Origin of the sequence: Bacillus sp. FSL K6-0138 (genome assembly GCF_037982765.1) — a bacterium.
GTDB classification, from domain to species: domain Bacteria; phylum Bacillota; class Bacilli; order Bacillales; family Bacillaceae; genus Bacillus; species Bacillus glycinifermentans.
Genome location: NZ_CP150286.1, coordinates 2082797 through 2139350, shown reverse-complemented (window position 1 = coordinate 2139350; position 56554 = coordinate 2082797). Strand labels below are relative to the sequence as shown.

General features: G+C 44.2%; 59 protein-coding genes, 1 other RNA gene, 6 pseudogenes and 1 riboswitch (2 of these 67 cut by a window edge). Of the genes and pseudogenes, 16 read left to right on the top strand and 50 right to left on the bottom strand.

Annotated elements, in window-relative coordinates:
- The 10 genes from MHB78_RS11330 to MHB78_RS11285 form a co-directional block, all read right to left on the bottom strand.
- The gene (locus MHB78_RS11330) for an IS3 family transposase (RefSeq protein ID WP_099047013.1) occupies positions 1-266 on the bottom strand; it reaches 1095 nt to the left of the window's first position. Within the gene, positions 1-266 belong to an annotated coding region that runs on past the window's edge; the region does not span the whole gene.
- 85 nt (positions 267-351) lie between these two features.
- Positions 352-441: a Fur-regulated basic protein FbpC gene (gene fbpC / locus MHB78_RS11325; RefSeq protein ID WP_046130776.1), complete on the bottom strand. Its 90-nt coding sequence runs from the start codon at positions 439-441 to the stop codon at positions 352-354.
- A 66-nt stretch (positions 442-507) separates the two neighbouring features.
- Positions 508-1017: an isoprenylcysteine carboxylmethyltransferase family protein gene (locus tag MHB78_RS11320; protein ID WP_046130777.1), complete on the bottom strand. Its 510-nt coding sequence runs from the start codon at positions 1015-1017 to the stop codon at positions 508-510.
- A 1-nt stretch (position 1018) separates the two neighbouring features.
- Positions 1019-2122: a 3-oxoacyl-[acyl-carrier-protein] synthase III C-terminal domain-containing protein gene (locus MHB78_RS11315; protein ID WP_046130778.1), complete on the bottom strand. Its 1104-nt coding sequence runs from the start codon at positions 2120-2122 to the stop codon at positions 1019-1021.
- A 31-nt stretch (positions 2123-2153) separates the two neighbouring features.
- On the bottom strand, positions 2154-2705 hold the full coding sequence (locus MHB78_RS11310) for a GNAT family protein (RefSeq protein WP_046130779.1): 552 nt from the start codon (positions 2703-2705) through the stop codon (positions 2154-2156).
- Positions 2706-2797: 92 nt separating this feature from the next.
- A complete protein-coding gene (gene pbuX, locus MHB78_RS11305; RefSeq protein WP_046130780.1) occupies positions 2798-4114 on the bottom strand; it encodes a xanthine permease PbuX in 1317 nt (438 codons plus the stop codon).
- The gene (xpt, locus tag MHB78_RS11300) at positions 4111-4695 is read right to left on the bottom strand and encodes a xanthine phosphoribosyltransferase (protein ID WP_046130781.1); all 585 of its coding nucleotides are present in this window, start codon (positions 4693-4695) and stop codon (positions 4111-4113) included. Before xpt ends, pbuX begins: the two co-directional genes overlap by 4 nt.
- Before the next feature lie 94 nt (positions 4696-4789).
- Positions 4790-4889, bottom strand: a riboswitch (purine riboswitch).
- Positions 4890-5025: 136 nt separating this feature from the next.
- Positions 5026-6528 (bottom strand): carboxypeptidase M32, encoded by a 1503-nt coding sequence (locus MHB78_RS11295; protein WP_046130782.1) that lies wholly within the window; start codon positions 6526-6528, stop codon positions 5026-5028.
- Positions 6529-6649: 121 nt separating this feature from the next.
- A complete protein-coding gene (locus tag MHB78_RS11290; RefSeq protein ID WP_046130783.1) occupies positions 6650-8569 on the bottom strand; it encodes an ATP-dependent DNA helicase in 1920 nt (639 codons plus the stop codon).
- 118 nt (positions 8570-8687) lie between these two features.
- Positions 8688-8864, bottom strand: a complete 177-nt coding sequence (locus MHB78_RS11285) for a hypothetical protein (RefSeq protein ID WP_099047050.1) — start codon at positions 8862-8864, stop codon at positions 8688-8690.
- Between the two features lie 211 nt (positions 8865-9075).
- Between MHB78_RS11285 and MHB78_RS11280 the strand changes: the two genes are divergently transcribed.
- Positions 9076-9591, top strand: a complete 516-nt coding sequence (locus MHB78_RS11280; RefSeq protein ID WP_052948518.1) for a hypothetical protein — start codon at positions 9076-9078, stop codon at positions 9589-9591.
- Positions 9592-9714: 123 nt separating this feature from the next.
- Here the strand turns inward: MHB78_RS11280 and MHB78_RS11275 are convergent, their stop codons facing one another.
- The 8 genes and pseudogenes from MHB78_RS11275 to MHB78_RS11240 form a co-directional block, all read right to left on the bottom strand.
- Entirely contained in the window at positions 9715-10863 is a 1149-nt protein-coding gene (locus MHB78_RS11275; protein WP_046130784.1) for a class I SAM-dependent RNA methyltransferase, read from the bottom strand.
- 94 nt (positions 10864-10957) lie between these two features.
- Positions 10958-11344: RNase P RNA component class B (gene rnpB, locus MHB78_RS11270), an RNA gene on the bottom strand.
- A 52-nt stretch (positions 11345-11396) separates the two neighbouring features.
- Entirely contained in the window at positions 11397-11693 is a 297-nt protein-coding gene (gene gpsB / locus MHB78_RS11265) for a cell division regulator GpsB (protein ID WP_046130785.1), read from the bottom strand.
- Between the two features lie 79 nt (positions 11694-11772).
- Positions 11773-12324 carry a DUF1273 domain-containing protein gene (locus MHB78_RS11260; RefSeq protein WP_046130786.1) on the bottom strand — a complete coding sequence of 184 codons (552 nt, stop codon included), beginning with the start codon at positions 12322-12324 and terminating at the stop codon, positions 11773-11775.
- A 109-nt stretch (positions 12325-12433) separates the two neighbouring features.
- Positions 12434-12679, bottom strand: a complete 246-nt coding sequence (locus MHB78_RS11255) for a CotD family spore coat protein (protein WP_046130787.1) — start codon at positions 12677-12679, stop codon at positions 12434-12436.
- 244 nt (positions 12680-12923) lie between these two features.
- On the bottom strand, positions 12924-14240 hold the full coding sequence (locus MHB78_RS11250; protein ID WP_046130788.1) for a ribonuclease H-like domain-containing protein: 1317 nt from the start codon (positions 14238-14240) through the stop codon (positions 12924-12926).
- Positions 14241-14247: 7 nt separating this feature from the next.
- A pseudogene (locus MHB78_RS11245) lies at positions 14248-14718 on the bottom strand (Zn-binding domain-containing protein); the annotation flags it as partial.
- 144 nt (positions 14719-14862) lie between these two features.
- Positions 14863-15267: a hypothetical protein gene (locus MHB78_RS11240; protein WP_046130790.1), complete on the bottom strand. Its 405-nt coding sequence runs from the start codon at positions 15265-15267 to the stop codon at positions 14863-14865.
- A 1101-nt stretch (positions 15268-16368) separates the two neighbouring features.
- Between MHB78_RS11240 and MHB78_RS11235 the strand changes: the two genes are divergently transcribed.
- Together MHB78_RS11235 and MHB78_RS11230 are read left to right on the top strand one after the other, a co-directional pair.
- On the top strand, positions 16369-17043 hold the full coding sequence (locus MHB78_RS11235; RefSeq protein ID WP_046130791.1) for a response regulator transcription factor: 675 nt from the start codon (positions 16369-16371) through the stop codon (positions 17041-17043).
- Positions 17040-18419, top strand: a complete 1380-nt coding sequence (locus MHB78_RS11230) for a HAMP domain-containing sensor histidine kinase (RefSeq protein WP_046130792.1) — start codon at positions 17040-17042, stop codon at positions 18417-18419. Before MHB78_RS11235 ends, MHB78_RS11230 begins: the two co-directional genes overlap by 4 nt.
- A gap of 360 nt (positions 18420-18779) precedes the next feature.
- Here MHB78_RS11230 and MHB78_RS11225 read toward each other — a convergent pair whose 3' ends face one another.
- On the bottom strand, positions 18780-19565 hold the full coding sequence (locus MHB78_RS11225) for a 3-hydroxybutyrate dehydrogenase (protein WP_046130793.1): 786 nt from the start codon (positions 19563-19565) through the stop codon (positions 18780-18782).
- Between the two features lie 121 nt (positions 19566-19686).
- On the opposite strand from MHB78_RS11225, the gene MHB78_RS11220 reads away from it, so the two are divergent.
- Entirely contained in the window at positions 19687-20568 is an 882-nt protein-coding gene (locus MHB78_RS11220) for a LysR family transcriptional regulator (protein WP_046130794.1), read from the top strand.
- Positions 20569-20711: 143 nt separating this feature from the next.
- Positions 20712-21134, top strand: a complete 423-nt coding sequence (locus tag MHB78_RS11215; RefSeq protein ID WP_046130795.1) for a carboxymuconolactone decarboxylase family protein — start codon at positions 20712-20714, stop codon at positions 21132-21134.
- A gap of 905 nt (positions 21135-22039) precedes the next feature.
- Here the strand turns inward: MHB78_RS11215 and MHB78_RS11210 are convergent.
- Positions 22040-22155, bottom strand: a pseudogene (locus MHB78_RS11210) (recombinase family protein); the annotation flags it as partial.
- A 257-nt stretch (positions 22156-22412) separates the two neighbouring features.
- Between MHB78_RS11210 and MHB78_RS11205 the strand changes: the two are divergent.
- The 3 genes from MHB78_RS11205 (at position 22413) to MHB78_RS11195 (ending at position 24504) form a co-directional block, all read left to right on the top strand.
- Positions 22413-22586, top strand: a complete 174-nt coding sequence (locus tag MHB78_RS11205) for an ATP-binding protein (protein ID WP_082094097.1) — start codon at positions 22413-22415, stop codon at positions 22584-22586.
- Between the two features lie 128 nt (positions 22587-22714).
- On the top strand, positions 22715-23815 hold the full coding sequence (locus tag MHB78_RS11200) for an ABC transporter permease (protein WP_046130796.1): 1101 nt from the start codon (positions 22715-22717) through the stop codon (positions 23813-23815).
- A complete protein-coding gene (locus MHB78_RS11195) occupies positions 23815-24504 on the top strand; it encodes an ABC transporter ATP-binding protein (protein ID WP_046130797.1) in 690 nt (229 codons plus the stop codon). The genes MHB78_RS11200 and MHB78_RS11195 overlap by 1 nt, the downstream gene beginning before the upstream one ends.
- Before the next feature lie 173 nt (positions 24505-24677).
- Here the strand turns inward: MHB78_RS11195 and MHB78_RS11190 are convergent.
- Both MHB78_RS11190 and MHB78_RS11185 read right to left on the bottom strand, forming a co-directional pair.
- A pseudogene (locus MHB78_RS11190) lies at positions 24678-24772 on the bottom strand (3-hydroxybutyrate dehydrogenase); the annotation flags it as partial.
- Between the two features lie 36 nt (positions 24773-24808).
- Positions 24809-25133: pseudogene (locus MHB78_RS11185) on the bottom strand (CoA-transferase); the annotation flags it as partial.
- 178 nt (positions 25134-25311) lie between these two features.
- On the opposite strand from MHB78_RS11185, the pseudogene MHB78_RS11180 reads away from it, so the two are divergent.
- Positions 25312-25797: pseudogene (locus MHB78_RS11180) on the top strand (arsinothricin resistance N-acetyltransferase ArsN1 family A).
- Between the two features lie 46 nt (positions 25798-25843).
- On the opposite strand, the gene arsC reads toward MHB78_RS11180, so the two are convergent.
- From arsC to MHB78_RS11155, 5 genes and pseudogenes are all read right to left on the bottom strand, one after another.
- Positions 25844-26269, bottom strand: a complete 426-nt coding sequence (gene arsC, locus MHB78_RS11175) for an arsenate reductase (thioredoxin) (protein ID WP_046130799.1) — start codon at positions 26267-26269, stop codon at positions 25844-25846.
- Between the two features lie 23 nt (positions 26270-26292).
- Positions 26293-27351 carry an ACR3 family arsenite efflux transporter gene (gene arsB / locus MHB78_RS11170; protein WP_046130800.1) on the bottom strand — a complete coding sequence of 353 codons (1059 nt, stop codon included), beginning with the start codon at positions 27349-27351 and terminating at the stop codon, positions 26293-26295.
- Positions 27352-27378: 27 nt separating this feature from the next.
- Complete coding sequence (locus MHB78_RS11165) at positions 27379-27726, bottom strand: metalloregulator ArsR/SmtB family transcription factor (protein WP_046130801.1); 348 nt, start codon at positions 27724-27726, stop codon at positions 27379-27381.
- A gap of 463 nt (positions 27727-28189) precedes the next feature.
- A pseudogene (locus tag MHB78_RS11160) lies at positions 28190-30000 on the bottom strand (DEAD/DEAH box helicase); the annotation flags it as partial.
- A 100-nt stretch (positions 30001-30100) separates the two neighbouring features.
- Positions 30101-30607, bottom strand: a complete 507-nt coding sequence (locus MHB78_RS11155) for a PTS glucose transporter subunit IIA (protein WP_046130802.1) — start codon at positions 30605-30607, stop codon at positions 30101-30103.
- A 160-nt stretch (positions 30608-30767) separates the two neighbouring features.
- Between MHB78_RS11155 and MHB78_RS11150 the strand changes: the two genes are divergently transcribed.
- Positions 30768-31184: an Hsp20/alpha crystallin family protein gene (locus MHB78_RS11150; protein ID WP_046130803.1), complete on the top strand. Its 417-nt coding sequence runs from the start codon at positions 30768-30770 to the stop codon at positions 31182-31184.
- 22 nt (positions 31185-31206) lie between these two features.
- On the opposite strand, the gene MHB78_RS11145 is transcribed toward MHB78_RS11150, so the two are convergent.
- Positions 31207-31659 carry a YppG family protein gene (locus tag MHB78_RS11145; RefSeq protein ID WP_046130804.1) on the bottom strand — a complete coding sequence of 151 codons (453 nt, stop codon included), beginning with the start codon at positions 31657-31659 and terminating at the stop codon, positions 31207-31209.
- A 183-nt stretch (positions 31660-31842) separates the two neighbouring features.
- Between MHB78_RS11145 and MHB78_RS11140 the strand changes: the two genes are divergently transcribed.
- Positions 31843-32043, top strand: coding sequence for a YppF family protein (locus MHB78_RS11140; RefSeq protein ID WP_046130805.1), 201 nt, complete (start codon positions 31843-31845; stop codon positions 32041-32043).
- 18 nt (positions 32044-32061) lie between these two features.
- Here MHB78_RS11140 and MHB78_RS11135 read toward each other — a convergent pair whose 3' ends face one another.
- Positions 32062-32436 (bottom strand): YppE family protein, encoded by a 375-nt coding sequence (locus tag MHB78_RS11135; RefSeq protein ID WP_231947357.1) that lies wholly within the window; start codon positions 32434-32436, stop codon positions 32062-32064.
- A 63-nt stretch (positions 32437-32499) separates the two neighbouring features.
- The gene (locus MHB78_RS11130; RefSeq protein WP_046130807.1) at positions 32500-32730 is read right to left on the bottom strand and encodes a DUF5446 family protein; all 231 of its coding nucleotides are present in this window, start codon (positions 32728-32730) and stop codon (positions 32500-32502) included.
- 200 nt (positions 32731-32930) lie between these two features.
- Here MHB78_RS11130 and sspM point away from each other — a divergent pair, with 200 nt between their 5' ends.
- Positions 32931-33035, top strand: a complete 105-nt coding sequence (gene sspM / locus MHB78_RS11125; protein WP_046130808.1) for an acid-soluble spore protein SspM — start codon at positions 32931-32933, stop codon at positions 33033-33035.
- 28 nt (positions 33036-33063) lie between these two features.
- On the opposite strand, the gene MHB78_RS11120 is transcribed toward sspM, so the two are convergent.
- Entirely contained in the window at positions 33064-34014 is a 951-nt protein-coding gene (locus MHB78_RS11120) for a DUF2515 domain-containing protein (RefSeq protein WP_046130812.1), read from the bottom strand.
- Positions 34015-34078: 64 nt separating this feature from the next.
- Between MHB78_RS11120 and recU the strand changes: the two genes are divergently transcribed.
- The 3 genes from recU (at position 34079) to MHB78_RS11105 (ending at position 39032) form a co-directional block, all read left to right on the top strand.
- Positions 34079-34675 (top strand): Holliday junction resolvase RecU, encoded by a 597-nt coding sequence (recU, locus tag MHB78_RS11115; RefSeq protein WP_046130809.1) that lies wholly within the window; start codon positions 34079-34081, stop codon positions 34673-34675.
- 57 nt (positions 34676-34732) lie between these two features.
- Positions 34733-37390, top strand: coding sequence for a PBP1A family penicillin-binding protein (locus MHB78_RS11110; protein ID WP_046130810.1), 2658 nt, complete (start codon positions 34733-34735; stop codon positions 37388-37390).
- Between the two features lie 86 nt (positions 37391-37476).
- Positions 37477-39032 (top strand): IS3 family transposase gene (locus MHB78_RS11105; protein WP_231947364.1). Its coding sequence is split into 2 segments (ribosomal slippage): positions 37477-38134 and positions 38134-39032, totalling 1557 coding nucleotides; the frame shifts between segments, so codons are not numbered across the junction.
- Positions 39033-39093: 61 nt separating this feature from the next.
- Here the strand turns inward: MHB78_RS11105 and MHB78_RS11100 are convergent.
- From MHB78_RS11100 to MHB78_RS11015, 18 genes are all read right to left on the bottom strand, one after another.
- Entirely contained in the window at positions 39094-39534 is a 441-nt protein-coding gene (locus tag MHB78_RS11100) for a YpoC family protein (RefSeq protein ID WP_231947495.1), read from the bottom strand.
- A 44-nt stretch (positions 39535-39578) separates the two neighbouring features.
- Positions 39579-40241 carry an endonuclease III gene (nth, locus tag MHB78_RS11095; protein ID WP_046129911.1) on the bottom strand — a complete coding sequence of 221 codons (663 nt, stop codon included), beginning with the start codon at positions 40239-40241 and terminating at the stop codon, positions 39579-39581.
- Between the two features lie 17 nt (positions 40242-40258).
- Positions 40259-40954 carry a DnaD domain-containing protein gene (locus tag MHB78_RS11090; RefSeq protein ID WP_046129910.1) on the bottom strand — a complete coding sequence of 232 codons (696 nt, stop codon included), beginning with the start codon at positions 40952-40954 and terminating at the stop codon, positions 40259-40261.
- 75 nt (positions 40955-41029) lie between these two features.
- On the bottom strand, positions 41030-42322 hold the full coding sequence (gene asnS / locus MHB78_RS11085) for an asparagine--tRNA ligase (RefSeq protein WP_046129909.1): 1293 nt from the start codon (positions 42320-42322) through the stop codon (positions 41030-41032).
- Positions 42323-42458: 136 nt separating this feature from the next.
- Positions 42459-43643, bottom strand: coding sequence for a pyridoxal phosphate-dependent aminotransferase (locus MHB78_RS11080; RefSeq protein ID WP_046129908.1), 1185 nt, complete (start codon positions 43641-43643; stop codon positions 42459-42461).
- 22 nt (positions 43644-43665) lie between these two features.
- Entirely contained in the window at positions 43666-44151 is a 486-nt protein-coding gene (gene tseB / locus MHB78_RS11075) for a cell wall elongation/penicillin-binding protein regulator TseB (protein WP_046129907.1), read from the bottom strand.
- Between the two features lie 9 nt (positions 44152-44160).
- The gene (locus MHB78_RS11070) at positions 44161-44331 is read right to left on the bottom strand and encodes a YpmA family protein (RefSeq protein ID WP_065894559.1); all 171 of its coding nucleotides are present in this window, start codon (positions 44329-44331) and stop codon (positions 44161-44163) included.
- Between the two features lie 158 nt (positions 44332-44489).
- Positions 44490-47273 carry an ATP-dependent DNA helicase DinG gene (gene dinG / locus MHB78_RS11065; protein ID WP_046129906.1) on the bottom strand — a complete coding sequence of 928 codons (2784 nt, stop codon included), beginning with the start codon at positions 47271-47273 and terminating at the stop codon, positions 44490-44492.
- Between the two features lie 141 nt (positions 47274-47414).
- On the bottom strand, positions 47415-47798 hold the full coding sequence (gene panD / locus MHB78_RS11060; RefSeq protein WP_046129905.1) for an aspartate 1-decarboxylase: 384 nt from the start codon (positions 47796-47798) through the stop codon (positions 47415-47417).
- The gene (gene panC / locus MHB78_RS11055; RefSeq protein WP_046129904.1) at positions 47798-48664 is read right to left on the bottom strand and encodes a pantoate--beta-alanine ligase; all 867 of its coding nucleotides are present in this window, start codon (positions 48662-48664) and stop codon (positions 47798-47800) included. The genes panD and panC overlap by 1 nt, the downstream gene beginning before the upstream one ends.
- A gap of 2 nt (positions 48665-48666) precedes the next feature.
- Positions 48667-49500, bottom strand: coding sequence for a 3-methyl-2-oxobutanoate hydroxymethyltransferase (gene panB, locus MHB78_RS11050; RefSeq protein ID WP_046129923.1), 834 nt, complete (start codon positions 49498-49500; stop codon positions 48667-48669).
- Between the two features lie 228 nt (positions 49501-49728).
- Positions 49729-50712 carry a bifunctional biotin--[acetyl-CoA-carboxylase] synthetase/biotin operon repressor gene (locus MHB78_RS11045; protein WP_046129903.1) on the bottom strand — a complete coding sequence of 328 codons (984 nt, stop codon included), beginning with the start codon at positions 50710-50712 and terminating at the stop codon, positions 49729-49731.
- Complete coding sequence (locus tag MHB78_RS11040; protein WP_046129902.1) at positions 50697-51890, bottom strand: CCA tRNA nucleotidyltransferase; 1194 nt, start codon at positions 51888-51890, stop codon at positions 50697-50699. The genes MHB78_RS11045 and MHB78_RS11040 overlap by 16 nt, the downstream gene beginning before the upstream one ends.
- Before the next feature lie 3 nt (positions 51891-51893).
- Positions 51894-53030, bottom strand: coding sequence for an N-acetyl-alpha-D-glucosaminyl L-malate synthase BshA (bshA, locus tag MHB78_RS11035; RefSeq protein WP_046129901.1), 1137 nt, complete (start codon positions 53028-53030; stop codon positions 51894-51896).
- Positions 53030-53737: a bacillithiol biosynthesis deacetylase BshB1 gene (gene bshB1, locus MHB78_RS11030; protein ID WP_231947496.1), complete on the bottom strand. Its 708-nt coding sequence runs from the start codon at positions 53735-53737 to the stop codon at positions 53030-53032. The genes bshA and bshB1 overlap by 1 nt, the downstream gene beginning before the upstream one ends.
- Positions 53724-54137, bottom strand: a complete 414-nt coding sequence (gene mgsA, locus MHB78_RS11025; protein WP_046129899.1) for a methylglyoxal synthase — start codon at positions 54135-54137, stop codon at positions 53724-53726. Before mgsA ends, bshB1 begins: the two co-directional genes overlap by 14 nt.
- A 21-nt stretch (positions 54138-54158) precedes the next feature.
- Complete coding sequence (gene dapB / locus MHB78_RS11020; RefSeq protein ID WP_046129898.1) at positions 54159-54962, bottom strand: 4-hydroxy-tetrahydrodipicolinate reductase; 804 nt, start codon at positions 54960-54962, stop codon at positions 54159-54161.
- A gap of 11 nt (positions 54963-54973) precedes the next feature.
- Complete coding sequence (locus MHB78_RS11015; RefSeq protein WP_046129897.1) at positions 54974-55312, bottom strand: nucleotide pyrophosphohydrolase; 339 nt, start codon at positions 55310-55312, stop codon at positions 54974-54976.
- Positions 55313-55447: 135 nt separating this feature from the next.
- On the opposite strand from MHB78_RS11015, the gene MHB78_RS11010 reads away from it, so the two are divergent.
- Entirely contained in the window at positions 55448-56320 is an 873-nt protein-coding gene (locus MHB78_RS11010) for a YitT family protein (protein WP_046129896.1), read from the top strand.
- A gap of 38 nt (positions 56321-56358) precedes the next feature.
- Here MHB78_RS11010 and ypjB read toward each other — a convergent pair whose 3' ends face one another.
- Positions 56359-56554, bottom strand: the final stretch of a protein-coding gene (ypjB, locus tag MHB78_RS11005; protein ID WP_046129895.1) for a sporulation protein YpjB. It continues 608 nt past the right edge of the window; 196 of the gene's 804 nt are visible here — the last part of the coding sequence; its start codon lies beyond the right edge, outside the window — the gene reads right to left on this strand; its stop codon occupies positions 56359-56361.

Here is a 56554-nt window from a genome sequence, read left to right as displayed (position 1 = left end):
GCTTGAATATTGAAGATGGCGGCTGTTTCACGGATCGACGTCCCATTTTCGATCATATAGTGAAGTACCTTCAGTTTATCTTCTACAGAATAGGTTGTATAGAGTTTTTGAAACGCACTTTCTCCATGGTAATGGTATTTGCGAATCCATACCTGAAACACACCTGACGAAACACCGATCTCTCTGGCGATTGTTTTATGCCCTTCCCTACCCGCAAGATACCTTTTGACCGCTTGTATTTTTTCCTCAGCTGTAAATTTAGCCATAAAAAACTGCACCTCCGATTGTTAGATGGTGTCTAACAATTGGGGTGCAGTTCAAAACGGCAGCTTTCCATATCTGTATATCGATTTATGCAGAACGCTTCGAGATTCCTTTTAAAACAAATCCGATCATGAGACTGTATGTACACACAGCTCCGAGCAAAAAAAACATCGTCATCCGTCTTCCACCATCCTATAATGATAATGTTTTTCACATCCATTATAAATGAAATGATAATCATTTTCAATGGCATAATTCCTTCAGCGCTCGCTCCTCTTCACGAATGCGGATCAGAAGCAATACCGCGTTGCATATAGTGAAAACGACCGCGGTCACATATGCCTGAAAAAGCAGGGGAAGAAGGATCAATTCAAGCGCGACAGCCAAGTAGTTTGGATGTTTGATCCATTTGTAGGGCCCTTTCCGGATGAGGTTCGTCTCCGGAATCACCAAAATTTTTGTATTCCAGTATATCCCGAGCGAAAAGAGCGACCAGTAGCGCAGCCCTTGGGTGAGCACCAGCGCTGAAATCATCAGGATTAAAGCCGGGAACGGCTGAATGTTCCGATGAAAAACGGCCACTTCCGAAATGAGCGAAACGAAAAACAAAGCGTGCATCGCCACGATAAACGGATAGTGGCGCTTGCCGAATTCGACCGCTCCGCGTTTTTTGGCGTTTTTTTCATTCCGCTTCGCGACGGTTAATTCAATCAGCCGCTGAAAGATAAAAATGAACATGATCGTCCAAAACATATCATTCACTCTCTTTTTCCGTCCATTTCATGAAAAGAAGCTCTGACGAAAAACCCGGGCCCAGCGCTCCTAAAAGCCCGTGCTTCCCGCGTTTGGGGGTGACGGTTTCAAAACAATCTTTGATCACGTACATAATGGTTGCCGAAGACATATTGCCGTGCCTTGCCAATATCCGCCTTGAACATGCAAGGTGCTCTTCGGAAAAGCCGAGGCTGTCGATGTATGCATCAAGAACTTTCTTGCCGCCCGGATGAGCAAGAAACACTTGAATGTCGTCCAGTCCGGCGTTTTGCCCGTCGAGAAACGCTTCAACATCTTTTTTTAGGTGCGTCCTGATCAGTGACGGAATATCCCGGGAAAACACAACTTGAAAGCCGCTGTTGGTGATTTCCCAGCCCATGACATCTTCCGAATCTTTTAAAGTGGACGACTGAGAGCCCAGCAACTCGGGAAGGACGGAAAATGTCGAGCAGCTTGTGTCCGCTTCCTTGCCGCACATTAAAACGGCCGCAATCCCGTCTCCGAATAAAGACGTTCCGATCAAATTGCTTTTCGATTTATCGTCCTTTTGAAAGGTTAAACTGCACAGCTCTGCCGCTACTACCAGAACATGCGCCTTTGGAAAAGCTCTGCAGTATTCAAACGCCCGCGCGATTCCCGAAGCCCCTCCCGCACAGCCGAGGCCCCAGAGCGGAATGCGCTTTGTCAGTCTTGAGAAAGGGAGCATGTTCATCAGCCTCGCCTCAATGCTCGGTGTCGAGATGCCGGTGGAAGACACAAAAAAAATCGCTTCAATTGTTTCAAAAGGAACCTCGCTTTTCAAAAAACGCCGATCAGAAAGGCAATTCGTCACGGCTTCTGCACTGTGTTTGAGCGCCATCTCAACGTAAGCCCGATTTTTTTCTTCAAAGCTTTTCGCGCCTTTATACCATTCCAAAGGCATGACAAACTGCCTTGATTCGATCTCCCCGTTTTTGAATGAAGCTAACAGGCGGTCAATGTCTTTAAAGGAATCTTTAAACATCTCGCGCGCAAACCCGGCAGCTTGTTCTTGATTGACATGACAGCGGGGTATGCTCGTTCCCGCCGATAACAGATAAACCATGTTATCACCTCTTCCACCATGAAGCGTATACTCACGTGGCGTCCTGAAAAAAGAAAGCCATCAGCACTTCGTCATCAAACGCTCCATCCGCATGTATCTGTTCTTTTTGGATGCCTTCGACGACAAATCCGTTTTTCTTATATAGGGAAAAGGCCGCTTCATTTGAAACAAATACGGTCAGGCACAGTTTATGAAGCTGATGCAGCCTGCACCATTTCAATGTGTAAGACATGATTTCTTTGCCGATGCCGAGTCCCTGCACTTTCGGATGCAGCCATGTTCTAAAAAGTCCGGTATGCCGTTTCATCTGAAGCTCGCCGCGGATCACCCTTGCGATTCCGTACACCTTGCCGTCGATTTCGACGGCTGCGTACATATTATCCTTTTCATACATATCCTTGATAAAGGCGCGCTCCTCAAGAAGCGTGCGCGGCCTTTCTTTTTGTATGTAGACGCCGCTGTCAATCACAACGCGCACCGCTTCGATAATATCGGGGGCATCCGTCATCCTGACGGGGCGAATCACGGCCTGTCCGCCGTCTTTTGTGCGGATGTTTTTAACAAGCTCATGCTCTCTTTTCATCAGAAAAGCCTCCTCTTCTCAATTGTAGTATGTGTCATGATTAAGAAGAAAACACATCTGACCAAAAGAAAAACCCCACGGGATCGTGAGGTTTAGACGGCTGATTTTTCGCCGGGTACGGCTTCCGTGCGGTCTATCGGCTTTGCAAACGGATTGATATGGAAGATCGCATTCAAGATAATCGCGGTCAAGCTTCCCGCGACAATCCCGTTTTCGGTCAGCAGTTTGATGCTGTCCGGAAGATGCTGAAACATCTGCGGGACGACAGTCACACCGAGGCCGATCCCGACCGAGCATGCAACGATTAACAGGTTTTCCTGTTTTCCGAAGTCAACCCTGCTCAGCATTTTAATGCCGTAAGCGATAACCATTCCAAACATCGCCACCATTGCTCCGCCCAATACCGGTTTGGGAATGATCGTTGTCAGCGCGGCCGCTTTAGGAAAGAGCCCCAACAGGACGAGAAAAGCCCCCGCGGTTAGGATGACGCTGTTTTTCTTTATGCCTGTCAATTGAACAAGACCGACGTTCTGCGAATAAGCCGTGTACGGAAAAGCGTTGAAGATTCCGCCCAATAACACTGCAAGCCCTTCCGCCCTGTATCCTTTGGATAAATCCTTCTCCGTCAGCTTTTTGTCTGTTAAATCGCCCAATGCGAAGTAAACGCCTGTCGACTCTACAAGACTGACGATCAAGACGAGGGTCATCGTGATGACCGGAGTGACTTCAAATACAGGAGTTCCAAAATAGAAAGGATGGATCATCTGCACCCAGCCTGCATGCGACACTTCTGTAAAATCGACTTTTCCCATCAGACCGGCGGCGGCCGTTCCGGCAATAAGGCCGATCAAAATCGAAACTGACTTCATAAATCCTTTTGTAAAGCGGTTCAAAAGGACGATCACGAGAAGAACCGCAAATGCCAATGCGAGGTTTGACAGCGCCCCGAAATCCTTGCTCCCTTCACCGCCCGCCATGTTATTCATCGCGGTGGGAATCAGCGTAATCCCGATAACCGTCACAACGGAACCGGTTACGACCGGAGGGAAAAACCGGACGAGCTTTCCGAAGAAAAATGAAAGCAGTATGACGATCAGGCCGCCTGCGATAATGCTTCCGTAAATCGCCGGTATTCCGTATTTCGATGCGATCGCGATCATCGGGGAAACGGCTGTGAAGGTACATCCCAATACGACGGGCAACCCGATTCCGAAAAAGCGGTTTTTCCAAACTTGCAGCAATGTTGCGATCCCGCACATCAGAATATCGGCTGAGACGAGGTAGGTCAGCTGCTCAGGCGTCAGACCGAGCGCGTCTCCGACGATCAGGGGAACCATCACGGCTCCCGCATACATGGCCAGAACGTGCTGAATGCTTAATGAAACGGTTTTTCCGGCTGTCAGCTTCATGAACGAACCTCCTGTAAAAACGTGACCTTTCCGCCTTCAAGAGAGGCGATTCTCGCCAGGGATTCAACCCTGATTCCGAGACCGTCAAGCTCTTTTCTGCCGTTTTGAAACGATTTTTCGATGACGATTCCGATTCCTGCGGCCTTTGCACCGGCCTGTTCAATGATCGAGATAAGACCTTTGGCGGCTTGTCCATTCGCCAAAAAATCATCGATGACAAGCACATTGTCATCCTTTGAAAGGTGGCCGGCAGAGATGGCGATCGTACTTTCCGTTTTCTTTGTGAATGAATAGACAGATGCCGTTAGCAAATTGTCCTTAAGCGTAAGAGATTGGCGCTTTCTCGCAAAAACGACCGGAACGCCGAGTTTCAAGCCCGCCATGACGGCAGGCGCGATTCCGGAAGACTCGATCGTTACGATCTTTGTAATCCCTTCGCTGCCAAAAAGAGAGGCGAACTCTTCCCCGACAGCAAGCATCAACTCCGGATCGATTTGATGATTTAAAAAAGCATCGACCTTCAACACTTCATCGGATAAAACGGTACCTTCTTCTTCAATTTTTCGTTTAAGCAGTTCCATGCATACCCCTCCGTTATTCAATAAAAAAAGCATTGCCCGATAGAGCGGGCAATGCTGAAAAAGACGACAGCCATCTGCCTTGCGACAGACGTTCGTTTTGTTAGCGCCCACCCATAGTCGGACATTTACGGTGCCCGGTAGAAACTTGCGCGCCATATCCACGCGATTATATGAGTGATATAATGTATCAAATTATAGCAACTTTCTGTCTGAATGGAAAGACTAAAAACAAAAATTACGAACTCAAAGCACATATTTTTGATAGATCGTTCGTTTTTAACTGAAAATTCAGACTAAAAAATCCTTCCCATAAAATCGGGAAGGGTTTTTTTACAAATACAGCTTCGTATACTTTTCTTCCAAATAGCGGATTAAATAGCCGACATTCAGTTCTTCGCCTGTCGCGGCTTTCATGATCTCAAGCGGTTTTTTTCGTTTGCCGTGGACATGAACCCGTTCCGTCAGCCATTTTCTGATCGGCTGGAAATCTCCGCTTTCAATGAGCCGGTCAAATTCCGGAAGGTCTTCAAGCATTTTCGATTTCAGCTGGGCTGCATACATATATCCGAGCGCATACGAAGGAAAATAGCCGAAATCGCCGCCTGACCAATGAACGTCCTGCAAAATTCCTTTTGCATCGTCCGGAGGCGTGATCCCGAGATATGCTTCGTATTTTTCATTCCACATCTTCGGAAGGTCTTCAACCGATACCTCACCGCTGAAAATCGCTTTTTCGATTTCGTAGCGGATCATAATATGCAGCGGATATGTCAATTCATCCGCATCGATCCGGATGAAAGACGGCTTCGATTCATTTACGGCTCTGTAGAACGCGTCAGCCGTAATGCCTTGGAATTGTTCCGGGTTTGCTTCTTTCAACTTGAGAAAATACCGTTTCCAGAAGCTTTGGTGCCTGCCGATGAAGTTTTCGTAAAACAGCGACTGGGATTCATGAATCCCCATTGAAGCGCCTTCTGATAAATTCGTTCCGCTTAACGCTTCATCGATATTTTGTTCGTAAATGGCATGCCCGCATTCATGAATCGTTCCAAACAGCGCGGAACGGAAATCGGATTCATTAAATGCGGTGGTTACCCGTGCATCTCCCGGACTGATGGTGATCTGAAACGGATGCACGGTCTCATCAAGACGCCCTGCCTCAAAGTCGTAACCAAGCTCTTCTAAAAAGAAATGGCACAGTTCACGCTGCTTTTCTTTCGGAAAATGCTCTTGTACAAAGCGCGTATCCGTTTTTTTCCGGCTGCCTGCAATCTTTTGGACGAGCGGAACTATCGATTCCCGCAATTCGGAAAAAAGCGCATCAAGCGTTTCCACCGTCATGCCCGGCTCGTAAAAATCCAAAAGTGCATTATAAGGGTGGCCCTCATATCCCCAGTATGTAATAAACCGCTTTTTGAACTCGATGATTTTCTCCAAATATGGGGCGAACAGAGAAAAATCGGAAGCCTTTTTTGCTTCTTCCCAAACCGATTCCGCCTTGGATGTCAGCGTCGTATATTCTTTGAATTCATCTTCTGGAATTTTACTGTTTAATTCATAATCTTTTTTTGCTTCCTCGACCGCCTTTTGCGTATCAGGCGGCAATGTTTCATTTTGTGCGGACAAAGCATCCAGCAGCTCTTTCATCCGCTTTGACGTTCTCATTTGAAAAACGTCAGCCGATAATTGTCCGATCGCTTCAGAACGGTATTCCTCCCCTTTTTTCGGAGCGCCCGTTCTCATATCCCAATACATGACATTAACCGCTTGCTCATAATGGCTGATCTTCTTTAACATGTCTAAAAATTCTTTTTCATATGCAGTTACGCTCAAAACGATCCCCCTCTTCTGTAAATGATGCGAATTGTAATCAGACTAATGGAAATATTTACGAAAGTCAACTTTTATGCCCTTCTGCAAATAAAAAAAGAAAAGCGAAACAACCGCTTTTCTTTTAAACATAGGCCGGCTTCACGGGAAGCACTGCCTCAACCTCTTCTAATACATTCCATTCTTTAGAAGAGGCAGCATAAATGTGGATCGTCCCCTTGTCTTCATTGGAGCGGATCAGGCGCCCTACGCCCTGACGGAGCCTGAGCAGCATATATGGCAGCTCGACCTCGCGGAAGGCGTCTTTCACACCGCTCCGCTTCGCTTCAAAGACCGGATCGTGCGGGGGATAAGGAAGCGACCAAATGATGACGTTTTGAAGCGAAGCGCCAGGAATATCAAGCCCTTCCCACAGATGGACGGAGCAAAGAACAGATTCTTCAATGCTTTGGAATTTTTCCACGATCGTACTGATTTCTTCGTCTCCTTCGAAATATACGGGAAACGGCAAGTCTACGCCTCTGACCTGCTGCTTAAACGCCTCAAGCTCTTCAAAGGACGGGAACAGAACGAGGGATCTTCCGCCTTCCTGTTTCATGCTGCTGATCGCCGCTTTTCCCTTCTCCTTCGCTTCTGACATCCGGTGGATACATACTTTCATTTGTTCGTCATAATCGTAAGGCGAATCGACTGTGAGAGATAAATAATCGCGGATGCCGAGGCTTTTCGCCAAATAATCAAAAGAGCCGTTTTCCGATAATGTCGCTGATGAGAAGATGAACGGAATCTGTTTGGAAAATACCTTTTCTCCAAGGACTTCAGATACCGTCCGCGGCATCACCACAAATGTCGATTCAAGCTCTTTTTGCTCAAGCCAGCTGATCGCATTTTTCGTGTAGAGCGAAAGGGAATATGCCATTTGTTCGAGATATTCTTCGACGACTGTTAAAGCGTACTGGTCGATCGTGTACAGCTCGCCTTCAAAAACGAGCGCCTCGCCGATTTTTTCGAGCAGATCATAAAATTCGCCGGCCGCTTTTTTCACTTCGTTATGTTCCTTGATGTGCAAACGCTCTGACCCTTCAGCTTTTTCCGCATTTTCGGAAAGCAATTGGAAGAATTCATCGTTGACGCGCAGCGCCTCTTCGACGAGTTCTGCAAACTCTTCTCTGATATCATTGCCGATCAGGCGTTCCAGAAACATCTCCAAAGTCGATTGTTTTACCCTGTATGTCAGCGCTTTTTGCGCGGCGAATTCGAGCAGATGCCCCTCATCAAATACAACGGCGCTGTGCTCCGGCAAGAGCGGCAGCTGTCCTTCCCGTTTCCTGGCTTCTTCCGTCCAGACATGCTCCATGTAGAAGTCGTGGGAACAAATGATGAAGTCCGTCGATTTCCGGTAATGGTCCCTTGACAGCGTCAGTCCGCAGCGATGCCTCATATCACAGGTAAGGCAGTCCTGGAACGAATCGTACGCGATCTCGGCCCATTCGTCATTGGACAGTGACGGATATTCCTTTCTGTCACCGTATGGATAAAATGTCTGCATGCCTTGTGATTCATGGACGAATCCGGGCAGCGCCTCATAAAGATCGAGCCATTTTTCATCATCAGAGCGCTGCATCGTTTTCTCAAGCTTTTTCAGGCAGACGTATTGGTCATGGGACTTGCTGAGCCTCGCGTCAACAGTCAAGCCGAGGTGCTCGGATATTTTATGGATGTCCCCTTCTTTTTTCACCAGCTGTTCAATAAGCGTCTCATCCGCACAGGCGATGACCGCCGGTTTCCCCGTATACCTGGCATAGCTGAGCGCAAACAGAAGGTAGACAAGCGTTTTCCCTGTTCCTACGCCTGCTTCGGCAAACATGACCTTCTTTTCTTTAAATGCCCGTTCTAATTGAAAGGCCATGAAAATTTGCTCATCCCGCAAATCAAAGCCCTTTTCAGGAAGAATATCGTAAAACACATCACCGATCCAATTGTTAAGCTCTTCATAGAAATTTTTTGTTTTTGTTAAAGAAAAAGGCAGACGAGATGCTGTCACCCTGCTCCAACCCCCAACTATCGAGTTTTTCAGAACTTCTATGCTATCACTATGGGACTGGAAATTCAACAAGAAAGATTTGTGAAAAACGAAAAGGGGAACGAGAAGGGGCTATTTGTCACTTCCGGCGGATCGAATACGTCAAAAACGGATGGTCCGTCGATTCCATATGGCTGATCGCATTTTTAAGGTCTTCCTTTGCATATGTAATCTGTTCTCCGCCATCGTTGTCCAGTTCGCTGGATGACGTCTCAAGCGCTTTTTGAATCATGTCGAAATGCTCGCTGCTTAACATGAAATCACCTCTTTCAAAACGGAATAATCCCGAGTATATGCAGATTGATCATGTTTTATACAGACTCTTTATTTTCCTTCGGTTTCTTCCTCTGCGGCTCGTCTCGTCATTTGACAATGTGCGTTTGATCCAACGTATATACCCAATCTATTCCATTATTTCATCATATGTTGTATAGAATTTAAAATTTATAGACTGAGGTGGAAAGTTAATGTATTATTACACAACTGGAAAAAACCATGATTGGGATTACACCAAGTATGATCATGATTATGATCCTTACCGGAAACATTATGTTCCTTATGTGAGGGTATACCATGACGAGCCTTACAAAAAAAAGCACCATGACCATTGTAAGAAGGAATACTACTACCACTACTACAAGCCGTGCAAGAAACATGACGACCGCAAAAAGGAGTATTACGATTACGAGCCTTATGAGAAGCATCATGACCATAAGAAAGAGCACTATTGTTACGAGCCGTGCAAAAAGCACCGCGAGTACGAAAAAGAATATTACGACTACGAGACTTATGACCATAAGAAAGAGCACTATTATGACGATCCTTATGAGAAGCACTGCGATGATAAAAAGAAATACTACTACTATTGTGAGGCCTACAAAAAATACCATGAGCAGCCTAAAAAAGAATACGGCTACGATGAACCCTCTAAAACATACGATGAAAGCTCTTATAAAAAGAAAAACGATTCTTGGATTGTATAATGAATCGGTGTTTTCATGTGCGCTCAAATCATGCAGAGAGCGGACATCTCCGGTTTTCTTCATGTAAAAAACCCCGCTTCTAAAAGCGGGGTTTCCATTCGGCCTGTCCGGGATGGTGATAAGCTATTCGTTTTTAGGTTTTGGGGGTCTTTTTCCCCAATATTGATAATAATCCGTTTTGATAAAGCCGTTAAAGAGCTTTCGTTTTTTTGTCGCTTTTTTCCCGTAGCATTCTTCAAACCGTTCGTTTGATGTCAGCATATAGACGGACCATGTATCAAGGGCGGCAAACGTTTTGCCCATGTCCCTGTACATCTTTTCGACTTCTTCTTTTTCTCCGAGCCGTTCGCCGTACGGCGGGTTTCCGACGATGACGCCGTATTCTTCTTTTGTCGTGAAATCTTTGACCTGCATTTGTTTAAATTCGATTAAATCGCCCAGTCCCGCTTCTTCGGCATTCGCCTTAGCGATATCGATCATGCGGTGGTCAAGGTCATAGCCGTGAATGGACAAAGGCTGATCATAATTGGCCTTTTCCTCAACTTCAAGCCTTGCTTTGTTCCATACATCTTTGCCGATCCATTCCCATTGTTCAGATGCAAACTCCCTGTTAAACCCGGGGGCGATGTTTTGCCCGATCAGCGCAGCTTCAATCGGGATCGTACCCGAACCGCAAAACGGGTCAACAAACGGCCTGTCCGGCGTCCAGTTTGTCAGCAGGATCAGGGCGGCTGCAAGCGTTTCTTTTAATGGAGCTTCCCCCTGGCCTGCACGGTATCCCCTTTTATGCAAGCCGATTCCTGAAGTATCGAGCGTGATGGCAGCTTTGTCTTTCAAAAGCGAAATTTCAACCTTATACTCCGGACCCGTCTCCTCAAGCCACTCGTTACCTTTTCGGTATTGCGTTTTCAGTTTTTCGGCGATTGCTTTTTTCACGATGCGCTGGCAGTCAGGCACGCTTGCAAGTGTCGATTTCACCGATTTTCCCGTAACGGGAAACTTCGCGTTTTCCGGAATAAAGGAGCTCCAGTCAATCGCTTTCGTTTTTTCAAATAGTTCGTCAAACGTTTTCGCGGTGAATTCAGCGGCCTGGATCTTTACCCTGTCCGCCGTCCTCAGCCAAAGATTTGCCCTGCAGATGGCGAGAGCGTCTCCTTCAAACATCACTTTTCCGTTGTCGACCGTGCACTCATAGCCTAATCCGCGCACCTCTTTGGCGACGATCGCTTCGATTCCCATCGGGGCTGTTGCAATTAATTTAAAGGTTTTCATTGTATCACCTGTTTGTATGTATGTTTTTACATGATAAAAGCTCTCCTATTTGCGGAGAGCTTATGCATTGTCATCATCATTAGTGTTTGTAACGTTCTGTAAGCCATGTTTTGTTCCCTCGTACTGCAGTCGGCTTTTGGCCTCGTACTCAGGCGGTAATCATCTATCTACAGAGCAATCTCTGTCCTTCCTTCCGTTCATTTCCGTCCAGAAGGTTCCCCTACCAAAATTTGGGTTTCTCGCTCGAGGGGTTTACCTCGTTCCACTCTCACCATTTCTAGTGAGACTTCGTCACTGTGGCACTTTCAAGGATACTCAGCCATATCCGCAAAGGACGTAGGCTTTTTTCCTGCCGTCAGCCTTACACAAGGCTGCCCTAGCTTATGACTTCGCTAGGCACGAACACTACGGGCATCTCAGCACCGTGCGAGCATGGACTTTCCTCTACAGATGCAAGCATCTGCAGCGATTACCCGAACGTTAAGACATCCACTATTATATCCTACTTTCTTTTTAAGGGCAAGGGTTTTTCATCAATCGTATAATTTGCTTCCGAATACATGTTTTTCCAAATTAGATAATCTTTTCAAAATATCAAAGTTGGTCGTATTTGATTGAGCAGGCTGCCTTTTGCTGGCTTCCTCCAGCTGCTTTTTCAAATTCAGGTTTTCCTGCTGCAATTCCTCAATTTCCTGATGGAAGGCTTCATAGTCTTTAATCACCAAGTCGAGAAACTTGTCAACATCTTCCTGTTTGTAGCCTCTGACCGCTGTTTTGAACTCTTTTTCCAAAATTTCTTTAGCAGAAAGCTTCACTTTATCAGCAAGCATCTTTTTCACCTCATATCGTGAATCATCATCTTATATTTTTTCAGAAAACGTGTACAATGTCAAATTTATCTTCCTCATGTTATTCTTCGTAAAAGGTGTAATCCTCAACGGTTGATCTAAGATCGTCCATTGTGATCGTATAGATCGGAAAATCGCGCTTTTCCTGAGCTTTTTTTGCTTCATTCAGCATGTAAACAGGCGAACCATCGACTTCTTCATCATAAAGAATCAGCAGGCCATCGGCTTTTTCGATGAAGAACCGGTTTTTCTGCTTAAACTGCGCCGGACTTTCATAAGGTCTGTGCGTCAAGCTTTCCGTGTAATCGCTTTGAGCTAACACGGCTTCATACAGCTCTTTATTTTTCTCATTCCAGTTCTTTTCCTGGTCAAAAAACGGGGTGATGACAGCCACTTTCAGCTCAGGGTATTCTTCCTGAAGGGAAAAAGCCACTTCTGCTGCCCAGATTTCCGCACCAAGCTGCCCGGAAATAAGGATCCATTCCAGTCCTTCATCAAGCAAAGCGAGAATCCTGCTTTCAATCGCTTTTTTTATGTAAAACAGCGCCGGGTCATCGTGCTTAAATATTCCGATTTCAAATGGTTTGTACCCTGTTACAGCCAATACTTTCACTTTTATCACCTGCTAAAAAATGGGGCACGATCTGCCCCATTTTTTAAAAATATTCTGTTCCCCTGGAACCGGCTTTGTTGATCCTCACAAAGCTTACGCAGTCCGCCTTTTAGTATCCGCCAAATCCAGGTCCTGCAAACGGCGCAGTTCCTGTGCTGACAAAATGCTGATGTGTCGCCTGATTCACGTTTGATTGAGTTTGCGGGTAGTAATGAACGTGATCGAAATGTTGATGGTTGATATTTGTTGTATGCTGCGGATGAATGTGCGGTACGATCGTATTGCCGTGCGTGTGGGTGTAACAGCATTGTGTAGGATGAACAATCGGCCCTATCACGTTTGGTCTGCAGTGCATGATCAAATCCCCTTTCCTAAGAGCTTCTAAATACACTATTAAACTATGAAGCAGGGGGTGAACATGTACTAATATAAAGACCTATTTTAAAAGTAAGCCAAAAAGCTTTCCTTGAAATTCGTCAAAATGAAAATGATGAACAGTACAACGACAAAAAACAAGTAAAACAAGCCCTTATACATATCGACGCTCCTTTCAAAAATAGTCTAGCGTTATTTTACAAGAATTTTGCCGTTTCTACAATTCATAACATGTTTTTCTTGCGCTGCTGGCGGCGGATGCTGTCGACTTCTGCGCTTGCCCGGGGAATACTCTTCCTGTATTTCCTCTTTAGCCTCTCGTGGCGGCCGTCCAGCTCAGCCGCTTCCCTTTCTGTCGGGACGAGCTGTTTTGAGGCGCAGCGGCCGAGAAGATCCCGTGTTACGGATAAAGCGGCCGGAACGTCCCGCTTTTGATGCTCGTAATATTTTGCAAGCTCAATGCCCGACCGCCAAGCTGTTTTTTCATCTTCCGCATGTCGCAGCTTTTCCCACAGCTCAGCCGCCTTTTCAAGCATTCCCTGTTTTTTATATTGAAGCGATAAATCGTAGGACGCCCGCTCTGACTGTTCAAAGGATTTGGACGCAAGCTTCTTCAATTGCTCTGTCGCCCGTTCTGTTTCTTGATTGGCGATGAGCCATTTCGCCAGCGCGTATTTTTCGTTTGCTTCCTCCGCTTTTTGCGGTGATAGAATCTTTTTCGATATATGGATGTAAAGGGTGATCAAAGAGAGCACGTCAAGCTCATTGTGGCGGAGGACGCCTTCTATAATCCCGGGCCGCTCTTCTTTTAAAAACTGAAAATAAATCATAGGTGCGAGATACCCCGGCGTATCCTCCGTTCTCTCGAATCCCAGCTCCTCTTTTTCAACCGTGCTTAAGGAAACGCGCTCGAATTTATGTTTCCAGAGCCTTCTTGCACCATGCAGCAGGTCAAAATGGCCGAAATCGGGAAGCTCGGGAAGCCTGTCACGGATCAGCGTGTGCCTCGTTTTGACCTGCGGCCAGTCGAACGCTTTTCCGTTGTAGGTGACAAGCGATTTAATATCGACTTCGCTTAAAAAACTGTGATAAAGAGCCGCTTCGTTTCCCGGTTTTGGCAAGAGATGCTGCTTGACGACCACCTTGTCATCATAAACCCTTGCATGGCCGAGCAAAAATATCGTATTGCCGGCTCCTCCTCCGAGCCCTGTCGTTTCCGTGTCAAAGAAAAAAAGCTGGCTCGGGAGGTACCCTTTGCTTGAAAGAGAATGGGAAACGCCGCTTTTATTCCACTCGCTGACCGTATCGTGAAGCTCGGCAAACGAGTAATGGCCGTGAACATGCGTCAGCGGATAAACGACTTCGCGGATCAGGCAGCAGCACTCTTCAAATATGTACGGCCTGACGCCGAGTGAAGTCCATTCCTTTTCAAATGACAGGTTAAAGGATGTGTTTGGGGAAGCGCCGGCTGCATGGTCATCCTTCTTCCCCATATTTCCCAGGTGATGTTTGTAGCGATTCAGCTTTCGTTTTAAAGACATTCTGTCCTCAACCTTTCCAGCCTTTTAACAGGCGCAGTGCATTGTCCTTCGTTTGGTTGCCTTCGCTGTGAACCCCGATGCAAGACGGACATCCGGAACGGCACGGACAATTGGCAATAAGCTGATACGCTTCGCCGATAATATCGGACATCTGTTCGTAAACCTTTTGAGACAGTCCGACGCCTCCCGGATAGCGGTCATACAAAAAGATCGTCGGCTTTTCATTATGAACGGCTTTGATTTGCGGGAAGACGTGCAAATCGGACGGGTCGCACATCACTTTCAGGGCGGCGACATAGCCGAGAACATTTGCTGCCCCCAATAAAGCTTCTTCCAATTTGATGTCATTCCAATTCTCCCGTTCAGCATCGCTTACCTGAATCCAGGCCGCATTCGTGTGCAGCTCTTCCTCCGGCAGGTGAATCGGCCCAGAACCGATATTTTCATGTGTTTCAAATTTAATTTTAATAAATATACTCATTAACACATAAAACAAAAAGAACTCACATTTCATCAAGTTCCTTTTGTTTAAGTGCTCTCCATCACGACTAATTCACAGTTTTACTCAATTAAAACTTCAGCAATAACGGTCGAGACAGTAAGGAAAATTAAATAAGACAATTCAGCTATGTGTTTTCCTGTTTTCGCTTCGATAAAGCCTTTTAACATCTTGGGATATCTTATAAATTAAATAAATCACCGAAGGTATACCGATAAAGAAAGCTACCATAGCCTTAATCCCCCATTTTAACAATTGAATGGATAAAGAGAAGTTCTTTTTTCTCGATTCAAAATAAGCGATCAGACGATCTGTAGCATCCATTTCTCGATAGATTAATACTCCTTTTATGTAATTAAAAGTGTGCCAACCGGACGGAATACAAGAAAATAAAAACAATGGTAAAAAGTCTGAAGCTGGAGATATGGTTTTCAAAATAAAAAACACAATAACCCCCATCACAAGCGGGGTTAAATGATACCTCAGTACCATTGTGTTTTCTATCCAAGAACGAATTTTGTACAACATAACATTTCCCCTTTTCAAATTGAATTTTTAAAACTTAAGGAAAAGGATCTGCTGTTTAATAAGACTCCGTCTAAACTTAACTAATTCCGTGTTCTCATGCGATATCTCTTTTCAGGATGAAAATTTTCAATTTTTCAAATAAATTTTATATGAATTAAGTTAGAATTGCATAGGGCCTTAAGGTTTATTTAACATTTGTTGTAGGATATCATCTCAATCCCTCCCTTCGTAACGTCCAATCTCTTATCAGCTACCTCAGAAGGTAAAATTCATCCTTCGGAGTAGCTCGATCGTTTGCATAACCCAGGTACAGGAAAAGGTAATTGATTTTTAAGGGCGTTATTATGTAAATGGATCAACCGAGGCTTGTACCTATGGCGGAGTTGGACAACAATCCGCCAACTGTTTTTCATTTTTTCCAAACAGATTTCTTTTATTTTTAAAAAGGAGGATACCCTAAAGGTGATCCTCCTTAGTTCATTTAAGGATAACGGGTTAAATTTAAATTTCGATTGAATGCTGCTGCAGAGGTGACTTTAGTGGTTGATGTTACAGATACCCTAAGTAAAAATGGCTCCAGCTAATCTCCAGGAGGATGCAATATAAGGAGCCATTTGAAAACGACTTCCTGTGCAAGCAGGATCTCACCGCTTGCGTTCCCCGTGACTATCACGCGCAATACTACATTAACCTCAGCTGCTCCTTCTGTTAAGCTGACGATCTTCATCATTGAGGGAACTTAAAGCCTTCAAATGAGTATTATCGTATGAGTGTTGTATCTCCCAAAACCCATTGTAAAAGAATCTTTAGCTTTTGTTATCTACTCTCTTTATTAATATTGTGTAACTTAATGTTCATGCTCCGTTCATATTTTATGTTTATACTTTTTTTAAATTTTATACTGCGGTATTAATGGCTTTAACTAAGAGATAGGACAGAGACCGATAATATTCGCAATGGGTCTCTTATTTTCAAAAAATTAATCCCCCCTTAATTTAACATTAATGAATTTCAAAGCTATGTTTTACTAACTGTCATTTGCAGTATATGATAGATTTATATCAAAATCACAAGCAAAAACAACTAGATAGGAGTCTTCAAATGATTAATATACTCATTGTTGATGATGATGATCATATTCTTGAATTACTCAGACATTACCTTCAAGTTGAAGGCTATGGCGTCTTTGAAGCTTTCGATGGTGAAGAAGCCTCTTCTATTCTTACAAGAAAGCAAGTTCATTTAGCTGTGGTCGATGTGATGATGCCCAATAAGGATGGATTTCAACTATGTGAAGAAATAAGAAAATATTATGATTTTCCTGTTATTCTGCTGACCGCAAAAGACCAGCTTATAGATAAGGAAAAAGGGTTTTCTGCTGGAACGGATGATTATTTGACTAAACCTTTCGAGCCGAAAGAATTAATATTTCGTATAAAAGCATTACTGCGGCGATATAACATGGTGAGTTCAGAAAAAATTCGCCTTAATAATACTGTAATAGACCGGAAAAGTTATGAAGTACATTATAACGATAAATTATTGATGCTGCCGATGAAAGAGTTTGAGCTAATGTCACAGCTTGCAAGCTACCCAGACAGAATTTTTACACGGGAAGAATTAATTCATTTGATTTGGGGAGCCGACTTCGATGGAGATGATCGAACAGTAGATGTTCATATTAAACGGCTGCGTAGTCGTTTTTCCGATACCGATGATTTTAATATTAGGACGGTTCGCGGTATCGGTTATAAATTGGAGGTGGCAAAAAAGTGAGGACGCTCTATTTAAAAATTGTTATCACCACTATTGTTGTAATGATTCTCAGTAGTGTGGCCGCTTTTTTCATTTCCAATGCATATTACCAATCCAATCTTAAACCTTATAATGACAAAAAATTAACCCGTATGGCCGAAGATGTACAGACATTTTATGAAAGGAACCCAAATGTTAACCTAGATCAATATTTAAGGAATATCGGTGATTTAGGTTATCAAATTTATTTAGTCGATGAACATGGTCACGGCTCTTTTTTTGGCGGACCATTTAGAGAAAAAGATTTAAGTGATAAAGTGATTCAATCTGTTTTAGATGGTAATGTTTATCACGGTATTTCTCAGTTTTCTTCAAAAGGTTTTATTACAGGTTTTTTTGATAACGTTCTAATCAATACTATTGGAGTTCCAATCATGGACAAGGGACATCACTATGCCCTTTTTTTCCGTCCTAATACGGAACTTCAATTTGGGGAATTACGAATCTTTTTTGCATTAATTCTTCTTCTCACCATTTTAATCAGCATTCTTTTTGTTTTGGTCAGTACCCGTTACATTGTTAAGCCAATCATTAAATTAACTCAGGCTACAAAACAAATCGCCAAAGGAAAATATAATATTCAATTAAACGTAAAATTGCGCGATGAAATCGGTGAATTGGCCAACCATTTTTCGCAAATGGCAAATAGTTTAGAGCAACTGGAAGCTATGCGTCAAGAATTTGTTTCTAACGTTTCACATGAAATTCAATCACCGCTTGCTTCTATACAAGGCTTCTCGCAGACATTGCAATCTAAGAAATTATCTAAAGACCAGCGTCAACATTACTTGTCCATTATCGAAAATGAGAGCCGGCGCATGTCGCAATTAAGCAAGCAATTACTAACACTTGCCTCCTTGGATAAAGAGAAGGAGATTTTGAGCAAAAACATCTTTGATGTTGCTGCTCAAATGAAGCAAGTGGTATTTATGACCGAATGGAGCTGGCGTGAAAAAGACTTAACTGTGGAAATGGCGATCCCTGCTGCTCCCATTTATGCGGATGAACAATTGCTCCATCAAGTATGGACTAACCTGCTCGTGAACAGTATCAAATTCACGGAAAACGGCGGTTCAATTTCCATAAAGCTGATTAAAAAAGATAATGAATATCACATAGAGATCAAGGATACAGGTATTGGTATTTCTCAAAATGATTTGCCTTATATATTCAATCGCTTTTATAAAGCAGATAAGGCAAGGAGCCACAAAGAAGACGGCAGCGGTTTAGGACTTTCTATTACTAAGAAAATTGTTGAGCTGCATAATGGGCAAATTCATGTTGAAAGCCAAATAGGGAAAGGAACAACTTTTCATATTTACCTGCCTAAACAGTAATGTAATTTCCTGTTCATGTCCTGTTCTTATTCCTAATCTATATTTATTTAGGGCAAACAAAAAGCTGTTAAGGATAAAATATGTAGATTGGGGGAGAAAACGGTGTTGCCTGCTTTACGAGAACTTAAATATGCTAAGTTATGTTATTTTCTATTCAACCCTGGTACATTTTAATCCTAGAAAAATTGAAGTCAAAGAAGTAACGCAGTAACGTCATTATTTGTCAAAAAGGCTGGATTTAAACCCAGCCTCTCAGATTGTTGAGGAAGTAATTTAGCATTAATAGCGGAGAACCGGACCGTAAGTAAATGAGGGTATTTTTAAAGGCAGCTTTCGAATAAGGAAGCTGCCTTTTGAAAGTTATTGAATGGTATACCCGCCATCCATGATAATAGCCTGTCCTGTAACTCCCTTTGCTTTATCACTTGCAATAAAAACAGCGTAATCTGCAATTTCTTGAACAGAAAGTAGACGCTTTTGTGTTACAAGCGGATATATAACATCTTCCATGACCTTTTCTACAGGGATGTTTTTAGTTTCTGTAATTTCTTTTAACTGGTTTTTGACAAGTGGAGTATCTACATATCCTGGACACAAGGCATTAACTGTAATACCATGTGCAGCTCCTTCTAAAGCTGCTACTTTTGTTAAGCCGATTACTCCATGTTTCGCACTGTTGTAAGCAGCTTTACCGGCAAAACCAATGACTCCATTGATTGATGCCATATTGATGATTCGTCCATATCCTTGCTTTTTCATAATAGGAAATACCTTTTTTATTGCAATAAATGGAGCGGTAAGCATTACTTTTAGCATAAATTCAAATTTCTCAGTTGGGAAATTTTCAATTTCAGCTACATGTTGCAATCCTGCATTATTTATAAGAATATCTATTTTACCAAAATTTTCAACAGTGTAGTTTATGCTTTGTTCTATTTGCTCTTCTTTTGTTACATCACAGCCAATAGCAAGAGCATCGTATCCTTTTTCTTTTAGCAGACTTACTGCTTTTTGAGCGGCAACTTCATTTAGATCGGAAATCACCACTTTGGCCCCTTCTTTAGCGAATTCTTTAGCCACTTCTAAACCAATGCCGCTTGCAGCTCCTGTTATAAACACAACTTTTTGTTGCAATTCCTTATCCATTTTAAAAGCCTCCAATAGTAATATCTTTACCAACATCAGTTTACAACTTTCATTTATATAAGTAAAATGAATAAAAATCATAAATACTATAACAAAAAGTAATAAGGAGAGAAACACAAGAATGGATATTCGCCAGCTTAGCTACTTCATGGAGGTAGCTAAATCAAAAAGTTTCTCAAAGGCATCTCAATCTCTTCATTTATCACAACCTACTCTAAGTAAAATGGTAAAAAGCTTAGAGGAAGAATTAGAGGTTGAACTATTAGACCGTTCTGCGAGGCACAGTGAACTGACTGATGCAGGTGAGATTGTCTTTGATCATGCGGAAAAAATCTTCGATATACTTACTGATTTAAATTCTCATTTATATGACATGATAAATCTAAAAAGAGGAAAAATAAAAATCGGTTTACCCCCAGTTATTGGAGTTTTATTTTTCCAAAAAATCATCAAAGGATTTAAAGAGTTATTTCCAGATATAACGATTGAGTTAGTTGAACATGGTGCCAATAAAGTAAAACAGATGGTCGAAGAGGGAAAGCTAGATTTTGGGGTAGTCATGCTGCCTGTTGATCAAGAATTATTTAACATTATTCCCTTAACTTCGGAAGAGTTGATGTTATTTGTTCATCATTCTCATCATCTTGCAAACAAATCCGAAATTTCCATAAATGATATAAAAGAGGAACCAATTATTTTATTCAGTCAAGATTTTACGCTGCATGATCGAATTATTCAGGAGTGTAGTTATGCTGGATTTTCACCTAAAATATCATATAAGAGTTCCCAATGGGATTTTATAAGCGATATGGTGGAACATAATCTCGGTGTTACATTTTTTCCACAATCGATTGTTCGTAAAATAAATCAGGATAAAATTAAGGCAATTCCTATTACCACTCCTAAAATTCCATGGAGTTTAGGTATTATTTTAAAAAAAGAAAAATACATTTCGTATGCCACAAAAGCATTCTTAGATTATATTTCAAAGATAACATTATAATAACAAGCCGCTTCTTCACCAATCTATTACTAAATTGAATAGGTTCTATTATTTATATGTATTTTACGAATAAAAGAAAAAGAGTTACATTAGGAATTTAAAAGGAAAAGTCATTCTGACGTTTATATGTAGGAGGGTTTAAAGTGGAAAAAGATCGTTTACATCAGGGGTTGGACAAATTAATGGAATACACCTTGACTAATAATAAGGAAATCTCTACTCATCTCAAAATATCGGATGAACTTGAGGATATTGCGCCTGATGTTTCAAAATACATCATTGAATTTGCTTATGGAGACATTTACTCACGTCCAGGATTAACAAACCAACAACGTGCACTTGTAACCATGTCATCACTTGTGACACAAGGGACAGAACCGCAGCTTCAGCTTCATATTAATACTGCTCTTACATCAGGTTTAACTCCTGAAGAAGTAGTAGAAGCTATTATTCAGTTAATACCTTATACAGGTTTTCCTCGTGTCCTTAATGCTCTAACAATAGCTAAGAAAGTCTTTACTCAACGCCATGTCCAGGTTTCAACTTCTGGAGATACAGAGCAATAAAAATGAATTTATTTTCATGATGTATGAACTCGTAAAAAGAGCCATCTAGCGCGATGGCTTTTGTTTTTGGAAATAGCGGAATAATACCAATGAATTTAATTAAAATCACTTTACAAATTGCTTTGCTTGTATTCCTTTTGTCAGTTGGTATCTGATAACGAAACACCTACATATTCTGATTCCAGGGAAGTATTGCAGGATTAATTATTTTATATCTGCTACTTCAATTTAAGGTTATAAAAAGTTGATGGATTGAACAAGGTGCTTCATGACTGCTTGTGGAGTTACTCTTATTCTTTATAACTGCTGCGGTGGGAGTTATTAACTACCAACAATCAATTGGTCTGCGATTTGGCAAGCTCCCTGTAGTAATTGCTGTGATTGCATTTACTGGAATTACTGCCGAGTTTATCACAAAACGGGGAAAAGGTGGTTATTCTGGTTTTAATCTTTAGTATTTTCATTACTAACTTAATCTATATGATTAGCAAGAAATTCTATGACCGATGGAAATTGATACTACTTTCCCCTATTCTGCCTGAGTCCCATTGTTATTATTGATTTTATTTCATACTTCTTACAATGACTATTATAGAGGAGCAAAATGGTTAAGTTAGTTTTTGAGGACAGCCGCTGCTGCTTTTGCCTTACCGATGCATAAACACTTCCAATTGCTAAAAAGGCATCTCTTCGAAATAATGGCAGTATTACGGTCGCTTCTGCTATTGCCATTATCTCTTCGTTTCTTTACGCTGTTTGGATGCACCTTGGTACATCCCTTACAAAAAGTTTAGTACAATACCGGTGGCAATCGACATTTCAAAGACCATTGGAGGAGTCCCTTCTCTAGCAGCTTTGACGGACAAAGGAGGGCATTTTAGCTGTGAAAAAACGAGAAAAACTTCCAGAGTCATACGAGAGATACCAGCCTTCTCAACTGCTGCACCTGTCCATTCCCCCCTTGTTCTATAAGATATAGAGCATACTTGGTCTTTTCCTCATCAGTTTTTGGTCTTCTAGGCGTAAGTTACAAAAAATTAAAGAGGAAATATTGGAAATATTGTTGATCAAATTAAACAAGTGTTATTTATGACTGAATGGAATTGGCGTGAAAAAGATATAGCCATTGATATGGAGCTTCCTTCTGCTTTCATTTATGCAGATCAGCAATTACTCCATCAAGTTTGGACAAATCTTATCACTATAGTATCAAATTCACTGAAAACGGAGATGCAATCTCCATAAAGCTAGGAAAAAAATAATGAACATCACCTAGAGATCAAGGATACAGGCATAGGAATTTCAAAAACCGACCTACCTTATATATTTAATCGCTTTTATAAAGCAAATAAGGCAAGAATTCGTAAAAAAGCAAGCAGTGGTTTAGGATTTGCTATTACTAAAAAATTATTGAATTGCATAATGGGCAAATTCAGGTTGAAAGCCAAATAGGGTAAGAACTTTTCATATTCATCTGCCAAAAATGTAATGTAATTTTCTGTTCATCTTCCGTTCATATTCCCGTTCTATAGTTTAATCAAGGCCGTTGAAGGTTAAATATATAGAATGGAGGAATAAATATGTTTCTTGCTTTACGAGAACTTAAACATGCTAAGTTACGTTATTTTCTCGTTGGACTAATTATGGTTCTAATCGCTTGGCTCGTCCTTTTTGTTTCAGGACTTGCAAAAGGATTATCTTCTGACAATGCTTCATCCATTCAAAAGATGAATGCAGACTATCTTGTGATTCAGAAAGAAGCTGACAATCGTTTGAACCGCTCACTATTATCGGAGGGCAAGCTGAAAGATATTCAAAAATATACTGAAAGTCAGTCGACAGCACCTTTAGGCATACAGATGACGACATTTACTAAGAATGAGTCTTCTAAAAAAATTGATGCAACATTTTTTGCCTTGAATATGAATGGATTTTTGGCTCCTGATGTGGTTGAGGGACATATGATCAATAACACGACAACTAATGAAGTTGTCGCAGACAGTTCGTTAAAAGAGGATGGATTGAAATTAGATGATCATATAAAAGATCAATTCTCCGGTAAAACATTTAAAATCGTTGGTTTTACAAAAGGACAATCCTTTAGCCACGCACCTGTTATTCACATGAATTTTAAAGAGTGGGGCGCTATTCATAAGCTGTCTGCAAATAAACAAATGCTTTTCAATGCAATTGCTTTAAAGGCAAGTCAAGATAAAGCTGATCAAATTGAAAAGAATATAACAGGGATTAACGTGATTGACAAAAGCCAAGCACTAAAAGGGATTCCAGGTTACTCAGAGGAACAAGGCTCACTTATTATGATGATTGCCTTTCTCTTTGTAATAGCAGCTTTTGTGTTAGCCGCATTCTTCTATGTTATTACAATACAGAAAATAAACCAATTTGGTGTGTTAAAGGCCATTGGTGCAAAAACGGGATATTTAGCACGTAATATTGTTTCCCAAGTATTACTGCTAACGATTATAAGCCTCCTGATCAGTATTGCCCTGACATATGGAGTAGCGTTTATTTTACCAAAAAGTATGCCATTCGATCTTACGCCGCAATTGGTTCTAGGTTCTTCAGGTCTATTCCTTGTTGTTTCAGTGATTGGATCATTACTATCTCTATACCGAGTTGCAAAAATCGATGCTATTGAAGCCATTGGGAGGGCTGCATAATGAATAATAAACTAGTTCTTGATAAGATTGATAAAGTATTTGGAGATGGCGATTCGTCAGTAAAAGTCCTTGATAAAGTGTCTTTACAAGTCAAGGCTGGTGAATTTGTTGCTGTTGTTGGTCCTTCAGGATCTGGTAAAAGTACATTTCTTTCGATTGCGGGGGCATTACTTTCTCCGACAAACGGCCGTATTATTATTGATGACAAAGATATTAGTAAGTTACCTGAAAAAAAGATGAATCGTATCAGATTAGAAAAAATAGGGTTTGTGTTTCAATCGTCTAATTTAATACCTTATTTAACGGTCCGGGACCAATTACTTCTTATTTCAAAATTAGCTGAAAATCATAATAAAGAAGCAGAACAAAGAGCCGATGGGCTTCTCCAACGGCTTGACTTGGAACATCGTAGTGATAGCTATCCACAAAGCTTATCTGGGGGTGAACGTCAACGCGTTGCGATTGCCCGGGCTTGGATGAATGATCCAGAGATTATTCTTGCGGATGAACCCACAGCAAGCCTTGATTCAGAACGTGGTCGTACTGTTGTAAAAATGTTGGCGGACGAAGTGAGACTGAATGAAAAGGCAGCTTTAATGGTTACCCATGATAAACGAATGTTAGATTTATGTGATCGAGTCGTTTATATCGAGGATGGAAAGCTTTCAGAAATACCAAAGGGTTCATAGTAAAGAAAACTGAATTCCTTTATTTTTAAAGGGATTCAGTTTTTATATTAATCTCTATATTATTAACTCCCTCTACCAGGAAAAATCTCGATTGTGGAAGGTCATGAACTAAAACAAATCTAACGATGAAAGCTAACACATACAAAAAATGTCTTAGCGTATATTTTCCGTGTTTTGTCGCATGGACCCCTATCTGAAATGATAACATCGGCGCCTTCACGGGCGAATTCCTTAGCGATTTCAAATCCACGGCTGCGCCTGTCACCAGAGCTACTTGTTTTTTTCATGTCATATACCTTCCCGTTTAAGATTTTGGCCCAATGACTGACTGGCATACTGCGAAGTCAGCTTCTGTTTTTTCATATACTTCTTCAAGCGTGACGCCTTCCTGTAGCTCAGTCAGTGTCATATGCTCGTTATCAAAATCAAAACAGCCAAATCAGTGATCAGCCAATGCACGACTTTCTATCCTGTCAGCGGGAGGAATCATTGTTTCTTCACTTTCGATTCCCCATGTTTATTGACGTGCTCCATGATACCAACGATTCGTTTAACCCGTTGACCAAATCCATGGCGCCGCCCATTCCCTTCACCATTAGGATGACGTGCTTGACTTCATCAGGGTCGGATTAGCAAAATTCAGCTTTTCCCATAGCTCCTCTGTCCGTTTATGATTGGTGTTCCAATCGCTGAAAGATCGATGCCCCAAGTGTGAATATAATCTACCTTTTCAATGACACACACAAATCTCCGTACCCATCACCATTTATATCAAAAAACTTCTCCAATATATTTGATAGACATAACATATACATTCGAAAAGCTGTTCCTACCGATTTGCCATTTATTTTGAATATTTATAATCAGGGCATTGAAGATCGGATTGCGACACTGGAGCAAGATTTTAAGGATATGGACTATATTGAAACATGGTTTCAGGAACACCAAGGACGTTATTCTATCCTTGTAGCCGAATCAAAAGAAGAAATTGCGAGCTGGGCCTCCTTAAACCCTTACTCCCACCGTTGTGCTTATAAAGGCGTGGCTGACCTTTCTGTCTATGTTGACCGTTCATTTCGTGGAAAAGAAGTGGGTAGCCTACTTCTTTAAGCACTTGAAAAGACAGCTAAAGAAAATGAATTTTATAAAATCGTTCTATTTACGTTTCCCTTTAATGGGCTGGGACAAAGTTTATACAAAAAAATGGGGTATAGGCAAGTTGGTATCTTTAAAAATCAAGGGATTCTAGATGGACAGTATGTTGATGTGATGGCAATGGAAAAGTTTTTGTAAACAAAATGAAAGGCCCTTCTATTTTGAAGGACCTTTCAACTTGTTTTTATTTTCCTTCGTTCGCAAACCGTTTGATTCTTTCTTCAATTTGATCTCGAACACGCTGGAATACAGCCCATTTCTCTTCTTCAGTTCCTGTTGCTTTAGCTGGATCATCGAATCCCCAATGATCACGTTTGACATGTGGGGGTGTCATTGGGCATTTATCGTTGGCATCACCGCATAAAGTAACGACAAAATCAGCCTTGTTTAATATTTGTGGATCAATCATATCGGATGTTTGATTTGAGATATCTATCCCTACTTCTTTCATTGCTCTTACGGCATTTGGATTCAAGCCATGCGCCTCAATTCCAGCCGAATAAACATTGTATACATCACCTAAATACTTTTTGCCAAACCCTTCTGCCATTTGACTTCGACAAGAATTCCCTGTACACAGGAAGTAAATCGTCTTTTTTTCTTTGCTCATTTTTACATCCAACCTTTCATGCATCATGCTTTGATATTTGCGCTATAGTATTTTTTACGTAGCCAAAGAGCAACATTCACTAATCCAATCATGACCGGTACCTCAACTAAAGGGCCAATAACTGCTGCAAATGCAGCACCCGAATGAATGCCGAATACACCAACAGCCACCGCAATTGCTAACTCAAAGTTATTGCTTCCTGCTGTAAAGGCTAATGTTGTGGTAACTCCATAATTTGACCCGAATTTCTTTCCTAAGAAGAACGAAACAAAGAACATCACGACAAAGTAAATGAGTAATGGAATCGCAACCCGGACCACATCAAACGGCAAACTTACAATCATATCTCCTTTTAAAGAGAACATCACAATAATGGTAAACAGCAAAGCGATAAGTGTAACTGGACTGATTTTCGGAATGAAAACTTTCTCATACCACTGTTTGCCCTTTGCTTTAACTAATACTAAGCGTGTCAACATTCCAGCGATGAACGGAATACCTAAGTAAATAAATACAGATTTTGCGACTTCGCCCATTGTAATATCAACGATTGCACCTTCGTTACCAAGCCACTCTGGAATGACAGTTACAAAGATATAAGCATAAACTGAAAAAAATAGTACCTGGAAAACAGAGTTAAAAGCAACCAACCCTGCCGCGTATTGAGTGTCACCTTTCGCTAGATCATTCCACACAATAACCATGGCGATACAACGAGCTAAACCAATCATAATGAGTCCAACCATATACTCTGGTTTATCAGGCAAAAATACAATGGCTAATAAAAACATGAGAATCGGGCCGATAATCCAGTTTTGTACAAGCGATAACAAAAGGATTTTTATATCTTTAAAAACCCTTCCCATCTCTTCATAACGTACCTTGGCAAGTGGCGGATACATCATTAATATCAACCCAATCGCAAGTGGTATAGATGCTGTTCCTATTTGCCAATGGTTCAATCCGTCTACGAAAGTGGGAAAGACAAACCCCATGCCAATCCCGATCGCCATGGCAAGGAAAATCCAAAGTGTTAAATAGCGGTCAAGAAAAGACAATAGTTTTTTTTCTGTATTTCTCATTAATTAAAGCTCCCCTCCCATCTGTTATTAGCAGTTACAACGAGTTGTAACCTTGCTCGCATTCATTTTTTTGATTTGCTCTGTTTGGTCTGGTATATGTTTTAATAGCTCATCAATTAATCCAAATAATTCACTTTTCGTATTTAACGAATAATAAACCCACTGACCTCTTTTTTCTTCATTCAATAATCCAGCATGTTTAAGTTTACGAAGATGCTGGCTGATGGAAGACTGACTCATCGTAAATACTTCGAGAAATTCACAAACACAACATTCGCGCTGTTTAAGAATAGCTACCATCGTTAAACGTGTTTTATCCCCGAGCAATTTTAATACTTCTGCCACTTTATCCATCTCGATAATTGTTTTATTCACTTAGTACACCTCCAGCCTATATATCACTATATAATTATATACTTATATACAAAACAGAATCAACCGATGTTTTTATCGTGGTGAGTTTGCCGAGTAATATTGTTGTAGCTTGAAGATGTAAGAACGCAACCCTTCTTTCGATCAACTCTGGCGTACTTTTCAATCATATTAGCCTTGTTTTAAACTCAGAATGATGAAAACAGCTGCCGAGCTATAGCCTAGAGATGTGTATTAGACTTACGTTATTTCGCCTATATATCATATACTTGTTGGTGGAGTTTGATACGGCAAATCAGCGGGTATTGCTTCCCGAGAAGCGTAGCCAGGAAAAAGTTGGTGAAACGCGCCGCTTTTGATCATTGGGATAGGCAAAGCTAACCCTAATTATTAAGAAAATCTGGAATTTGCAAAAAGTCTTCATAATAAACTTAAAAAAACATGGCTAAAAGGTCAATTAGTTCTTTTTTTTGAAAGTCGTCGCTTTTGCTTGTACCGTCACATCACCAAATCCGAATGCCGCTTCATCTGTTTCCTTTGTTTTGTCGATTTCGAGCACTTTCAGCAAAACGGCCAGGTTTGCATCAGTATAGTAATCGACCTTCACCTCGCGCACGAACGCTTTTTTCTCCTCCCAGTCGAGCTTTTCAACCTGATACTGAATTCCTTGATGCAAATAAATCGCTTCATCATGAAGGAGCGTCATCGCGCTGAATCTGTCCATTTCACCGATCACTTTTGCTTTTTCCCGGCTCGACTGGTCGATGATGACGACGTTTTCCTGTGAAGCTGACCTGAGGCTGATGCCGTGGGCCGGAAAAGCGTCATTCATCCAGTGGAACGTGTCCCCGCTCAGGTGGAGAACCCTTTCTTCTGCCAAATATTCGAGAATATCCTCAATCTCTGTTTCGCCGAACGTATCGGTCCGCTTAAAAGGCAATTCAAAAGCGGCGCATTTTATATGATCGACGAGAATGACGAGATTATCCGGATTGATCACCGCTGTTTCCGGATTTTGCTTGAAAAAATAGTCGGGATTCTGCACGATATACTGATCGAGCGGCGCAGAGCTTGCGACCATGACGATCAGCGCTTCGTTGTGCCTTCTTCCGGCTCGTCCCGCCTGCTGCCACGCGCTTGAGATCGTACCCGGATATCCTGTCATAATGCATGTTTGCAGCTGGCCGATATCAACGCCGAGTTCAAGGGCGTTTGTGCTGACGACACCTTTGATTTCCCCGCTGCGGAGCCCTTTTTCGATCATCCGCCGTTCGTTCGGCAGATAGCCGCCTCTGTAGCCTTGAATCGAATGGGCGCCGACAATCGGCTTCATCACGTCCTGGAGGTACGTTAAAATAATTTCCACCCTGACCCTGCTTCTCGCAAAGACAATCGTTTGGATCTGGTTTTTCAAAAATTCGGAAGCGAGCTTCCTGACCTCTAGCGTCGCGCTTTTTCTGATATTAAGCGACCGGTTGACGATCGGCGGATTGTAAAATAAAAAGTGCTTTCTGCCGGACGGCGCCCCGTTGTCAGCAATTAAGTGCATCGGCTGACCGGTCAGCGTCTCGGCAAGCTCCAAAGGATTGGCAATCGTCGCCGATGTGCATATGAACTGCGGCCTGCTTCCGTAAAACGCGCAGATGCGCATGAGCCGTCTAATGACGTTAGCAACATGGCTTCCGAAAACACCCCTGTACACGTGAAGCTCGTCGATCACGATATATTTCAGATTTTCGAAAAGGGACACCCATTTTGTATGATGGGGCAAAATCGCCGAATGAAGCATATCGGGATTTGTGATTACGATATGGCCGGCTTTTCTGACTTTCTGCCTGATCGCCGGTGATGTATCGCCGTCATATGTATAGCAATTGATGCACCGATCTCATCTATCAATTCATTCAGCTCGCTTTTTTGATCCTGTGACAGCGCTTTTGTCGGAAAAAGGTATAATGCCCGCGCATCGGGATCTTCGGTAATGCGCTGCAAGACGGGCAGGTTATAGCAAAGCGTTTTTCCGGACGCGGTCGGCGTCACAAGGGTGACGTTTTGCCCGCTGGTGCTGCCTTGAAATGCTTCAGCCTGGTGGGAATACAGCTTCTCGATCCCTCTTTTCTTTAACGCGCGGACGATATTCTCATCCAAACGCTCCGGAAAATCGCGGTATTCCGCTTCTTTTTCTTCAATTGTATGCCAATGAACAATCTGTTTGCTGAAAGCCTCGTCCTCTTTCAGAAACTGAATCATGTCTGTCAAAGTTCGTTTTTGAAACAATACTGTCACCTCTCCTCTTTCTATTTTAGCGAATGTCCGTTCGTTCTGAAAGAGGCGAATCCATAAAAAAAAGCAGAGAGTGGTTCTCTGCCTTTTTTCATCACTTGACTTTCAGCTCCATCAGCTTGGTTTCGCTTTTTTTCGCTTCTCCCTCTTCATGCTTGGTGACGCGCTCTACCGCATCCCCGTTCATAATGACGACAGGAGTAATCGTACTGCTCGCTTTTTCTTTGATCAGTTCCAGATCGCATGTAATCAAAGGGTCTCCTGCTTTTACCTTATCCCCCTCTTTTACATGAGCGGTAAAACCTTCCCCTTCCATATTCACGGTTTCCAGCCCGATGTGGATCAACAGCTCCACTCCGGACAGCGAGCGGATACCGATCGCATGCTTCGTATGAAACAGCTGTATCACTTCACCGTCAACAGGCGATACGATGTCACCGGCGGAAGGCTCGACGGCCATTCCGTCCCCCATCATTTTTTGAGAAAAAACGGGATCCGGCACTTTTGAAAGATCCAGCACCCGTCCGTCAGCCGGCGAAAAAACGGTTTCTTCTTTTACTTCATCCTGTTTTTGGCCTAAACCGAATAATTTTTTCAGCAATGCAATTGGGCTCCTTTCAATATGCCTCTTTTATGGCGGCTTTCAACATTATCTCTGGATTCCCCACTATTTAACCACACTTTCAAAATCCCATCAATCGTTTAACCATATCAAATGCCCCTGCATAAGCTGAAAGTAAAAAAAATTGAGGTGAAAACGGATGAATCATAAAGAAAATGACAATCACTCTCTTAGCAAAAAAGACGAATTTCAGGAAGCCATTGAACAATTGTTCTATTCTTCCCCTTTCCACGAAATATTAAATTCGTTTCAAAAAATCATATCTGATCAGCTCGAGGCGTCAAGCATTTCCATGCATATCAGGGACGACAGCGAAGGGCTTCACGTCGATATTACCGTTCCCGAGTCGTTTCAAAACGGCGACATTATGATCGAAGCCAAGTCAAGGTATTTGCACTTCGCCCTAAAAGAAGAAAACAGCGCCGGTGATTCGTCATCGTTTACCAGTCTGTCAAGAACCGTACTGCTGCCGTATCCCGTACGCGAAGAAACGATGAAAACATCATGGAACAAAAATGTTCTGACCGTTTCATTTCCCGCGCAGGAAAAAGCATGAATGATCATCATCCATGCTTTTTTTACTTAAAGAAACCGATAAAACCTTTAGCGAGCGCTCCCACCTGGTTGACGGTGCTCACCATTTGACCGGCCGTATCCATCATCTTGCTAAAATCAAACTGCCCGTTCTTTTTCTTAAACTGCGACAAAAAGCTCTGGAATTGGGAAGGCTGATGGAGGTTTGGCCTCGGCAGCGGATATGGATTCGGATAAGGAAAGGCGTGAACTTGCTGCATATGATAATTGACGGGCTGCTGATAGGCTGGAAACGGATCGATATGTTGCCCCACCGGCTGATGATATACCGGTGAAAGCTGATATCCGTGGCCCGCAGGCTGAGTATACTGGGCCGGTTCTTGGCTGTAGTAATTCGGAACAGGCTGATAAGGCGGATTCATGTGGGAATGCGGGTAAACCGGATAATATGGATGCTGGTTTGAAAAAGGATAACCGGCAGCGCTCCTTTCTTCCATCTTTCATCTCTCCTTCTAGAGCCCTTTTTTCTATATTTGTATGAAAAGAATGCCTATCCCGTGCCAAATCAAATGTCACACATTTGTCACAATCTGTCGAAAATTTTAATTTTGGAAAAACAAAAAAAAGTCGAATTGTTATGGTACTATATTATTACTATAGAATGAGAGGGGATGCACCGAATGAACGTATCATACTTAAGAAATTGTTTCGCAGAGATGAAGCAGTACGAGACAGATTGTATGGATAAGCTGATGGACTTCGCAAGGTTTTTATACATCCAGGGACATCTGACATTAAACGAATTTCGCACAAGTATGAAAGTTCTCGAAGCGAATGGAGCGCAGCATCCTGCCTACGACTTGAAAACGGAAGCCAACTGAACAAAAAGGAGACCAGGGTTATCCCCGGTCTCCTTTTTGTATATCGTCTTCAATGTTTTTCAGCGTATAAAGCACAGATTCGGTCAAGTCTTTAAAACGCTTTTTATGAATTTTGCAGAAATAAGATTGCAGGACAATTTCGTTCAAGTTTTCTTCGACCGAACGGAGCTGCTCTTCATGAATATACTTTGGACGGTGTTCCTCTACATATGCCAGGCTGGCGTTCAGCCAGCTCTGCAAAGCTTTTTCGCAGCAGTCGGCAGACGGTTTGACGACCTTGAAGAAATCGTACTCTGCACCTTCCTCCTTGCCTTTTTTATATCGTTCGTGAGCTTCTTTTGCCAAGCGGATGAGCTCCCGCGTCTGTTCAAGAAGAGATTGTGCATCCACCATGTTCACCTCGGGTTTATCGTACCAGACGGACCGTTTGAACACAACGAATTCAAATTGCGGATGCTAAGCGGATTCCCCGTGATGATGCCGCGTTCCCATCAGCGTGCCGTTTAAGCAGGATGAAAGCTCGGTGAGCTCCCCTTCAATTTGATCAAGCCGTTCCGCCAAGACGGCGCCTTTTTCAGATACCGCCCTTGTGATCGCTTCAGTCAGCTTTGTTTCTGCAGCTGACAGTTCTGTTTCCGTTTCAACAAGCATTTGAAGGACATGCTCTTTTTTAACAAATCCGCTCATTTGCCTACCTCCTTTTTGATCGCCTTCTATGCTTTCTCCCTTCCGGCAAGGCTCTCCTTCACAGCTGACAAAACTAGAACGAAACCGGCAAAGAAAATCAATTTCCCGCTGACCTTTCCCATTTCGACAGCGCCGATCGCGAAAATTTGTATGAAGCCGGCTTTTTATGCAAAATCTAAACGGGTAAGGAGGTGTCTCTTATGGAAAACGGCAAAAAGAAATCCCCTCAGAAAACAAAACCCGCTTCAAAACAAACAGATGCATTGGATAAAAAATTAGGCGGACCAAACCGCCCGTCTACTTAAAAAGCAAGGTCTCCTTGCTTTTTTTCGTTTACCGCCTCCCGGCCAGCCAGTTTTCCAGGGAGAAAACGGCATGCAGCTGCCGTCTTTTTTGAAAATACCATTCCGTCAATTCGATTTTTTCCGGCAGCTTCTCGTCCTGAAACAGCTTCTCCATATTTTCCCCGTGAAACCAATCGGCTTTTGCTCCGTCTAATGAATGGGCAATAACGGGAAAGCATGTTCTTAGAAATGGCGAAGATCTGCTTCTAATCCCGGCCCAGCGTTCCATATCAAAACGCGATCCTGTATGCGGAACGCAAGTGGTAAAATGGTAGAAAGAAGGAAACAGCTCAGGCCTGAACAGCAACCTGCTCAATTGTTTGCCGAGCTTGATTCTTTCGTGTAAGCTTGTAAAGCGCTTGACCGACACGCCGTAAAAGACGCCTTCCACCGTCGGAAATATCACGGTGTTGAAGTGAAACCATTCACATACCTGAAAAGGAATCGTGTGAAAAACATTCTTTTTAAACAAAGGATTTTGTATAATAGGAGTTTGGATAGTGTTTTGTTCATTTATAATGAGAGCGTGCATGAGCCGCTTTTCGTCCCGTTCACGCCAAAAGCGCTCCCATTCTGCTTTCATAAACGATGAAACGCCTAAAGCGGGGAGCAAATGAAAAAGAGGCTGTCCGAGCTCTTTGGACCACTCATATAAAAGGAGCTGCGGGTAGGCATCGGAAAAAATAAGCCAGTTTGCCCTTTCATACGTCAGAAACAGCCAGTTTTGCTGGACGTCCGAAAGCCCGAGCTCAAACAGGCGTCCTTTTAAATCCGTCATCGACCAGCCCGCATTCCGGGAAACAAACGAGGCCAAAAGCGACCATTTGATTTCCGGATGACGGTCAAAGTATTTTTTATATGCGTTTGTCCGCGAAATGTTATCTTTGTTCAGTTTTCCGGTAAGCTCTTGAATATAGCGCGCGAGCTTTATCCCGGAGATCGCGTTAGTCAAGGCAGATCACTTCCGTTTGTTCCTAGATTTTTCAAAAAGGAGGATGAAGAAAGTGATTCGTTATCCGAACGGCAAAACCTATCAGCCGAAACAAGCTGCCTCATCCTTAAAAAAGAAGCCGTCGTACAGCAATCGCGGGATGACCCTCGAAGACGATTTGAATGAAACGAATATATATTATCTGAATCATTCAATCGCGGTCATTCATAAAAAACCGACACCTGTGCAGATCGTTCATGTCGATTATCCAAAGCGAAGCGCGGCGGTCATTAAAGAAGCATATTTCAAGCAGTCGTCGACTACTGATTATAACGGGGTCTATAAAGGACGCTACATCGATTTTGAAGCGAAAGAAACCAAAAGCAAGACGTCTTTTCCTTTGCAGAATTTCCACGATCACCAGATCGAGCATATGAAGCAGGTCGTGGCACAGGGCGGGATATGCTTTGTTATTATATCCGCATTTGGTGAGATTTATTTTTTGGAAGCGGAAAAATTATTTAATTTCTGGGAAAGAAAAAACCGAAACGGCAGAAAGTCGATCCGAAAAGACGAACTTGAAGAAGCCGGACACCCCATTTCGCTTGGATACTCGCCAAGAATTGATTATATTAAAGTTATTGACCAGTTGTATTTTTCGCCATCATAATTTATGATTTTAAAGTCATGTGAGCGGAAAGGTTTAACTACGAAAGGTTGAGATGTTATGTCAGATCAATTTAAAAGCCGCCAGGAACGGCGAAGAGCCCAGCAGGGCAATAGCAGGTCTAATACTCATTCTAAACCCAGGAAAAAAAAGAAACCCGGACTATTTAAAAAGATTCTTTTATCCATTCTGATCATTGGCGTAATCGGCTTAATCGCCGGAGGCGTCACTTTTGCAGTCATGGTCTCAGACGCTCCGTCCCTTGACGAAGCGAAACTGAAAACGCCGTATTCATCAACCATTTATGATAAAAACGGGAAGAAAATCGCGGAGCTCGGCTCGGAAAAACGGAAGTACGTGTCGATTAAAGATATACCCGATAAAGTCAAAAACGCGTTCCTCGCGACAGAAGACGCCCGTTTTTACGATCACCACGGGGTTGACCCGATCCGCATAGGAGGAGCGCTTCTCGCTAACTTTGAAGGCGGATTCGGTTCAGAAGGCGGAAGTACGATTACACAGCAGGTCGTCAAAAACTCCCTTCTCTCGCATGAAAAAACGCTGAAGCGTAAAGTGCAGGAAGTATGGCTTTCCCTTCAGCTGGAACGAAAATATTCAAAAGACGAAATTCTTGAGATGTATTTGAACCGGATTTACTTCTCACCGCAAGCCTACGGTATCGGCAAAGCGGCGGAACAATTCTACGGGGTTACCAACTTAAACGACTTGACGGTTGAGCAGGCCGCAACGCTTGCCGGAATGCCGCAAAGCCCGAACAACTACAACCCGATCAAACATCCGGAACAGGCTGAAAAAAGGCGGAATATCGTTTTAAGCCTGATGAATAAGCACGGCTTCCTGTCAGACGCAGATTATAGCAAAGCGAAAAAAGTATCTGTTAAAAAAGGCCTTGTGTCTGCTAAGCAGTATGCTAAATCAAATTCAAATAAATACACTGCATTTATCGAAGATGCCGTAGAAGAAGTTGAATCAAAAGCAAACGTTAATCCTAACACAGACGGATTAAAAATTTACACGACGCTAGATACAGACGCTCAAGATTATTTGAATGAGCTCATGGACAAAAATTCTGGTCTGCTTACCGATAAAATGAAGGCCGGATTAACCCTGCTTGATACGAAAACCGGCGAAGTTCGTGCAGTTGGCGGCAATATGTCTCCCGGCGGTTGGAATTATGCGACTGCTACAAAACGCCAGCCGGGTTCAACGATCAAACCAATCCTTGACTATGGACCTGTCATCGAAAATAAAAAATGGTCGACGTATGAGCAGATTAAAGATGAACCGTACACGTATTCTACTGGACAAGAAATTCATAACTATGACCTTAGATATAAAAGTTGGATATCGATGCGGGAAGCGCTTGCCGATTCGCGGAACATCCCGGCTGTAAAAGCGTTCCAGGCTGCCGGCAAAGAAAACGTGGCAAATTTCGCAAATGGCCTTGGCCTTTCGATCGATAAAGATGATCTGTTAGAATCGTATGCGATCGGTGGTTTCGGAAAAGGCGTATCAACATTGCAAATGGCCGGAGCGTACAGCGCATTTGGAAACAATGGCTATTACAATGAGCCACATTTCGTCTCATCAGTTGAATTTAATGACGGTACGAAACTTGACTTGACGCCTGAATCGAAGGCTGCGATGAGTGATTATACCGCATTTATGATCACGGATATGCTGAAGACAGCCGTTCAGACAGGAACGGGAACTGCTGCACAGGTCCCTGGCGTCACTGTTGCGGGAAAAACGGGGACCACAAACTTTGAAGAATCTGATGTAAAAAAATACGGCCTCAATCCGAAAGGTGCGAGAGATTCGTGGTTTGTCGGCTATACGCCGCAATATACGGCAGCCGTCTGGACCGGTAAGGATGGTATGAACTCGCTTAATGTGAGCGAACAGCAAATCGCCAAACTCTTGTTTAAAAAGGTCATTGCCAAGGTTGACGACGGCAGCGGCTCGTTCAAGAAACCGGACAGCGTCGTGGAAGCGACCGTTGTGAAAGGCTCCAATCCGGCTGCGCTGGCGAGCAGCAGTACGCCTAGCGACAAAAAGACGACCGAGTATTTCGTAAAAGGCACTCAGCCGACGACCGTTTCAACACAATATGAGGAAAAAGAAGATGCAGCAAAACCATCCGGCTTGAGCGCGGAGTATGATGAAGCTTCAAAAAGCATCAAACTGTCGTGGTCATACTCAGGCGATGATGACGCCTCATTTAAAGTGAAACAGTCTGTCGACGGCGGAGGATACACCGAAATCCAAAACAGCAGCGCCAAAGAAGCGGTCATACCGAATGCAAAAGAAGGATCTGTCTACAGGTTCCAAGTAACGGCGGTGACCGATGACGATGAAAGTGATCCGGCTTCTGTCACCCTGAAAGTCAACGCGGCCAGTGATGATGAAACGAAAGCCGACGATGACCAGCAAAATCAGGATGATCAGCAAAACAAAGATGATGATCAGACCACAGATGAAGACAAAAATAAGGATCAGCAAGATACCGGTGACAATGATCAGTCTGATGATCAAAAGCAAACACCTGGCGATACGAACAAGGATAACCAAAATTCAGGCGATACAGATAAAGACAACGGTAATAAAGATAAAAATACCGATGATTCTTCTAAAAACAAGAACAACGATAAGAATCAATCAAATTCGGGAAACGAAACAAATAACGACGGGACCTAACAATAAAACCCACTCACAAATGATATGCTCCCCTAAAGGTAGACAGATGAAATAAAAAAATCTGTTTGCCTTGGGGGAGTTTTTTCATGGCTGGAAAATGGTTTTCAAAAGAAGAAAAATTGAATATTCTATCAGAATGTGATCAGGGCAATAATTCGGTGAAGGAGATCGCAGAAAAATATGGCATTCATGCCGAAACGATTCGTGAATGGAGAACATCGCATGATATGGCGGGTGTGGAGAGTTTGGAACGTTCAAAGCGCCATAAGTTCTATCCCGCAGAATTAAAATACAATGCCGTGAAAGACTTCTTATCCGGACGCTACTCTCAAAGAGAAATCTCGAGAAAATATAAGATTTCCAGTAAATCCGTACTCATGAAGTGGGTTGAGCTTTATAATGGTCATAAAACGTTAAAAGACAGCGGGAGAGGAAGGAATCGTTTGATGACCAAACGGAAGAACGTTTCATTGGAAGAACGGATTGAGATTGCGAAGGATTGTCTAGCTCATGGAAAGGACTACGCCAGATCAATGGAGATTCATCAAGTCTCCTACCAACAGGTGTATCAATGGGTGAAAAAGTATCAAGAAGGCGGAGAAGAGGCCTTAAAAGACAACCGAGGGAAACGCAAAACCGAAGAAGAATTGACACCTGAAGAAAAAATTCAACGGGAAAACAAACGGCTGGAACAGGAAAATGAGCGTTTGCGCGCAGAGAATGCGTTCTTAAAAAAGTTGGAAGAGATCAAAAGGAGGCGGTTCTAAGTCAGGTTCGGTACGAAGATCGATATCTCGCCATTTTAGAGCTGAATCGAAAAGAAGGCTTTTCTGTCCAAATGTTATGTGAGATTGCCGAAGTTTCGCGCCAGGGGTATTACAAATGGAGGAGCCGAGTACCTTCAGCGAGAGAAAAACAGAATGAAAAGATTATCGCCAAAATGGCGCTACTTCACGAACAAATTGGCGGTATCTACGGATACCGCAGAATGACCTTAAACATGAACCGCCGCTTTAAAGAGCGCCTCAATCATAAGCGCATCTATCGGCTGATGAAAATTGCCAAGCTGGAGTGTGTCATTCGGCGGAAGAAAAAACGTTACGGCAAAGCGACGCCTCAACATGTGTCCGAAAATATCCTGAATCGAGAGTTTAAAGCGGACAAACCAAATCAAAAATGGGTGACTGATGTGACAGAGCTAAAATACGGCCATCGGAAAGCGTACCTCAGTGCCATTTTAGATCTTCATGAGGGAATGGTCGTGTCTTATGTGCTGGGGAAATCCAATAATAACGCCCTTGTGTTTAAAACCTTGAACCAAGCGCTTGAGGCAGCCCCAAACGCACGTCCTCTCCTTCACAGCGACAGAGGTTTTCAATACACGTCCCACCAGTTTAGAAGGATGATTGAAAACGCAAATATGACACAGAGTATGTCCCGCGTCGGCCGCTGTATTGATAACGGCCCCATTGAGTCGTTTTGGGGGAAATTAAAATGCGAGAAATACAGACGGAATTCGTACGAGACATTTGAGGCACTTCAAAGCGCAATTGATGAATATATCCACTTTTACAACCACGATCGTCTACAAGAAAAACTAAACGGCCTCAGCCCAGTGGAATACAGGGCTAAAGCCGTCTAGTGTGTTTTAGTTATTTCCACTGTCTACTTGACAGGGTGCAGATCACAAATCGTGAGTGGGTTTATTTTTTCATTGCGGCATATTTATAATATTGCTTTTTCATTTCCGTAAATAGTTCATCAAGCTGGATAAAACAATGGTACTGGGTTGGCTTCTGCAAAATAAATTCGACCCGTTCCGTCCAGTTGATCGGTTTTACGGGGAAGTTTTTCCGAATGAGCGTCTCCCATTTGAGCGTCTCGACGGGCTCTCCCATCGTCCAATGGAAGGCTGCGATCAAATAGCAGACCCCTTTCAGCATCTCGTCCTGGCTGCATCTCGATTTTCTCGTTTGAAAAACGGGAAGAAGCCTGTCCTTCGTTTGCTCCCACATTTGAAAAAGGAGCGGGACCCATTCCGATTTATCGGCCCACGGTTTAGGCATCCCCTCTTCTGCAAAAAAATCAAAATAGAGCGGATTCTCGTTTAGAACGGCAATCCTGTCATCGCTTTCCGGCTTCATATTTCTCAGCGGCTGTTCATATTCAGATAAGAGCGAAACGCTTGTCACGGCAGCTTCACCAGTCCTTTTTTATAGCGTTTTTGACCTTCGCGGCACAAGGAAAACAGCGGACATACTTCACATTTCGGCCGTTGCGCCTTGCAGTGGTAGCGACCGAAAAAGATCAGTCTGTGGTGTGTCACAGACCATTCGGATTCCGGCACTTTTTTCATCAGCGCTTTTTCTACTTCTGTGACTGAATCCTTCCAGCGGCAGAAGCCAAGCCTTTTCGAAACCCTTTCCACATGGGTGTCGACTGCGATGGCCGGTACACCAAATGCCACCGAGACGACGACATTGGCCGTTTTTCTCCCGACACCGGGAAGTTTGACCAACTCATCCCTGTCTTTCGGCACTTCACCACCGTATTCTTCAATCAGCATTTTGCAGAGCTTTTGAATATTTTTTGCTTTATTTCGGTATAAGCCGATCGATTTGATGTCCTGCTGAAGCTCTTCCAGCGGCACCGCAAGGTAATCTTCCGGCTTTTTATATTTTTGAAACAGCGTTTTTGTCACTTTGTTGACCAAAGCATCCGTGCATTGGGCAGATAAAGCGACAGCGATGACGAGTTCAAACGGATTGTCGTGAACCAGTTCGCATTCTGCATCAGGAAACATTTCGCCAATCGTTTCTAAACAAAACTCGATCTGTTTTTTCGTTAACATGTCTTCACCTTTTCACCTTAATGTTCAAGCCAATTGTAAAAAGGAACCTGTCTTTTATACTCCTTTTGCTCGCTTTGCCGGGGCGTCTTTCGCCGGAATTTTTGGCTGTAGCTGACGGCTTGTTCGATTGTTGTGATTCCGTTTTTCTTCCATTCAAAAAGAATGCGGTCAATATAGCGGAAGTTTAATTTTCCCGACATGACGGCTTCTTTTAACGCCTGCTTGATCATCTGCACATCGTGGTTATCCTGATCAATCCAGATGGAGAGCGTCTCGCATTCCAGCGGAGATAAAGGCCTGGCAAACTCTTCTTCAAAAATCGTGTACAGGCTTTTTTGTTCGCCTTCTTGTTCTTCATCCTGTTTTTTCTTCTCCGCCATTTCGAGATAATCAAACAGTTTGCTCCACAAAGGTTCGAGTGAATATTTTTCAAACTTAATGCCGTTCTGGTCTTCGCATTCTTCTATATAGAGAAAGCCTTTTTGGATAAACATCCTCAGCATGTTCATACATTGTTCAGTCGCAATCGACATCGTTTTGCTCAATTCTTCAGGCGTCGGGAAAAAAGAGCCTTTTTCCACATGCATTTTGATGTTTAACAGCAGCATAAACTCTGTTTCGTCAAGCCCAAGCTCTCTGTAATTCAAAAAGAGCAGATTCGGAATGCTGACAGATCCCATTTCCTGCATCTTAATAAATTGCTGTTTTTTCATTTGATACACCTCTTACCTTCCAGTATATCAGGATGACTGTGAAAAAGTCTCCTGTCATAGCAGGAGACTTTTTTTTTAAGGATATAAACGATTTAGCAGTCTTGGGAACGGAATCGTTTCACGTACGTGAGGCGATCCGCAGATCCAGGCAACCGTCCGCTCCAAACCGAGTCCGAAGCCTGAATGCGGAACAGAACCGTATTTTCTCAGCTCAGCATACCATTTATATGCATCAGATTCTAAGCCGTGCTCTTTCAAGCGCGCTTCAAGAAGTTCAAGATCATGGATCCTTTCTGAGCCGCCAATGATTTCGCCATAGCCTTCAGGAGCGATCAAGTCTGCACAAAGAACGACTTCTTCCCTGTCAGGCGCAGGCTGCATGTAGAACGGCTTTAAAGATGTCGGATAATGCGTGATGAACACCGGCTTGTCATAGCTTTCGGCAATTGCCGTTTCATGAGGCGCCCCAAAATCGTCGCCCCATTCGATGTCATCAAAGCCTTTGTCTTTTAAGAACTGGATCGCTTCATCATACGTGATCCGCGGGAATGGCGCTTTGATCTGTTCGAGCTTCGACGTGTCCCTTCCGAGCGTTTTAAGCTCGATTTTGCAGTTTTCAAGAACGCTTTGTACGACAAAAGACACGTAATTTTCCTGCACTTCGAGGTTTTCATTGAATTCAACAAACGCCATTTCTGGCTCGATCATCCAAAACTCAATCAGATGGCGCTTTGTTTTTGATTTTTCCGCCCTGAAGGTCGGCCCGAAGGAAAAGACTTTTCCTAAAGCCATTGCAGCGGCTTCCATGTACAGCTGGCCGCTTTGCGATAAATAAGCGTCTTCATCAAAGTACTTCGTCGCAAACAGCTCTGTCGTTCCTTCTGGAGCGCTTCCCGTCAAAATCGGCGGATCGACTTTTACAAAGCCTTCTTTATTGAAAAATTCGTATGTAGCGCGAATGATTTCGTTTCGGATTTTCATTGTGGCGTGCTGCCGTTTGGAACGAAGCCACAGATGCCTGTGATCCATTAAAAACTCTGTTCCGTGTTCTTTCGGCGTGATCGGATAGTCCTTTGCTTCGTGGATGACTTTAAGCGATGTCACGGCAAGCTCGTACCCGAGAGGAGAGCGTTCGTCCTCTTTCACGATGCCTGTTACATACAAAGACGTTTCCTGTGTGACCGTTTTCGCAATTTGGAAAATCTCTTCATCCACTTCCGCTTTAACGACGACTCCCTGAATAAAGCCCGTCCCGTCGCGAAGCTGTAAAAATGCGATTTTACCGCTTGAACGTTTATTGGCAATCCAGGCGCCGATTGTCACTTCTTCACCAACATGTTTGTACACTTGGTTTATTGTTGTTTTCACTATCGTTTCCCTCCAAAACCAAGAAAAGGGTCATGCCCGTTTTCTCTCTGACATCCATAACTTATATTATACCTTTTTTCAACGGATAAGGTCAATGGCATCATAAAAAGCGCCCCGCAGGAGGACGCTTTTTAGGTTATTTGCTGCGGTTCACCACAAAGCGGCGAATGCGTTTCACTGCTTCTTCCAACAGCGGAAGAGATGTCGCATAGGACAGGCGGATATTGTCCGGCGCACCGAATCCAGAGCCAGGGACAATCGCGACCTTCTCCTCTTCAAGAAGAGCTTCCGCAAATTCGTCAACGGTTTTATAGCCGCATGCTTCAGCCGCTTTTTTTGCGTTCGGGAACAGATAAAAAGCGCCTTCCGGCTTCAGGCAAGTCAGCCCCGGAATCTCCAGAAGCAGCTCATATACTTTGTTCAGGCGCTCTTCAAATGCCTTTTTCATCTCTTCAACAGGCTCCTGAGACCCGTTGTAAGCTGCGATGGCGCCGTATTGAGCGACAGAAGTCGGGTTTGATGTACTGTGGCTGGCAAGGTTGGTCATCGCTTTAATGATCGTTTCATTTCCCGCTGCATAGCCGATTCTCCAGCCGGTCATGCTGTGCGATTTAGAAACTCCGTTGATAATAATCGTCTGTCTTTTTAGCTCAGGGGAAAGCTGTGCGATCGACACGTGTTTTCCTCCGCCGTAAATCAGCTTTTCGTAAATTTCATCTGACACGATTAAAATATCGTTGCGGAGACAAACGTCGCCAAGCGCTTTAAGCTCTTCTTCCGAATACATCATGCCGGTCGGATTGCTTGGAGAATTGATGATGACGGCTTTCGTTTTATCTGTCAGCGCTTGTTCAAGCTGTTCAGGAGAAATCTTGAAGCTGTTTTCCTCTAACCCTTCGACAAACACGGGGCGGCCTCCGGCAAGCTTGACCTGCTCAGGGTAGCTGACCCAGTATGGCGTCGGAATAATCACTTCATCTCCCTCATCAAGCAATACTTGAAATAGGGTGTAAAGAGCGTGCTTCGCACCTGTACATACAATAATTTCTGATTGGCTGTATTCAATGCCCTGATCGCGTTTGAATTTTTCGGCGATGCTTTCTTTCAGCGCAGCAAGCCCTCCTGAAGGCGTATATTTCGTGTGGCCTTCATTCATGGAGCGGACGGCCGCTTCGATGATGTGCTCCGGCGTGTTGAAATCCGGCTCTCCCGCACCAAGGCCGATCACATCGTGCCCTGCCGCTTTTAATTCTTTTGCTTTTGCTGTGATTGCCAATGTTGCAGACGGTGTTAATGCTGATACTCTTTTCGCTAGATTCAACTTGGTTTCCCCCTGTTTCGACTTATGGCGTTATCGTTTTGTGAATTTTTCCATTTATAAAGTCCACATAACTTAAACTGTATTGCCCATCTTTATTTAAGTATGTAACTTCCCACATTAGAACATTTCCTTCTCTTGCCAGATGCACCTGTTTCAGGTGGGACACAAGGCCTTCATTCTCAACCGCTTTGGCGGCCTGGCGGCTTGAAATGCCATCCGACGCTTTTTTGAAGATCGTCTTCTGTTTTTTGTCGGCAGGCACCCACACGTACATGTTTTCGCCCTTTTTGTTTTTTCCTTCCACAATGTACTGCTTCTCTTTGCCGACAAACGTTTCAACGGAATCAACTTCCTTTAAATCAGCCTTCTCTTTTGCGAGGGCTGCCGCTTCCGCGTGACCGCTCTCTTTTTGGCTCATTGCTGTCCGGTATACGTTCGCCCCGGCAAGAATCGCTGTTAAAAAAATAATACCAAATATCAGAATGAAAATTAAAGTTTTTTTGCCCATTTTTATCCCCTACGTTCGATAAATAGTGAAAATTGCCTGTTTTTGATCTTCTTCATCAAGGGCAAGACCGAACATTAAATCGTTGCGCTTAAGCGTCCGGTTTAACAAATCGACGATTTTATAAAGATCTTCCGAATGCTCAACAGTCACGGTAGAAAGAATTTCGATTTTGCTATCCATTATCAAATACCTCCGCACGAAACAATAATTGTAATTCATACTCTGTCTGCCATAAGCCATAATAGTTGTTACAACGGATAAACCGTTTATATAAACAGCCAAAAATAAAACCTTAATCCACACCATGTGAAGAGCCGCTTGATGCGGCTTTTTATGCATTAAAGCCTTGAAATATAAGCTTTTAGACCCGATAAATCCGGCTCTTCAACAGAAGCAGGAGGCAAAGCCTTCATAAACACCCTGCCGTAGGATGAAGTGCGAATCCGGCGATCGAGAATCACGACCATGCCGCTGTCCTCTCGCGAACGCAAAAGCCTGCCGATTCCCTGTCTGAAGGTTAAAACAGCTTCAGGAAGCGAGACGGCCTGAAACGGGCTTTCCCCTTTTTGTTTCGCTCTTTCGCACTTGGCTGATTCAACAGGATGATCAGGCGGCTTGAAAGGGAGTCTTGCAATGACCAGCGTTGTCAGTTCGTCCCCCGGAAAGTCGACGCCTTCCCAAAAATGGTTCGTTCCGAGCAGGACCGCTTGCTGACAAGACTTAAACGACTTCATAATCTTGACAGGGCTTCCTCCGGATACCCCCTGAGCCAAAAGCTGGCACTGAAGGTCAGCTTCGTCTTTCAGCAACTGATACACATCGCGCAGCATGTCATGAGATGTAAACAGCACGAGCACCTTGGCATTCGGCTGCTGTGAAAGCGCCATGATATATCGGGCAACATCCGCGGTATACTCCTCGGGATGATCGTTTGTAATCGGGCTGACATCTGTCGGAATCATGATTTTCATACGCTTATCATAAGAGAAAGGCGACTCGATTTGCAAGGTTCTCGGATAAAAATCGCTTAACCCGAGCTTTTTGATCATATAGCTGAAAGAGTTTTCCACGACAAGCGTCGCAGAAGTGAGAACGACGCTCCTTTTCCGGGTAAAAAAACGGTCAGCCAGCATTTCGCCCGCATCCAGCGGCTGGGCATAAAAAGCGGCCGCATTTTTCGCCCCTTTTGCATCAATTTCAATCCAGACGACTTCATCGTCGGCGTGTTCAAAAAGCAAACGCCTGAGCTTATTGCCGTACTCTTCAAGATAGGCCATGCACGATTGATATTCTTCAAGAAGAAACGCCTGCCGGCTTGTGAAAGAAACGTGTTTGCCGCTTACCTGTTCCTTTTGATCCAAAAACAGCTGATGCATATCATAAAGCATGGCGCACAGCCTTCTGGCGCCTTCTTCGAGACGGCTCCAAGCCCGGTTTTCTCCGCCTGAACCAACCTTATAGAGCAGACGGTTGACATCCTTCTTTGGTTTCCTCCGTTTGACAAAAGCATGGACAGATGTGAAGAACATATCGCTTTCCTCAATGAGCCGGCCGAGCCATTCATCGATTTGGAAAAACGTTTCCGAAGAGATGCCGAATGAGCGGAACAGCCGTTCTGCTTTTTTCAGAAGGCCTCTCTGCTTTAAAGTGCCGAGCCGCATCAATTGTTTATGCAGCGAAACGTAATCGGCCCTTGCTCCAAACTGTTCGCCGGCGGCACGTTCAAAGTGATGGGCTTCATCGATCACAAACGTATCCGCATGAGCTGCATGGATTCGCTGGTTGATTTCATCTGTCAAAAGTAGCGCATGGTTGGTGATGATCAGGTCGGCATTGTCTGCTTCTCTTTTTGCCCGTTCATAAAAACACAGCTCTTTAAACGGGCGGTTTCTCTCATAAGAACGGTCATCAAAAGCGATTCGTTCCCATAGCAGTTTCCCGCCGGACGGCAGGTTGATTTCGGATAAATCGCCGGTCTGTGTATCCGTCAGCCAGACGAGAATTTGCGCCTTTGCCAGGACGGCATCATAATTATCGTCATCTTCCTGCAAAATCTGCTCGAATTTATGGATGCATAAATAATGGGACCGCCCTTTCAGCACAGCGGCTTTGACCGAAAACGGCACGGCCTGCTGCATAAGCGGGATATCATGGTGCAAAATCTGCTGCTGGAGCAATGTCGTATACGTGCTGACAACAACCGGCTTTTCGGTTTGTTTGGCATAAACGGCGGCAGGCACGAGGTACCCAAGCGTCTTCCCGATCCCTGTCGCCGCCTCGATCAGAGCGTGTTCGTGATTCGTAAACGCGGTCCAAACCTCTTTCATCATTTTTGTTTGCCCTTCTCTTTTTTCAAACCTCGGCAAAGAAGAGAGGCCTGGCCCATCCTCCCAAATATGTGTTTCATGAGATGGGAAGACCTCTTTTTCGGGTTCTTCAGGCGCAGTCTCAGGCGCTTTTATAACAAATGAACCGACTTTGATATACCCTTCTTCAAGCTCTGCGCGCCGGTCCTTTTCGACGATCAAACCGTCAAACAGCTCCTGCGCATCGCTGATCAGGTGCCACGATAGACGCCTTATCCCTTTCAGGACAGGGAGCGGCAGCCGCTTGAATCTGTCCATCATATGTAAGAAAATCATGGCGGTTACTTCTGCATCACTGTCTGCTCTGTGCGGGTTTTCATGCTTGAGCTTCAGCTCTTCGCTCAGTTCTGTCAGCTTGTATCCGTCGAAGCGGGGATATGCGATTCTCGCCAGCTCCACCGTATCAAGCACATTGCATTCGAGCCCTCCGTAACCGGCTTCCTTCAATTCGTGTTTGACAAATCCGAGGTCGAAGTGAATGTTATGTGCTATAAAACAGCTCTCATTAAGAAGTTCAAATATATCTCCGGCGATCGCCGAAAACGGCTCTTCGTTTTCCACCATCTCATTTGTTATCCCCGTCAGCTGTTCGATAAAAGCGGGAATGGGCTGGTTTGGATTCACATACTTGGAGAAACGTTCGGTAATTTGTCCATTTTCAATCACAACCGCTGCAATTTGAATAATTTTGTCGCCTTTTTTCGGCGAATTCCCTGTCGTTTCCACATCAATGACTACATAACGTTGATTGTTCATTCAATGGACACCTCAATTTTGATACGTTCAACAAAAGTGTAACACGTTTTTAGAAAGTACATGAGGACAGCGGCTGAAAAAACAGGCCTCTTTTAAAATGTTCTTCCTAAAACGGCATGAAAGCCCCCAGCATTGGGGGCTTTACAGAATGGTACGGGCCGGCTCAAACCCAAGCATTTGCTCAATTTCGTTCTTCTCGTTCAAAACGGCCACTTTCGGCTTGTGATGCTTCGCCTCTTCTTCCGTCATCATCGCGTATGACACAATGATGACGACATCTCCTTTTTGAACGAGCCGGGCGGCTGCGCCATTCAGGCAAATGACGCCGCTCCCCCTTTCACCGGGAATGATGTATGTTTCCAGCCGGGCGCCGTTATTATTATTTACAATTTGTACTTTTTCATTTGCCATCATTCCGACGGCATCCAATAAATCTTCATCTATCGTGATGCTGCCGACGTAGTTCAAGTTGGCTTCCGTCACCCTCGCTCTGTGAAGCTTGGCGCTCATTAACGTCCGGTACATCATTCATCCTCCTTTTGATCGTCCGGAATTTCGATGATGATATTATCAATTAGGCGGGCTTTTGAGAATTTTACGGCTACCGCTATAATGAATTTCCCGCTCAGCGTCTTTAGGCTCTTCAATTCCGGATATGAGTAAATCTCCGCATAATCGATGACACCGCTCGTTTTTTCCAATATGCCCCGAATTTCTTTTTTCACGGCATCCGGATTGCGCTCGCCCTCGGAAACGAGCCGGGCGCCATGCCGAAGCGCCTCGTATAAAGCCGCCGCTTCTTTCCGCTCGCTCTGTGTCAGATAAACATTCCGCGAGCTTTTCGCAAGCCCGTCTTCTTCCCGCACCGTATCAACGGGAACAAGCTCAATGTCCATGAAGAAATCATCGATCAAGCCGTCGACAACAGCGACCTGCTGCGCATCCTTCATTCCAAAATAAACCCTCGTCGGAGACGCGAGGTTGAACAGCTTCGTCAGTACGGTTGCTACGCCGTCAAAATGACCTTGTCTTGAACGGCCGCAAAGGACATCGGTCCTTTTTTTGACGCTGGCGATAACCGTTGATTCAGCTTTGTACATTTCCTCGGGAGCGGGAGTGAACAAAACGTCCACTCCTCCCTCCTCCGCCAGCTTCCGGTCTCTTTCGATATCTCTGGGATATGCTTCATAGTCTTCCCCCGGACCGAATTGAAGAGGATTGACAAAAATGCTCATCACGACGATATCATTGTCTTTCCGCGCTTTTTTCACAAGCGCCATATGCCCTTCGTGAAGAAATCCCATCGTCGGCACGAATCCGATCGTTTTTCCTTCTTTTCGATATGTGTTTGCTATCGTTTGAATTTCTTTTGCTGTATGGATCTCAATCATGATTATTTTCCTCCGTATAACCCTTCAAGCACTTCTTGATCAATATGGAAGGAATGAGCATCTTCCGGAAAGTCTCGGTTTCTCACGTCTTGCACATATCCGGTAAGCGCCGCTTCAATCGGCGGGTCGATTTGCGCGTATTGTTTAACAAATTTCGGCGTCCGGCTGACTCCGTGGCCGACGACATCATGGTAGACAAGAACCTGTCCGTCTGTGTAGACGCCTGCTCCGATGCCGATAACCGGAATCGTTAATTCTTTTGAAATCCGTTCCGCGAGTTTGGCAGGAACGCATTCAAGCACGAGGGCAATCGCCCCTGCTTCTTCGCAGCGCCTGCTGTCTTCGATCAGTTTTTTCGCGCTTTCTTCGTCTTTTCCCTGTACTTTATAGCCTCCAAGGACACCTACAGACTGCGGGGTCAAGCCTAAATGACTGACCACAGGTATTCCGCCCCTTGTTAAGGCTGTAATCGTTTCAAACACGCCGTCTCCGCCTTCGAGCTTCAACGCATCCGCACCGCTTTCCTGCACGATTTTCATCGCGTTTTTGAGCGCGTCTTCCTGTGAGCAGTGATAGGACATAAACGGCATGTCTGTAACGACAAATGTATGTTTTGCACCCCGTTTTACGGCCTTTGTGTGGTGGATCATGTCTGCGACGGTAACCGATACGGTCGAGTCAAGGCCGAGGACGACCATTCCGAGAGAATCGCCGACAAGGATCATGTCCACTCCGGCTTGCTCGGCCAGCTTTGCCGCCGGATAGTCGTAAGCGGTCAGCATGACGATCGGCTCTCCGTCCTGTTTCATTTTCAAAAAATCAAGTTTTGTCTTCATGTGTTTCTCCTCCTCTTTTTCAGAGGAGATGAGCTGCCTTTTTTCGGACAGTAAAAAAATCTTCCGCGAAGAAGATTTTGCATCGTCCGTCATCGGCAAGAATCATCCCTCTGTCCCAGTCCTTTTTGGATCAAGGCAGACTGTTTATTTATAAAACTTCGTTTTCAGGTGCAGTTCCAACGGATACTGCCCAATCGAAGTATACCAAAAACGCCGCGTCCGTTCCAACTATGACGGACTAATTTCGATATCTGCGGAATAGATTTTTTTGATTCCGTCGCCCGTTTCCAGGAGCAGCACGCCTTCGTCATCGATTCCGAGCGCTTTGCCCCGGAACGTTCCGGAAAGCGTCCGCGCGGTCAATTCGCGATAGAGAGTCAGCGCATAGCTTTCCCATAAAAGCTTGATCGGCCGGAACCCGTGCGTGATGTACTCGCGGTACCTTTTTTCAAAGGTTAACAAGATCGTCTGAATAAGAGCCGCCCTGTCGATTTTTTCGCCGCTCGCCAAGCGAAGGCTTGTGGCCGTCTCCTTTAGCTCGTTTGGAAAATCGTCAGCAAGCTGATTGACGTTAATGCCCGTACCGACGATGACGGAATGGACCTGGTCGGCTTCCGCCTGCAATTCGGTTAAGATCCCGACCGCTTTTTTGCCGTTGATTAAAATGTCGTTCGGCCATTTAATTTCCGCGGCGATCCCTGTTTGCTCCTCGATTGCCTGGACGATCGCCACGGCGGTCAAAAGGGTCAATTGCGGCGTTTTTTGGACGGGAATCTCCGGCCGCAAAATGAGGCTCATCCAGATTCCGTTTCCTTCAGGAGAGTGCCACGCTCTCGACATTCTCCCCCTTCCTTCCGTCTGCTTATCGGCTACGACGATCGTCCCTTCCGGCGCACCGTTATTCGCCAGTTCATGGGCGACTTTTTGCGTCGATGACACGACATCCTGAAAATAAATCATTTGACCCATTTTTTCCGTTTTTAATCCGAGCCTGATTTCATTTTCAGTGATCTTATCCGGTTTTTTTTTCATTTTATAGCCGAGCTTTCTGACGGCTTCAAGCTCATAACCCGATTTTCTCAGTTCCTCAATATGCTTCCAGACCGCCGTTCTGGAGCATCCGAGCTCTTCGCTGATTTTCTGTCCTGAGATGAATTCCCCGTCAGCCTCGGTAAACAATTGAATGAGTTTTTTTCTTAAGTTTGATTGCATTCGTTCAGCCACTCCTCTATGGCTTTTTTTTGATTGGCGAGCTCCCCCACTAAAACGGCGTGTTCAATCCGTTTTAAATCTTCGGAAACCCATTTGCCCGGCGGCTTGTTTCTCATTTGGAGAAGGTCCCCGCCCGTAACGGCGAGGTCTTTCAAGCTTTTGATCGGAAGCTCAGAATAAGCCTGCCGTATTTCGGCCAAACGCCGTTCATCGATTTGCCCCGTCTTCTTCAGCATATGAATCATGCACGCCGAAAGAAGCGTCTCTTCACCGGCCTCATACATGGAAAGCCTGTCCCATTTTTGATTGATGCGGCTCCCGACTTCCGCTGCCTGCTTGATGACTTTGCCCGGAAGCTTCCACGCTTTCAAAAAAGCGTGGGATCGGGCATCGTCAATCGACATCATAGAGAGGAAAGCCGCCCAGATGTCCGCTCTTTTTTCCAGCTTATAAAAAGGAAAAACGCCGGCAGACCGGACCTCTTCCGGTTTTCCGTCCAATCCGGGCAGCTCTTTGTACAGGCCTGTGTCGGCCGCCGCGGCAAGCGCCGGGCCAGCCGCTTTTCCTTTCAACAGCTTTTCAAATTCTGCCGTTTTTCGCTCTGTTGAAATATGCGCCAGCAGATGACTGTTTTCACAAATCGCCGCTTTTGTCTTTTCCGAAAGCGTAAATTCGAGCTGGCTCATAAACCGGAGGGCCCGCAGCATGCGGAGCGCGTCTTCGTGAAAGCGCTCCGCAGGGTCTCCGACCGTCTGAATGACCTTTTCTTTTATATCAGAAAGACCGCCGAAATAATCGATCAGCCTGCCGCTTTCATCCATCGCCATGGCGTTGATCGTTAAGTCGCGGCGTTTGAGGTCTTCCTTGAGAGATTTGATAAATTGAACACCGCTCGGCCTTCTGTAATCCTCGTATTCGAGTTCGGAACGAAATGTCGTCACTTCATAAGATTCTCCATTCAGCAAAACGATGATCGTTCCGTGCTCTTTTCCGACATCGATCGTTTTCGGAAAAATGTTTTCGATTTCCTCCGGCGGCGCATCTGTTGCGATATCGACGTCCCCGACCGGACGATTCATGTGTGTATCCCTGACGGCCCCGCCGACGAAATAAGCCTGCCAGCCATGTTTTTTCAGCTCATGAAGGAGGGGGAGAGCCTTTACAAAGAGATCCTCCATCGCTCACACTTCCAGTTCTATTAATTGATTGTAAATATCCTCATACTGGCCGATGATACTGCAGGAAGAAAACCGGTCCCTGATGTTTCTCAGCGCCGCTTCCGCAAAGCTCGAATGCAAAGCGTCATCCGTTAACAAACGGAGCGCTTTTTCGCCCGCAGCATCGACGTCGCCTATATTGACCAAAAAACCGGAAACTCCGTCTTCTATCACTTCCGGGATGCCTCCGATGTTCGTTCCGATGCAAGGAACGCCGCAGGCCATCGCTTCAAGAAGAACAAGGCCGAAGCTTTCCTTTTCCGATAAAAGGAGTTTCAAATCGCTGATCGCGTATAGCTCCTCTACGTTGTCCTGCTTGCCTAAGAAGAGTACATCGTCCCCTAAGCCAAGCTGTCTGACAAGCTGGCAGATGACGGTCATTTCCGGGCCGTCACCGACGAGAAGGAGCTTTGCTTTCATCCGCTTGACGATTCGGCTGAATACATGAATGACATCCTGCACGCGTTTGACTTGTCTGAAATTCGATACATGGATGATCACTTTTTCATCAGGCGAAATGCCGTACTGCTCTTTTAATGCATGATGATCGTGCTTTATGTAAACCCGCTCATCAACAAAATTGTAGATCGTTTCTATTTTCTTATCCGGTTTGATCAAATCATACGTCTGAGACGCAAGCGCGGATGATACAGCCGTCACGCGGTCCGACGATTCAATGGCGAATTTGATCAAGTCCTGTAATGACGGGTCATACCCGAGCACCGTAATATCGGTGCCATGAAGCGTGGTGACCGTTTTGATGTTTCCGCCCAGCATCTGCTTGGCTAAAAAAGCCGAAACCGCATGCGGGACAGCGTAGTGGGCATGCAAAATATCGAGCTGCTCCCGCTTTGCCACTTCCGCCATTTTGCTGGCCAATGCCAAATCATAAGGCGGATACTTAAACACGGCATATTGATTGACTTGCACCTCGTGAAAATAAATGTTGGAATATACTTTATTCAGTCTGTACGGGACACTTGACGTAATAAAATGAATTTCATGCCCTCTTTCCGCGAGCAGCTTGCCGAGTTCGGTCGCGATGATTCCCGATCCGCCGACACTCGGATAACACGTGATTCCGATTTTTAGTTTTTTCATCATCCGCCCCCAAATAAATCGTTGTTTAACACAAGCGTCCGCTTCGAAAAAAATCCTTCCGCATATGCGACGCCTGCTTCTTTTCCGAGAAGTTTTTCCCGCGCTTCAACAGTCTCGATATACCCGTTCGTCAGCGGCGTTTCCACCGATTGCCCAGACCGGGTAAACTGGCTCCTGTATGCTCTGAGACTCGCTATTTTCTTTTCCATCGTATCGGAAATATCGATTACAAATTCAGGTTTATGAAAGCCGTTTATCATATAGTAATACATATTTTGCACTTTATGAGCCGGCTGATTGTTTCCATCTTGATATTTATGTATTCCGGCGGAAAAAACCGCCTCTTCGACGATTTCCGCCGCATGTCCGTGATCCGGGTGCCGATCTTTTTGATAAGGTACAAACACGAGCTTCGGCTTATACGCCCGAATGACGGTTACAGCTTCCCGGATCGCCTCGTCGTTCAAAAACAGTCCGCGGTCCGGGAGCGAGAGGGAGATGCGCGGGCTGACGCCTAAAATGTCCGCCGCCAGCGCCGCTTCGCTTTTTCTCGTTTCGACCGTTCCGTTCGAAGACAGTTCAGCCCTTGTTAAATCGCAAATGCCGATCCGGAACCCTTTTTCCGCGTATTTCGCAATGGTTCCTCCCATGCCGATTTCCACATCATCGCTATGCGCGCCAAAAGCAAGTATATCAAGCATCACGATCCCCGCCGTGAACGAGATTTCTAAATTCAAAGGCGCCTTTTTCAAGCGAGCGGATCAAAATCTCCGCAGTCCCCATATTGGTCGCAAGCGGGATTGAGTAGACATCAGACAAGCGGATCAATGCGGAAACGTCAGGTTCATGCGGCTGAGCCGTCAGCGGATCTCTTAAAAAGATGACAAGGTCGATTTCGTTTTTCGCAATCAGCGCGCCGATCTGCTGATCCCCGCCGAGCGGCCCCGATTGAAAGCGGACGATGGACAGGCCGGTTGCTTCCGAGATTTTCAATCCGGTCGTCCCCGTCGCAAACAGTTCGTGCTTTTTTAAAATGTTTTGATACGCCGTCACAAGCTGAATCATATCCTGTTTTTTACGGTCATGGGCGATTAAAGCGATTTTCAAAGCGATTTCCCCCTTTTGTCATTAATCGATGATATTTTCAAGACCGTAGACAAGCTGATCGATTTTCATCACTTGTTCAACAGCCAGTTTCACACCTGACATGAAAGATGCACGGTTATATGAATCATGACGGATTTTCAGCGTTTGTCCGTCTCCGCCGAACAGCACTTCCTGATGGGCAATCAATCCCGGCAAGCGGACGCTGTGCAGGCGGATTCCGTTTTGTTCTGCTCCTCTTGCTCCCGGCAAAATCTCTTTTTCGTCAGGGTGCCCCTGCTGTTTTGCTTCCCGGACGGCCGAGATCATTTCCGCTGTTTTCAACGCTGTGCCGCTCGGGGCGTCAAGCTTTTGATCATGATGCTGTTCAATGATTTCCACATCGGTAAAATAGTTGGCCGCCATCTGCGAAAATTTCATCATCAGGACGGCTCCCAACGCAAAGTTTGGCGCAATGATTGCGCCGATTCCTTTTTCGTCTGTGAGCTGCATCAGTTCATCGAGATCGCTTTCTGAGAATCCCGTCGTCCCGACAACCGGACGGACTCCGTGCTCCAAGGCGATTTTCGTATGTAATTTACCGATTTCAGGCGTTGTCAAATCAATCAGCACGTCCGGAGCCGTTTCTGAAAAGCATTCGTGTATGTCCGTATAAATCACCGCATTTGAGCGGCACTGCATAACTTCAGACAGCTTCTTCCCGTTATATGTACGGTCAATCGCCCCGACGAGTTCAAAGTGAGCGGTATCCTCGACAAGCTTGACCGCTTCCGTCCCCATTCTTCCGCGGGGGCCGGCTATGGCAATTTTGATCGTTTCTTTTGGCATGTGAATCTCCTCTACTTTCCTTCTTCTTTTCTTGTCCAGCGGTCTTTGTCACGGGTGTTGAATTTCTCCATGACCATATCATGCGCTTCATCTAATGATATATGAAGTGAATTGGCTAAACAAACTAAAACAAATAAAACGTCGCCGATTTCCTCTTCGATCTTTTTTTCGGCTTCGGTTTTTTTCTTCGGCTTTTCCCCGTAATGATGATTGATTTCCCGCGCCAGTTCGCCGAGTTCCTCCGTCAGCCTGGTCATCATCGCAAGCGGGCTGAAATAGCCTTCTTTAAATTGGCCGATATATTCATCAACCTCGCGCTGTATATCTTTCACCGTTTTTTCCTGAGTCATTTGGCAAAACCTCCTGTCATCTCTTACATGTTAGCGAATTCAAACAAGTTTGACAAATGTTTGAGACGGGTTTGCTGTTTTAAATGGGATACACTATAATATTAACGCCAGCTTATGGAAGGAAAGGGGATTTTTATGTTCGGAGAGATCAGAATGAAAAATGTTTTGTTTATCTTGGCGGGCGCCGCTGTCTTTTCGTTTGGACTTGTTCATTTTAATATGCAAAACAATTTGTCGGAAGGCGGTTTTACCGGAATCACCCTGCTCCTGTATTTCCTGTTTAAGATCGATCCTTCCATTTCCAATCTGGTATTAAACATTCCGGTCTTTATCATCGGCTGGAGGCTGCTCGGAAGAACGGTTTTTGCGTATTCGATCATCGGAACCGTCAGCCTGTCCGTGTTTTTATGGATTTTCCAGCGCTTCCAGATCCATATGCCGCTGAAGCACGATCTTGCGCTTGCAGCGCTGTTTGCCGGCGTTTTTATCGGCACCGGGCTCGGAATCATTTTTAGATACGGAGGTACGACAGGCGGCGTTGATATCATCGTCCGACTCGTCAATAAATATTTCCATACACCCATGGGCAAAGTCATGTTTGTATTTGACGCCTGCGTCATTACGCTTTCGCTTATTTTTTACCTTTCCTATAAAGAAGCGATGTACACGCTCGTCGCCGTATTTGTTGCCTCAAAAGTGATTGACTTCATGCAGGAAGGCGGGTACGCTGCAAAAGGAGCGACCATCATTTCCGAAAAGAACGAGCAGATCCAGCAAAAAATAATCGAAGAAATGGAACGCGGAGTCACGGTTTTAAAAGGCCAGGGGTCCTATACGAAAGCGGAGCGCGATGTGTTATATTGCGTCGTCCCGAAAAATGAAGTGGTCCTTTTAAAAAATGTGATCACATCCGTCGACCCCCATGCATTTGTTGCGGTAAGCGATGTTCACGATGTATTGGGTGAAGGATTTACGCTTGACGAAAACAAAAATCCCATTTCCCGCTGAACCATCAAACAAAAAGAAGCCTGCGGGCTGCAGAGCTTCTATTTCGGCCAATCCTTTTCCCTTTTTTTGCGCCTGTCCCCTTCGGCTTTATACTTCCTGAAACCGACGTATGTCAGCGTAGAAAGGATGATGCTTCCAGTTGTCAGGATGACCCACAACAAGGAGGGATCTGCGTCATCTTCCTCCACTTGATTAAATACGTCTTCCAAATCTTTTTCCAGCGCATTCAGCCTT

What these genes read in the sequence shown, in the direction of transcription:
- fbpC (WP_046130776.1), bottom strand. Translation starts at nt 441, where the DNA reads ATGACGATGTTTTTTTTGCTCGGAGCTGTGTGTACATACAGTCTCATG.
- MHB78_RS11320 (WP_046130777.1), bottom strand. Translation starts at nt 1,017, where the DNA reads ATGTTTTGGACGATCATGTTCATTTTTATCTTTCAGCGGCTGATTGAA.
- MHB78_RS11315 (WP_046130778.1), bottom strand. Translation starts at nt 2,122, where the DNA reads ATGGTTTATCTGTTATCGGCGGGAACGAGCATACCCCGCTGTCATGTC.
- MHB78_RS11310 (WP_046130779.1), bottom strand. Translation starts at nt 2,705, where the DNA reads ATGAAAAGAGAGCATGAGCTTGTTAAAAACATCCGCACAAAAGACGGC.
- pbuX (WP_046130780.1), bottom strand. Translation starts at nt 4,114, where the DNA reads ATGAAGCTGACAGCCGGAAAAACCGTTTCATTAAGCATTCAGCACGTT.
- xpt (WP_046130781.1), bottom strand. Translation starts at nt 4,695, where the DNA reads ATGGAACTGCTTAAACGAAAAATTGAAGAAGAAGGTACCGTTTTATCC.
- MHB78_RS11285 (WP_099047050.1), bottom strand. Translation starts at nt 8,864, where the DNA reads ATGTTAAGCAGCGAGCATTTCGACATGATTCAAAAAGCGCTTGAGACG.
- MHB78_RS11280 (WP_052948518.1), top strand. Translation starts at nt 9,076, where the DNA reads ATGTATTATTACACAACTGGAAAAAACCATGATTGGGATTACACCAAG.
- MHB78_RS11275 (WP_046130784.1), bottom strand. Translation starts at nt 10,863, where the DNA reads ATGAAAACCTTTAAATTAATTGCAACAGCCCCGATGGGAATCGAAGCG.
- gpsB (WP_046130785.1), bottom strand. Translation starts at nt 11,693, where the DNA reads ATGCTTGCTGATAAAGTGAAGCTTTCTGCTAAAGAAATTTTGGAAAAA.
- MHB78_RS11255 (WP_046130787.1), bottom strand. Translation starts at nt 12,679, where the DNA reads ATGCACTGCAGACCAAACGTGATAGGGCCGATTGTTCATCCTACACAA.
- MHB78_RS11250 (WP_046130788.1), bottom strand. Translation starts at nt 14,240, where the DNA reads ATGTCTTTAAAACGAAAGCTGAATCGCTACAAACATCACCTGGGAAAT.
- MHB78_RS11240 (WP_046130790.1), bottom strand. Translation starts at nt 15,267, where the DNA reads ATGTTGTACAAAATTCGTTCTTGGATAGAAAACACAATGGTACTGAGG.
- MHB78_RS11235 (WP_046130791.1), top strand. Translation starts at nt 16,369, where the DNA reads ATGATTAATATACTCATTGTTGATGATGATGATCATATTCTTGAATTA.
- MHB78_RS11225 (WP_046130793.1), bottom strand. Translation starts at nt 19,565, where the DNA reads ATGGATAAGGAATTGCAACAAAAAGTTGTGTTTATAACAGGAGCTGCA.
- MHB78_RS11220 (WP_046130794.1), top strand. Translation starts at nt 19,687, where the DNA reads ATGGATATTCGCCAGCTTAGCTACTTCATGGAGGTAGCTAAATCAAAA.
- MHB78_RS11200 (WP_046130796.1), top strand. Translation starts at nt 22,715, where the DNA reads ATGTTTCTTGCTTTACGAGAACTTAAACATGCTAAGTTACGTTATTTT.
- MHB78_RS11195 (WP_046130797.1), top strand. Translation starts at nt 23,815, where the DNA reads ATGAATAATAAACTAGTTCTTGATAAGATTGATAAAGTATTTGGAGAT.
- arsC (WP_046130799.1), bottom strand. Translation starts at nt 26,269, where the DNA reads ATGAGCAAAGAAAAAAAGACGATTTACTTCCTGTGTACAGGGAATTCT.
- arsB (WP_046130800.1), bottom strand. Translation starts at nt 27,351, where the DNA reads ATGAGAAATACAGAAAAAAAACTATTGTCTTTTCTTGACCGCTATTTA.
- MHB78_RS11150 (WP_046130803.1), top strand. Translation starts at nt 30,768, where the DNA reads ATGAATCATAAAGAAAATGACAATCACTCTCTTAGCAAAAAAGACGAA.
- MHB78_RS11145 (WP_046130804.1), bottom strand. Translation starts at nt 31,659, where the DNA reads ATGGAAGAAAGGAGCGCTGCCGGTTATCCTTTTTCAAACCAGCATCCA.
- MHB78_RS11140 (WP_046130805.1), top strand. Translation starts at nt 31,843, where the DNA reads ATGAACGTATCATACTTAAGAAATTGTTTCGCAGAGATGAAGCAGTAC.
- MHB78_RS11135 (WP_231947357.1), bottom strand. Translation starts at nt 32,436, where the DNA reads ATGGTGGATGCACAATCTCTTCTTGAACAGACGCGGGAGCTCATCCGC.
- MHB78_RS11130 (WP_046130807.1), bottom strand. Translation starts at nt 32,730, where the DNA reads ATGAGCGGATTTGTTAAAAAAGAGCATGTCCTTCAAATGCTTGTTGAA.
- sspM (WP_046130808.1), top strand. Translation starts at nt 32,931, where the DNA reads ATGGAAAACGGCAAAAAGAAATCCCCTCAGAAAACAAAACCCGCTTCA.
- MHB78_RS11110 (WP_046130810.1), top strand. Translation starts at nt 34,733, where the DNA reads ATGTCAGATCAATTTAAAAGCCGCCAGGAACGGCGAAGAGCCCAGCAG.
- MHB78_RS11100 (WP_231947495.1), bottom strand. Translation starts at nt 39,534, where the DNA reads ATGAAGCCGGAAAGCGATGACAGGATTGCCGTTCTAAACGAGAATCCG.
- nth (WP_046129911.1), bottom strand. Translation starts at nt 40,241, where the DNA reads ATGTTAACGAAAAAACAGATCGAGTTTTGTTTAGAAACGATTGGCGAA.
- MHB78_RS11090 (WP_046129910.1), bottom strand. Translation starts at nt 40,954, where the DNA reads ATGAAAAAACAGCAATTTATTAAGATGCAGGAAATGGGATCTGTCAGC.
- tseB (WP_046129907.1), bottom strand. Translation starts at nt 44,151, where the DNA reads ATGGGCAAAAAAACTTTAATTTTCATTCTGATATTTGGTATTATTTTT.
- MHB78_RS11070 (WP_065894559.1), bottom strand. Translation starts at nt 44,331, where the DNA reads ATGGATAGCAAAATCGAAATTCTTTCTACCGTGACTGTTGAGCATTCG.
- dinG (WP_046129906.1), bottom strand. Translation starts at nt 47,273, where the DNA reads ATGAACAATCAACGTTATGTAGTCATTGATGTGGAAACGACAGGGAAT.
- panD (WP_046129905.1), bottom strand. Translation starts at nt 47,798, where the DNA reads ATGTACCGGACGTTAATGAGCGCCAAGCTTCACAGAGCGAGGGTGACG.
- panC (WP_046129904.1), bottom strand. Translation starts at nt 48,664, where the DNA reads ATGATTGAGATCCATACAGCAAAAGAAATTCAAACGATAGCAAACACA.
- panB (WP_046129923.1), bottom strand. Translation starts at nt 49,500, where the DNA reads ATGAAGACAAAACTTGATTTTTTGAAAATGAAACAGGACGGAGAGCCG.
- MHB78_RS11045 (WP_046129903.1), bottom strand. Translation starts at nt 50,712, where the DNA reads ATGCAATCAAACTTAAGAAAAAAACTCATTCAATTGTTTACCGAGGCT.
- MHB78_RS11040 (WP_046129902.1), bottom strand. Translation starts at nt 51,890, where the DNA reads ATGGAGGATCTCTTTGTAAAGGCTCTCCCCCTCCTTCATGAGCTGAAA.
- bshA (WP_046129901.1), bottom strand. Translation starts at nt 53,030, where the DNA reads ATGAAAAAACTAAAAATCGGAATCACGTGTTATCCGAGTGTCGGCGGA.
- dapB (WP_046129898.1), bottom strand. Translation starts at nt 54,962, where the DNA reads ATGCCAAAAGAAACGATCAAAATTGCCATAGCCGGCCCCCGCGGAAGA.
- MHB78_RS11015 (WP_046129897.1), bottom strand. Translation starts at nt 55,312, where the DNA reads ATGACTCAGGAAAAAACGGTGAAAGATATACAGCGCGAGGTTGATGAA.
- MHB78_RS11010 (WP_046129896.1), top strand. Translation starts at nt 55,448, where the DNA reads ATGTTCGGAGAGATCAGAATGAAAAATGTTTTGTTTATCTTGGCGGGC.